Raw genomic sequence first — 57,304 nt, 5'->3', positions numbered from 1 at the left:
ACACTGTTCATAATACTGCATGCCTGTGCACTTCGCGCACCCGACCTGCAATATACGTAGTACGACTTGGTTTTGTCAAGTTTTTCGATCTCGTCCAAGAAACCTTGCCCCAAATGTATATCAATATTGGTGGCACCGGGTATGTACCCATCCTCTACCTCTTCAGGGGTTCTTACGTCCAAAATAAACGCATTGTCGTCGTTTTCCAATTGTTCGCGCCACTCTTCCTGTGATAAATCCATAATACATCGATATTTTAATTTGCCACGGTTCGAACTGCCGTATGCCTCAGTTATATTCAAACACCAAAAATACATTTTTTTCACCTATCCGCACCCCTTATACGCATTAACAAAAATTTGTGAGTCACCATGGGGGAATATTCCAAAAACCAGATTACATTTGTATATACAAATATTGTAACAACATGAATGTTGAGAAGATTCTAAAGACGGATAAGAAAATACCCTTGGAACGCAGGACGATCATCCACTTTAGTTTGGTGCACAACAAAATAAGCGATACTGCCAATGCGGCCCTAAGGCCTTTTGGTGTGTCGATTCAGCAATTCAACGTTCTGAGGATCCTTCGGGGCCAAAAGGGCAGGCCGGCCAACCTATCTACCCTGAACGAAAGGATGGTCACTAAAATGAGCAATACCACAAGGTTGGTAGACAAGTTGATTTTAAAAGGACTTGTAGACAGAAAGGTCTGCCCCAGCAACCGGAGAAAGGTTGAAATACGTATCACGGAAGAGGGCGAAAAGATGCTGTTACAAATGGACAAGGCCATGGAACAGGCAGAAAATGAAATTTTGGCCAACCTCGACCGCGATGATTTGACAAAACTTAACGCCCTATTGGATAAATTTTAATTAACATAAAAAGATGAGTACTTATATCGACAACCTAAATTGGCGCTACGCCACCAAAAAATTCGATAAGGACAGGAAAATTTCCGACAATGACATGGCAACCTTAACGGAGGCCCTTTCACTAAGCGCATCCTCCTACGGGTTACAACCCTATAAAGTATTGGTGTTGACAGACCCGGAATTAAGGGCCAGGCTACAACCGGCAGCGTGGGGACAAGCTCAGATCACCGAGGCTTCGCACCTTATCGTTCTTGCCAACCAAACCACCTTCGGCGATGAACTCATAGACGACTACCTGAGCAACGTGAGTATGACCAGGGGCATTCCGCCCGAAGCACTTAAGGGATATGGAGAAATGATGAAGTCCAAACTATTGCCCTTGTCCGACCCGGAAAAAGCGGCATGGACTTCCCGGCAAGCCTACATTGCCTTGGGCAACCTACTCTCGGCAGCGGCCGATTTAAAGATAGACGCGTGCCCCATGGAAGGTTTCGACCCTCAACAATTCAATACCATTCTAGACCTTGAAAAGGAAAATTTGAACGCGGCCGTATTGGTTGCCCTTGGGTACCGATCCGAGGAAGACCAAACCCAACACTATAAAAAGGTCAGAAGACCCATAGAGAATTTAATCACCTATTTATAAACGTTTACCCTAATTATTCTATTAACTAATTACTATTAACTATTAACTATTAACTAAATTAAATCATGAAAAAAGGAGTATTCAGCATGGCCTTGGCCCTAGTATTTGGTGTTGCCACCGCAACCGAGCCAATCACGGAAGAAAAAAAAGAAGTAAAAACCGATGCCAGCACCATCACTTGGAAAGCCTATAAGGTTACCGGTTCGCACACCGGAACGGTAAACCTGAAGTCCGGAACACTTATCTTCGATGGCGATAAACTGACCGGAGGCGAATTTGTGGCCGACATGACCAGTTTGGTCTCTACCGATATGAGCGGCGAAGGAAAAGGAAAGCTCGAAGGTCACTTAAAATCCGACGATTTTTTCGGGGTAGAAAAGCACCCAACGTCAAAATTGGTCTTTACCAAAGTAAAAGCCACTGGAAAAAATGCATACGAGGTAACCGGAGACCTTACCATTAAAGGTATTACCAAACCCGTTACCTTTGATGTATCGGTTTACGGGAGCAAAGCTACCGCCAACGTAAAAATAGACAGGACCAAGTACGATGTAAAATACGGATCGGGCAGTTTCTTCGAAAATCTGGGCGATAAAACGATTTACGACGAGTTCGACCTGGTAGTCGACCTCGAATTTTAAATCGGTCCGACAATGGAAATCCAAGCCCTGCCGTTAACGCGATTGCAGGGCTTTATTTTTTTCGAACAAATCGGTTTGTGGTTTTAAAAATGATTTCTATATTTGGTCCAATGAACGGAATTAATACAAATACTTGGTGGTGGAACAACTCTCGACAGATATCGTGAGCTGAGCATCATTGTAGTAAAACTATAAAAAGGCTTGTCAATCACGACAAGCCTTTTCCTTTTGAATACGATCACTATGAAGTACAAGTTAAAATCCTATCACAAAAAAATTCTCGCCGATACCATTACCCCGGTCAGCGTCTATCTAAAGATCAGGGACCGCTTTCCCAACAGTATCTTGCTCGAAAGTAGCGACTACCACGCCAACGACAACAGCTTCTCTTACATCTGCTGCAACCCGATCGCCTCGATAAGGATCGAGAACGAAACCATTATCGAACGGTTTCCCGACCAAACGTCGCGTGAAACGGAAATCAATGCGGCTACCGATGTGGTAAAGGTCATTCACGACTTTAGCAAAAAGTTCGAGGCCGATGAGAGCGATTTCAAGTTTATCAACAACGGTATCTTCGGCTATATGGCCTATGACGCGGTACGCTACTACGAAGACATTAAAATCAATAAAAAAGAGGATTCGGTGGCCATACCCGACATCTATTATGCGGTGTACCAGAATATCATTGCCATAGACCACCATAAGAACGAGGCCTATATTTTTGCCCACTGTTTTAACACCGACGAAAACACGGCCGAAATAGCCCATATTTTGAACGTACGTACCTTTGCTTCGTACAATTTCTCCCTCGACGGCGAAGCCACCTCCAATCTAGAGGACGAAGAATACAAAGAGCACGTGCGATTGGCGAAAAAACACTGTCAACGTGGCGATGTTTTTCAACTGGTACTTTCCCGTAGGTTTTCCCAAGGGTTTAAGGGAGATGAGTTCAACGTGTACAGGGCCCTCCGTTCGGTCAACCCATCACCTTACCTATTTTACTTTGATTATGGCGATTTCAAGATCTTTGGAAGCTCACCGGAAGCACAGCTTATCGTAAAAAACGGCAAGGCCGAAATCCACCCGATTGCCGGGACCTTTAAACGCACCGGTAACGACGAACAAGACGCCCTTTTGGCCAAGCAGCTTACCGAAGACGACAAGGAAAACAGCGAACACGTCATGTTGGTCGACCTGGCCCGGAACGACCTGAGCCGGAACGGCAGTATGGTAGAGGTGACCAACTACAGGGAGGTACAGTTCTTCTCCCACGTCATCCATTTGGTATCGAAGGTCGTGGGCAAGAAAAAGAAAGATATCCCTACCATGAAAGTGGTGGCCGATACCTTTCCCGCAGGCACCTTGAGCGGCGCCCCCAAGCACATGGCCATGCAGCTTATCGAAAAATACGAAAAGACCAGTCGCGGCTACTACGGTGGGGCCATTGGGTTTATGGACTTTGACGGCAACTTTAACCACGCCATAATGATCCGTACATTTTTAAGCAAAAACCATCAATTGCACTATCAGGCCGGTGCAGGCCTTGTGGCCGCATCAGATCCCGAAGACGAACTGCAAGAAACCTACAACAAATTGGGCGCATTGACCAAGGCCTTGAAAATTGCCGAAACGATATAGAGATGAAGAAAATTTTAGTAATAGACAACTACGATAGTTTTACCTATAACTTAGTCCATTATTTAGAAGACCTGGATTGTGAGGTAATCGTAAAACGCAACGACCAATTGACCTTGGACGAAGTCGAGGCCTTTGACAAGATCGTGCTTTCCCCGGGCCCGGGAATACCCGATGAAGCCGGCCTCCTAAAGGAAATTATTACCAAATACGCCCCTACCAAAAGTATTTTCGGGGTCTGCTTGGGCCAGCAGGCCATAGGCGAGGTGTTCGGAGGTTCATTGATCAACCTGGACGAGGTGTACCACGGGATCGCCACCGAGATCAGCATTACCAAAGACGACCCCAATTTTGAGGGCCTGCCCAAAAAGATAAAGGTGGGCCGCTACCATTCATGGGTGGTAAGTCCCGACCTTCCCGAAAGCCTGGAGGCCACCTCGGTCGATGAAAACGGCCAGGTCATGTCGCTTCGCCATAAGGTTTACGATGTTTCTGCCGTTCAGTTCCATCCCGAATCGGTCTTGACGCCCGAAGGCAAAAAAATCCTTGCCAACTGGTTGAACAACTAAAGTCCGAAAACCACCGAAAACAGTAAGAAGAGTATCATGAAAGAAACATTGAACAGACTCATCAACCACGATATCCTCGAAAAAGAGGAAGCCAAGAAAGTGTTGGTGAACATTGCCAAAGGAGAGTACAATACAAGCCAGATCGCTGCCTTTTTAACGGTCTATATGATGCGCAGCATTGCCATAGAGGAGCTCGAAGGTTTTCGCGACGCCCTCTTGGAACTGTGCTTGGCGGTAGACCTTTCGGAATACGACCCAATCGACCTTTGCGGAACGGGCGGCGACGGTAAGGACACCTTCAACATTTCTACCTTGGCGTCGTTCGTAACGGCGGGTGCAGGGGTAAACGTAACCAAGCACGGCAACTACGGGGTTTCTTCCAAATGCGGGAGCAGCAACGTCATGGAATTCTTAGGGATCAAATTCAGTAACGAAGCCGACTTCCTAAAAAAATCGATTGACCAAGCGGGTATCTGTGTCCTTCATGCCCCCTTATTTCACCCTGCCATGAAAAACGTAGGTCCGATCAGAAAAGAATTGGCCGTAAAGACCTTTTTCAATATGTTGGGGCCCATGGTCAACCCGGCCTTTCCAAAGAATCAAATGGTCGGTGTCTTCAACCTCGAACTGGCCCGAATGTACGGCTACCTCTATCAGAACACCGATAAAAAATTTACCGTACTCCACGCCTTGGACGGCTATGACGAGATTTCGTTGACCGGCAATACCAAAACCATTTCCAATAATTCGGAGAGCATGTTGAAACCCGAGGATTTTGGTGTAGAAAAAATAGAACAGTCACAAATTGTCGGGGGCGACTCCATTGAAGATTCGGCCCAGATATTCTTAAATGTACTGCAAGGCCGAGGTACGGAAGCCCAGAACAATGTAGTCTGTGCCAATGCGGGAATCGCCATTGCCACGGTAAAGAACCTGAGTCCGAAAGAAGGTTTTGAACAAGCCAAGGAATCGCTATTGACCGGAAAAGGACTAAAGGCCTTGAAAAAACTGCAAGAATTGAGTAAAAACTAAACAAGGGCACCCCAGGGCCCATAGAAGATGAACATTCTAGACAAAATAGTAGCCGACAAACGCAAGGAAACAGACTTAAGAAAGTCGCTTATCCCCGTTTCCCAATTGGAAAATTCGGTCTTGTTCGCACGTGAGACGGTTTCTTTGGGCAAGGCCCTGCGAAACAGTTCAACCGGCATCATTGCCGAGCACAAGCGACGCTCGCCCTCCAAATCGGAAATCAACCAAGGCCTGAACGTTCAAGACGTAGCCCGCGGATACGAAAATGCAGGCGTCTGTGGCATGTCCGTTTTAACCGACGGGAAATACTTTGGCGGTTCGTTGGACGATCTGTTATTGGCCCGTGCTTCCGTACGCCTGCCCTTATTGAGAAAAGAATTTATTATAGACGAATATCAAATTTTGGAAGCCAGGGCCCATGGTGCCGATGTGATTCTTTTGATAGCCGCTATTTTATCGAAGGAGGAAATAAAAACCTTTTCGGAGTTGGCCAAAAGCCTAGACCTAGATGTGTTGTTAGAGGTGCACAACGAAGCCGAACTACAGAAAAGCATAATGCCCAGCCTCGACATGTTGGGCGTAAACAATCGAAACCTCAAGACTTTTGAGGTGAGTTTGGAGACCAGCAAATCGCTATCAAAACTCATTCCGGACGAGTTCGTTAAAGTATCGGAAAGCGGAATCAGCTCGATAGAGGCCATTAAAAATTTAAAACCTTACGGATATCAAGGGTTTTTGATCGGGGAAAATTTTATGAAAACGGACAATCCCGGTGAAAACGCCAAGGAATTCATTAAACAATTGTCGTAATTGCGACCCAATGCAATGACTCAAATGGACTATCATTACACGACCAAAAAATCAGGGCCTTCTACCATAGAAAATGCCCCAATCAAGCTGAAGGTGTGTGGTATGAACAAAAACACGACCGAAATTGCCGGACTAAGACCCGATTATCTCGGCTTTATTTTTTGGGAAAAATCCAAACGACATTTTACGGGCCCAATGCCACCCGTACCCCATACGGTAAAGAAAGTTGGCGTATTTGTCGATGCCAGCATTCAAACCGTTGTCGAACGCATACAAGACCACGACCTTTTGTTGGTGCAACTGCACGGTTCGGAAACGCCCGAATACTGCGCCGAGCTCAAGCAGAACGTAAAACACATTGCCATCATCAAAGTATTTTCGATTAAAGACGATTTTGATTTTGGAATAGTAAAGCCATATGAAACCGTATGCGATTTCTTTCTTTTCGATACCAAGGGGAAATTGCCCGGGGGAAATGGCTATGCCTTTGATTGGGAAGTTTTAAAAGACTACCCCTCTACCAAACCTTATTTTTTGAGCGGCGGTATCGGATTGAACGAAGTGGATTCCCTAAAGGAATTCATGACCCGGCCGGAAGCCAAATACTGCCACGCCATAGACGTGAACAGTAAGTTTGAGATAGAACCGGGTTTAAAGGATGTTGAAAAAGTAAAGGAATTTAAAAGAGTACTTAGTATCGAGTAAAACGTATGAAACCCTACTTTTTACTTTGTACTACAACTTCATATTAACTACAAATTGTTATGAAAACCTATCAAGCGGACGAAAAAGGATATTACGGGGAGTTTGGCGGCGCCTATATTCCTGAAATGTTGTACCCCAATACCGAGGAACTTCGGCAGAACTACATCCGCATCATGCAAGAACCTTCCTTTAAAAAGGAATTTGACCAATTGCTCAAAGATTATGTAGGACGCCCTACCCCGCTCTATTTTGCCGATCGGCTTTCAAGAAAATACAATACTAAAATATACCTGAAGCGCGAAGACCTTTGCCATACCGGTGCGCACAAGGTCAACAATACCATTGGGCAGATCCTAATGGCCAAAAAGTTGGGCAAAAACAGGATCATTGCCGAAACGGGTGCCGGCCAGCACGGGGTGGCCACTGCAACGGTCTGTGCCCTTATGGGCATCGAATGTGTCGTTTACATGGGCGAGATCGATATCGCCCGGCAAGCCCCAAACGTGGCCCGTATGAAGATGTTGGGCGCCGAGGTCAGACCTGCGCTTTCGGGCAGTAGAACCTTAAAAGACGCCACCAACGAGGCCATTCGCGACTGGATCAATAACCCTGTAGACACCCATTACATTATCGGTAGTGTGGTCGGACCACATCCCTACCCCGATATGGTAGCGCGCTTTCAGTCGGTAATTTCGGAAGAGATCAAATGGCAGCTGAAAGAAAAGGAAGGACGGGAGAATCCCGATTACGTAGTGGCCTGTGTGGGCGGGGGAAGTAACGCCGCGGGAGCTTTCTACCATTACCTGGATATTCCGGAAGTAGGCATCATAGCCGTTGAAGCGGCCGGAAAAGGAATTGACAGTGGCGAAAGTGCCGCTACCTCGGCCTTGGGCAAGGTAGGAATCATTCACGGCAGCAAAACCTTGTTAATGCAGACCCATGACGGACAAATCACCGAGCCCTACTCCATTTCCGCAGGATTGGATTATCCCGGGGTCGGACCCATGCATGCCAATCTGTATGCATCGGGCCGCGGGGAATTTATCTCCATTACCGATGACGATGCCATGAACGCCGGCTTGCTATTGTCTAAAATGGAAGGTATTATCCCGGCTATTGAATCTTCGCACGCACTAGCGATCTTGGAACACCGAAAATTCAAACCCGAAGATGTGGTAGTCATCAACCTATCGGGGCGTGGAGACAAGGACCTCAACAACTATATCGAATATTTTAACCTATAAAATACTTGGGCAAGATCTTACGGACCCTATAAAACGGCATCCCAAACGAACTTGCCCATCCTATTAAAAGGAAAAACAGCATTTGAAACTATGGGAAATAGAATCAACAAAAAACTGAAGGAAGAAGGCAAATTGCTTTCCATCTATTTTACGGCCGGCTATCCCAAACTGGGCGACACCGTAGAAATCATACAGCAATTGGAGAAAAACGGCGTCGATATGATCGAGATAGGGCTTCCGTTCAGTGACCCCCTGGCAGACGGCCCCACCATTCAACAAAGTTCCACAGCGGCCCTTAAAAACGGCATGACGACCGAAATTCTTTTCGACCAGCTAAAAGATATCCGCCAATCGGTTTCCATTCCGCTTATTATCATGGGCTACTTTAACCCCATGCTTCAATATGGCGTGGAGGCCTTCTGTAAAAAATGCCAGGAAATTGGCATAGACGGACTCATCATTCCCGATCTTCCGGTAGATGTCTATCACGAGGAATACCAAGAGACCTTTGAGAAATACGGCCTGATCAATGTATTCTTGATTACCCCACAGACTTCCGAGAAACGCATCCGATTTATAGATTCGGTTTCCAACGGATTCATTTACATGGTAAGCTCGGCCAGCGTCACCGGGGCACAATCGGGTTTCGGTGATGGGCAGCAAGCCTATTTTCAGCGTATTGCCGACATGAAGCTGAACAATCCCCAAATCGTAGGTTTCGGCATCAGTAATTCCGAAACTTTCGAGCAGGCCACAAAATCGGCCAAAGGGGCCATTATCGGTTCGGCCTTTATCAAACATTTAAACGGTCACGGCGTGGAGGGAATATCGACCTTTATCAAGACCATACGATAACCGAAGGAAAAACAAAACCACCATGGGCGATCTGATAAACAATTGGAAAATGGTCTTATTGCTCTGCCTCACGCTTGGCCTGGCCCCCTTTTTTCCCGAACCCCACATTTGGGGAAAGATCAAATGGATTATGGGCGGGGCGGTAAACATGAAGTTGATGGATTGGTTCGATGTGGTCTTGCACGGTTTTCCCTTTGTCTTATTGCTTCGCCTTATCATACTTAAAATCGGGAAACCACGTTCTCTATAGTGTACAAGGGCCCCAAGGGCTTTCAGCAATGTACCCAATTGTCGACGTCATGAAACGATACCTCTCCGTTATTCTTATCCTTGCAAGCTGTTGGGTCAAGGCCCAAGAGGTCAAGATCATCGATGCCAAAGACCGTTCCCCCGTTGCCTTCGCTACCATATCGTTTGGTAACGGACTGGGCACCTTTGCCGATGAGGACGGACACTTTACCTTTTCCGCCAAAAAGTATCCCGACATCGATACACTTTATATCTCGGCCCTGGGCTATTCGGAAAAGGCGGTTTTGATTCCCCGGGCAACGCCAACCCAGACCGTTGAATTGGAGCCCGAGATCGCCCAGCTGGCCGAGGTGATCGTCTCGGCCCCCAAAAAAGGGAAGTTCAGGGTGCGTCGGCAAAAGGCGGAAACCCATAAGGATATTTTTGCCTGTTGGCTGCCCACGGTGGAAAGCGAGATAGCCGTACTGTTCAAACGCCATGAAGGCCAGGTTTCTCAAATATCAAAACTCTACTTGCCCGTCAATGCCGAATCGGAATACAAGACCAAGGGAAAGGGTAAGTTCGCCACCATTTTCAGGGTGCAGTTCTACGAAAACAACAATGGAAGCCCCGGTGCGGGCATTCCCTATGAAAACGTCGTTTTTGCCATGGACGAAAAGGCCGATAAGGTTTTTGAACTCGACCTATTGTCCAACTCCATTTTCATTCCCGAGTCGGGACTTTTTGTTTCGATTCAAGTTTTGGGCTATGCCGATAAAGAGGGGAAATTGGTAGAGACCAAGAAATACCGCGAGATTAAAACGGCCCGTGGTATCCAAAAAATATCGACCTCCTTTAGGCCCCTGCTGCCCTTTGTAAAGGGTGAGGCCGATCAACGGACCTTTGTTCGCCGCATTTTTTTCAACGACAAAAAATGGCAGGTCTTTGACCGAAACTACAACCCCAACTCAAAACTGCTCCAAATCGGACATCGAAATTACGGCATGGGCGCCGAGTTCAGGGTTTTTGAAGACTAAATAAGGCCCAAAAACCAGAATAGGCCCTCCACCCTTCACCATCACAAAAAAAAAGGCCCTTACTTAAAAAGCAAGGGCCCTGTTCTTATGCCGAGTTTCTACTGGCGTTGATATTGCCGTAGAGCGATCGGGTAACGATTTTTTCGTACTCGTCGAGATAGGTGGTGTTCTGCCCGATTTTCTGTAAGGCATATTGTTGGATGACCAATAGGGGTAGAACAATGTTCTCGCGTATTCGTATCGATTCCCGCGAAACCGCCTCGTTTTCCATCAAGACCTTATTTCCGGAGATCAGCAAGAGCATTTTTTTCGAAAGCAGGTACTCTTCGTGCAGGATGTTCCAGAAGTCCCCATATTTCTTGTCTTCCTTCATGTAGCTGGTCAGTTCAAAATAGCATTTTGAGAGCGACATCATACTGTTCAACATCAGGGCCTTGAAGAAGGGCACCTCCTTGTACAGCTTCTTCACCTCTTTCAACCGACCTGCATCCTTCAGGGTCTTAATGGCCGTACCTATACCAAAATACCCCGGTACGTTCTGCTTCAACTGGCTCCACGAACCCACGAAGGAAATGGCCCTAAGGTCGCTCAGCTCCAATTTCTTCTTGTTTCCCCGTTTACCGGGCCTACTTCCGATATTGGCCTTTTGGTAATACTTTAGGGTACTCCTATTCTCCAAATACGGAATGAACATCTCGTGGTTTTTCAAGGCATCGTACTTTTTAAAGCTCAACTCCGAGAGTTCCTCTATCAATTTGCGCTGTTTGCTAGAAATCACGTTTTCCTTGCCAAAGAGGTTATTGGAAAGACCGGCCGTCAACAGCTGCTCGCTGTTGTGTATAAAATGTTCCTTGGTACCATAGGTACTGGTGATGGTCTGCCCCTGAATGGTAAGTTGGATCTCGTTGTTGGCCACGGCCTTGGTCTGTGCGGCATAGAAACGGTGTGTCTTTCCGCCTCCGCGTGCCGGTGGTCCACCACGTCCATCGAAGAAGATGGCATCTATCCCGTTCTGGTCGCAAATTTTTGACAGGGTCTCCTTGGTCTTGAGAATGGCCCAGTTGGCCTTGAGGTAGCCCCCGTCCTTGGTTCCGTCCGAAAAGCCCAACATAATGGTTTGCTTATTGCCCCTCTTTTCGAGGTGTTCCCTATAGGCCGGCAGGTCGAACAGTGCCCGCATGGTTTTTTCGGCCCCCTCCATACCAGTCATGGTCTCAAAGAGCGGAATAATGTCGAAGGTGATATCGCGATCGCCCCAACCGCACCACCTGAAGAGCCCGTATACGAAAAGTACCGAGAAAATATCCTCGGAGTTACTGATAATGTAACGGTTACACCCTTCTTCGCCATTGGTGGCCTGAATGGTCTTCAGTTGGGCAATGTTCTCTATGGTGTCCTTGACCAGGGCATCGGAATAATCGTCGGGATTCAAGGTCAGGTCTTTATGGATCAAAAGATCGATCAGTTCCCCTTCGGAAAGCTCCTCTATCGCCTCTTTGATAAGTCCGTTTTTCCTTAGGGCCGACTCTACGACCAATTTGTGTTTTCTGTGATCTTGCCGAATATCCAAGGTCGCAAAGTGGGTCTTGAATATCTTCACCTTGTCGAGGAAGAAATCAAGTTCCTTCAGGTAAATGCCATGGTACTTGGTGATCAAAAGTTCCCTGATTTCCAACAAGGGCTGTAGGATGTCTTCGTAGCCTATGGTCTTTTGGGTATCGAACATGGCCGTATAGAGGTTGTTCCTCAACTTTCCGATAGGCTCTTGCACCCCCTTGAAGGTCAATTTCTTTTGAATTCGCTTCAGGTCGTTGTAATAACACTTCATCAGCGTTATACGAAGCTCGTCGGCCACATCCTTGGTAATGGGAGCCGTTACGTAGGGGTTACCGTCCCTGTCGCCACCGGGCCAGAAGCCGAGCTTCATGATATTGTAATTGTTGAAATCGTTATTTCTGATATTGGCCTTGATATAGGCATAGAGTTCCCCGATGGCATCGTAGTAGGTATGCCGCAGGATGTAAATGATATTTTTGGCCTCGTCCAAGGGGGTAGGCTTCTTCGAGTTCAAGAGCGATGTGAGCCCCAACTGCTGTAAGACGACGTCTATATCGTCTATACGGTCTTCCAAGATCAATGAGCGCAGTTCTTGGATGATGTCGAGTACGGCCGGGGTATAAAACTGGGTAGGATGCGCCGTGAGCACAATACGGGCACTGAAGGTCGAGAGCTTTTTCGATACCTTGTCCCAACTCTTGCTCTTGTCGACAAGTTCAAAATAGTCTTTGATGGTCAAAGACCTTCGGTGGGCCTGTAGCTTGGGAAAAGCTGCATCTTCAACACTGTCGTAGAGCACTACCTGACGTTCGACGTACTGGATAATGCGGAACATAAAATCGATACGTTCCTTTTCGGAATCTATTTTGACATAGTTCTGAAAAAAGGCATCCAAAATTTCCTGTGGGTTCTGCCCCGAGGCCAGGCCTTTTTGGCATTGATCCAATAAGAGCGGGATAAGGATACCCACATTCTCGATATGCCGGTAGGGGAGGTTTAAGAACAGGCTGTTGTATACATTGAATTTATTATTGACCGATTTTTTGAACTCCTTCAGTTTTTCGTCTTGTTGTTGCATATACTTTTATGTAATAATGGTGTTAATGGTCCTAAACTAACTGTAAACACGATTCCGGCCCGTAAAGATCGGCATTCTGCGACGATTGCCAATCCTAGAATCTATCTTATAACAAAAATACCCACCTACACTACAAAAACAACAGTGTTGACAACAATAATTTCAGCAATGTAAAACGGATAGGTACTTTTACCATGTAATAATCAAGGAAGTAAATTTTTTCATTTTCATATAGTGTTCTCGTAAAAGAGCCTTATCGCAACCGATAGGGCTCTTTTTAGTTAGGGCCCGGAGCCTTCGTTTCCCTAGGAAGAAAAAACACCCTGTACTGCATCACCCTAAAATCCAGTGTATTAAAATCGGAATTGGCGGCTTTCATTTTCTTATAGGAAGGCAGGCTCCCTACGGCCCTGTTCGCTGCCCCCGAGGGAGCCGTCAATGACACCGTGCGTATGGCCCGCTTGGTTTGGGGCAATTTGAAACGGTAGATTCGGGGCACCTCATCCGAAACCGTTTCCAACTTGATGCCCCTCGGCCGAATCAGTTTCCTAAAAAAGTATTCGGGGCCGTTTTTACTGTTACCGCCCATAAAAAGCACGGTTTTCAAGTTTTGATAACGCTCCAAGTAGTGTACCAGGTCGCGTAAGCGAACGTTTACCATCCCCAGATCGGAGGCATCGACCTTAAGGCGCTCGGCGCTTTCGACAATATCGCAGACCCCGATCTTATTCGCCACCAAAAAGTTCTTGCGCTGTTCGACGGCATAGGGGCTGTTCTCGTACACCAGGCCCAAATCGAAAATACGGTCTAAAATGGGCCAGAGCATGCCGTTTCTACTGCCATAGCAAAAATCGACGTCATCGGGTTTCAGTTCCCCGGTCGTGAACCTGGGCGGCGGTAGGGTTCCCACAATCAGCTTTTCGGCCTCTTCGAAGACAAAGGGCTCATAGGGATGTTTGTGCAGAAACATCGGGACGTACTATTTAAGGGTCAGCACCAGGTCTTCGGAATTCACCAGCGAACCGCCCTGCAACTGAATTTTGGCAACCGTACCTTCTTCGGTGGCCGTAACCGTGGTTTCCATTTTCATCGCCTCGATAACGAACAAGGGCTGGTTTCTTTTTACCTCCTGCCCCGTTTTCACCACCACGTTCGAAAGCAAACCTTGCAAGGGGGCCCCTATCTGTTTCGGATCGTTCGGGTCGGCCTTTACATTTTCCTTCTTTTCGACCTTTATCGACCTATCTTTGATCATCACGTTTCTCAACTGCCCGTTGATCTTAAAAAAGATGCTGACGTTGCCTGCCTCATCGGGTTCCCCCTTCAGCATCAGCGAAATCAAAACGTTCTTGCCGCCTTCGAGCTCTACCATAATCTCTTCGCCCACATCCATGCCGTAAAAGAAGTTTTTGGTAGGTATGTTCACCACATTGCCATACTTGACATGGTTGTTGTAGGCGTCGATAAACACCTTCGGATACAATTTATAGGAAAGAAAGTCGGTAATCTCCAGTTTTCTGCCCATACCCTTTTTGAACTTTCTTTTGAATGATTTGAACTCCTTGTCGAAATCAACGGGTTCTAGATGGGCGTTGGGCCTATTGGTGTACGGCTTTTCGTCCTTTAGGACGATCTTTTGCAGTTTCTTTGGAAATCCGCCGACCGGTTGCCCCAGGTCGCCCCGAAAAAAACTTTTTACCGATTCGGGAAAGGAAATATCATCGCCCCTTTCCATCACATCCGCCACACTGAGGTTGTTACTGATCATGTACTGGGCCATATCGCCCACCACTTTCGAACTCGGGGTCACCTTGATAATATCGCCGAACATTTGGTTGACCTCGGCGTACATTTTGGTCACCTCGGTAAACTTGTCCTCAAGCCCCAAGGCAATGGCCTGTCCTTTTAGATTGGAATACTGCCCTCCGGGAATCTCATGGCGGTACACATCGCCCGTACCCGATTTGAGTCCCGATTCGAAGGTGTAATAGTAATTACGGACGGTTTCCCAATAATTGGAATACTCGGCCAACTTATCGGCATCCATCGGATTTTCGCGCTCGTGAAAACGGAGCATCTCCAACACCGAATTGAAATTGGGCTGAGAGGTGAGTCCCGAAAGTCCGCCCAAGGCCACATCGACCACGTCGACACCGGCTTCCACCGCCTTGAGATAGGTAGCCGTTTGAACCGACGAGGTATCGTGTGTGTGCAGGTGGATGGGAATGTTTATTTCGGATTTCAAGGCCTGGATCAGCTCAAAGGCCGCATTCGGCTTTAAGAGTCCCGCCATATCCTTGACCCCAAGAATGTGGGCCCCGGCATTTTCAATGTCCTTGGCCAGTTGGACGTAGTATTTGAGGTCGTATTTTGTTTTGGAGGGATCTAAGATATCGCCGGTGTAGCAGATGGAACCCTCGGCCAAGCCTCCCGTTCGCTTACGCACGTATTCGATACAGGGTGCGAGGGATTTCATCCAGTTGAGCGAATCGAAAATCCGGAAGACATCCACGCCCGTATTCCACGATTCCTCTACAAATTTTTCGATCAGGTTATCGGGATAGGCCGTATACCCCACCCCGTTGGATCCGCGAATAAGCATCTGCAGCAACACGTTGGGCATGGCCTTTCGCAAGAGGGCCAGGCGCTCCCACGGATTTTCGTGCAAAAACCTCAGGCAAACGTCAAAAGTGGCCCCTCCCCAGACTTCCATGGAAAATATTTCGGGATGGTTCTTGGCATAGCCTTCGGCCACCTTCATCATATCTACCGTACGCATGCGGGTGGCCAACAAACTCTGGTGGGCATCGCGCATGGTGGTATCGGTAAAATGCACTTTCTTTTCCGCCTTGAGCCACTGGGCAAATTGCTCAGGGCCCATTTCGGTCAACCGATCTTTGGTTCCCTTCGGATAGCCATCGGTTTTTGAAAACGACGGAACTTTGGGCTTTGTAAATTTTCGTTCGGGGTCGTAATTTTTTACATCGGGATTGCCGTTCACAATGGTCTCCCCCAAAAAGGTAATGAGCTTGTTGGCCCGGTTTCTGGGTTCGGTAAACTCGAAAAGCTTGGGTTCGTTCTTAATGAAATTTACCGTTACCTTTCCCTCCCTAAAGGTCTCGTGCTTCAAGATGTTGTCCAAAAAGGCCATATTGGTATTGACCCCGCGAATTCGGAACTCGGCCAGGGCACGCCGCATTTTTCTACAACAACCATCGAGGGTACGGCTACGCGCCGAAACCTTGACCAGCATCGAATCGAAGAAGGGCGAGATGACCACCCCTTGATAAAGGCTTCCCGCATCCAACCGGATACCGAAACCCGAGGCGCTTCTGTAGGTGGTAACCACCCCGTAATCGGGTTTAAAGTCGTTCGAGGGGTCTTCGGTAGTGATCCTGCACTGCAGGGCGACGCCGGTTACCTGAACCGATTCTTGGCTCGGTATTTTTATTTGGGTATCCGACAGTTTATATCCTCCGGCAATAAAAAGCTGGGCTTTTACCAGGTCGATATTGGTGATCATTTCGGTAACCGTATGCTCGACCTGGATGCGGGGGTTTACCTCGATAAAATAAATGCTTCCGTCATCATCGACCAAAAATTCCACCGTACCGATGTTGTTGTAGCCTACCGCCTTGCAGATATCGATGGCGTATTTGTAGAGACTGTCCTTGGTCTCTTGCGGCAGTCCTATCGACGGGGCAAACTCGATAACTTTCTGGTACCTTCGCTGCACCGAGCAATCGCGTTCGTACAGGTGTACAATGTTCCCATGGGTATCGGCCACGATCTGTATCTCGATATGCTTGGGGTTTTCCACAAACTTTTCGAGGAAGACCGTATCGTCGCCAAAGGCGTTGAGCGACTCCCTTTTGGCTTCGGGAAATCCCTTTTCCAGCTCTTCCTGGGTTCGGATCACGCGCATTCCACGCCCGCCGCCGCCGGAGGCCGCCTTTAACATCAAGGGGTAGCCAATCCGCTTGGCTTCGGCTATGGCCGTCTTTACGTCCTTTAGGTCCTTATCGCTGCTCTGGATTATGGGAATGTTGTTGGCAACGGCCACCTCCTTCGCGGTAATCTTGTCGCCCAAGGCCTTTAGGACGGAAACTTTGGGCCCTACGAATACAATTCCGTTGTCGGCACACTTTTGGGCGAAATCGGCATTTTCGGAAAGAAAGCCATAGCCCGGATGGATGGCGTCGACGTTGTTCTCCTTGGCCACCTGTATAATGGCATCGATATCCAGATACGGTTTTAGGGGTTCGTTGTCTTCCCCGATCTGGTACGATTCGTCCGCCTTGTAGCGGTGCAGGGAATACCGGTCTTCGTACGTATAGATACCAACGGTACGCACACCGATTTCAACACAGGCCCTAAAGATGCGTATAGCAATCTCTCCCCTGTTCGCTACTAAAACCTTTTTTATTTCCATATGGTGTGCCGTTTTAATTCGTACCTAAAAACCCATTCGAACAAACTTAACTTTTTTGGCCTTGTATAACAATACGATGGCCTCATAAATTACAAGAATTTTGTGATGTTTTTACGGTCAAAAAAAGTGGTTTTTAGACACTTATTTTGAATTTATAGGCCCAAACCCTTATTTTTAGGGAAAGAAACAACATATGGGAAAAGGAGATATCAAATCGAGAAGAGGTAAGATCGCCAATCGTTCTTATGGGGCCAGACGACCCCGAAAAATTAAGAGACGTCCCACCGTGGAGGAAAAGATCGACCTCAAGAAAAAGAAGTAGGCTATCGGATAAAGACCGGTTCATTTTCCTTTAGGGAATGTGCCTCACTAAATCGGTACCCGTCGTAATCAAATCCCTTAATATCGTCCAAGGACTGTGCATTGGTATTGACGATATACCGCACCATGGCCCCTCTTGCTTTTTTGGCAAAGAAGCTGATGATCTTTAGCTTATCGTTTTTCCAATCCTTAAAAACGGGGGCAATTACGGGAACCTTGAGTTTTTGCACATCAACGGCGTTAAAATATTCGTTACTGGCCAGGTTGACAAAAAGTTCGCCCTCTTCCAGTTCGGCATTTAGGGCCTCGGTAATGGTGTTTTTCCAAAATTCATATAGATTGTTCTTTCGGCCAACCTTGAGTTTGGTGCCCATTTCAAGTCGATAGGCCTGCATAAGGTCGAGCGGGCGCAGTATGCCGTAGAGGCCCGACAGTATTCGCAAGGTCTCTTGGAGCTGCCCTATTTGGGATGCATCCAAGGTAAAGGCGTCAAGGCCCTGATAGACATCGCCGCTAAACGTAAAAATGGCCGGTCTTGCGTTTTCGGGGGTAAACGGAATTTCAAACTTTTGGTTGCGTTCCCAGTTCAACTGGGCCAAATTATCGGAAATACCCATAAGCTCCTTCAATGCCTTCGGCTTTTTCTTGGCAAGGACCCGGTTCAATTGGAGCGCTTCCTGCAGAAATACAGGCTGAGTGGTCTCAACTTGGGGATATTCACTTTTAAAATCGAGCGACTTTGCTGGAGAAACAACTATTTTCATTGGGCAACGTATTGTTTGATGGTGTAAAAATAACGATGATCAAACAGATAACCTACCTCTTTTGGCAAGACTTGTCGATACCGTTATCGAGGTAATTTATACTCACTGGCTGTGCTTGGAGTAATGCCTCCACTTGTCGATACAATCGGCCATATCTTGGGGTATATCGCTGTCGAAGCGCATGACCTCGCCCGTTACCGGATGGGTAAAGCCCAAGGTTTTGGCATGCAGGGCCTGTCTGGGCAAGATCTTAAAGGCATTGTCTACGAACTGCTTGTACTTTGTAAAGGTGGTTCCCTTAAGAATTTTGTTTCCGCCGTACCTCTCATCGTTAAACAAGGTATGCCCGATATATTTCATGTGGACCCGGATCTGGTGGGTACGGCCGGTCTCCAACCGACATGAGACCAGGGTGACGTAGCCCAAACGCTCCAACACCTTATAATGGGTAACGGCTTCCTTGCCTTCGTCCCCATCGGGAAAAACCTGCATCTGCAATCGGTTTTTGGGATTACGCGCGATATGCCCCTCAATGGTCCCCTGATCTTCTTCCACATTGCCCCAGACCAAGGCAATGTACTCGCGTTCGGAAGTCTTGTCGAAAAACTGCTTGGCCAAATGGGTCATCGCCGCCTCGGTCTTGGCCACGACCAAGAGGCCCGAAGTATCCTTATCGATGCGGTGTACCAGACCGGGACGTTCGTTGCTGTTTACGGGCAGATCTTTGATATGGTATAGAAGTGCGTTGATAAGGGTACCCGAGTAATTGCCGTGCCCGGGGTGCACCACCATGCCCGCAGGTTTGTTCACCACGAGCAACACGTCGTCTTCGTACACGATATCCAAGGGTATGTCTTCGGGCACCAATAAAAACTCGTGCGGCGGATGCTCGAACATTACCTTTACCTCGTCGCCGGGCTTTACCTTGTAATTCTGTTTTACGATGGCGCCATTGACCCAAATGTGCCCGTTTTTGGCCGCCTGCTGGATTTTGTTGCGCGTAGCGTACTCGATAAAATTCATCAAGAACTTATCTACCCGCAAGGGTTCCTGTCCTTTTGAGGCCACGAAGCTGTGATGCTCAAAAAGTTCGTCATCGCTAAAATCGGGATTCTGTTGTGCTTGCATAGGCTATTCCGAATCGGCTTGAACCCGAGCTTGGTCGGTTATGGTGCCGTTTCCACAGACCAGTTCAATTTTGGAGGTTTTCGGCAATTTGTCGCCGGGCTTTACATATTTGCCCTTGTACTTGATGTGGTACACCATGTCCTTGCCCAGCTCATCGATATAGGTTACCCTTTGCACATCGAGCCCAACGGCCCGCAACATCGACGTGGCGTTACGCTGGGTAACCTGGATTATCTTTGGTATGCTTACCTTCTTATAGCCTGAAGGGTTGACCGTAAAATAAATCTTGCGGTTTTGTTTGACCTTATTGCCCGCAGGTGGGTTTTGATCGATGATCGAAAACCTCGGATAATCGGGATTGTAGTTCGCCGAGTCCAAGACCTCGTAACGCAGGCCGGCCTCCTCTACCGATTTTCTCATCTCGGGAACCGACATTTTTGAAAAATCGGGTACGATTACAAATTCACCGTGGTTGGTGGTACTATCCAACCACCTTAGGGTCAAGAAAACCAAAAGTATCGACACCAGAACGGCCAAACCCAACTGGATCAGAAACACCCTGCTTCTTAAAAAATTGAAAAAATTACGCATAAGGCAAGTTTAAACGCGACAAATATAAGTAATGAAGTCGTTTCATGCTTTGTTTGTCCCCAACTTAAATAATTAACGACAAAGTCTAAACGGATACCCGCTTTTCAATTAAACGAAAAAAAGACTTCCTTATTCTTACTTTAACCCTAATTACACCGAAAAAATTAAAACTTATTTTTTTACTACACTATCAAAAAAAACATAAAAAATCTGGTACTTTTTCTTTTCTTTGAAAATGCCAAGCAAATAATTTAGCAGAATGAAAAAACATATTGCCATTATCATGGGCGGTTATTCCAGTGAAGTTGAAATCTCGTTAAAGAGTGGCAACGTAGTTTACGATTCGCTCGACAAAGACAAATACGATTGCTACCGCATTCATATCTTAAGGGAGAAATGGGTTTATGTAGACGATAACCGGAAGGAACACCCCATCGACAAAGGTGATTTTTCGATCGATATCGATGGCCAAAAAATAAACTTTGACTGCGTGTTCAACGCCATTCACGGTACACCGGGCGAAGACGGACTGATGCAGGCCTATTTCGAATTGTTGAACATACCCCAGACCTCGTGCGATTACTACCAGTCTGCCCTGACCTTCAACAAACGCGATTTGCTAAGCACCTTAAGGCCCTATGGCATCAAATCGGCCACTTCGTTCTACTTGAATCTTGGCGACCCTATCGATGTTCAGGCCATTGTGGACAAAGTCGGCCTACCTTGCTTTGTTAAGGCCAACAAAGCGGGCAGTAGCTTTGGGATATCAAAGGTGTACCAGGCCGAAGATCTCGGGCCCGCAATCCAAAAGGCCTACCAAGAGGACGACGAGGTGATCATCGAGTCGTTTCTCGACGGAACCGAGGTTTCGGTAGGCGTCATCACCTACAAGGGACAAACGAAGGTATTGCCCATTACCGAAATCGTAAGTGAAAACGATTTTTTCGACTATGAGGCAAAATACCAAGGCAAATCAAAGGAAATAACGCCCGCCAGGCTGAGCCCCGAACAAGAACGGAACGTCGTCGAAACGGCCAAACGGGCTTACGAAGTACTAAAAATGAAGGGATATTCGAGAAGCGAGTTCATTTTTATCGGCGATGAACCCTACATGCTCGAAATGAATACCACGCCCGGCCTCACGGCCGAAAGCATACTACCCCAACAGGCCAAAACCGCGGGCATAAGCATGTCGGAGCTGTTTGAAAGCGCCATTGAAGAGGCCCTCAAGAAAAATACCTAACTTTAAAAGCCAAGGGCCCCACGTGGCCTTGCAACCGATCCACCCCCAAAGAGGGGGATTAAACCGAAAACCAAAAACTATGAAACGCGCGATTTTCCCAGGTTCATTCGACCCTTTGACCTTGGGCCATTTTGACATTATCATGAGGGGCATTACCCTGTTCGACGAAATAATCATAGCCATTGGGGTAAACTCGGAAAAAAAATACATGTTCACCCTAGAGCAGCGCATGGAATTTATAAGCAAGGCCTTCTTGAACGAGCCCAAAATAAAGGTCCGTACCTACGAAGGCCTCACGGTTGATTTTTGTAAGAAAATGGAGGCAAACTTCATCTTGAGGGGACTTCGGAACCCGGCCGATTTTGAGTTCGAAAAGGCCATAGCCCATACCAACCGAAAACTTTCCGAAATAGAGACCGTATTTTTGCTCACATCATCAGGAAAATCTTACATAAGCTCTTCCATCGTTAGGGATGTTATACGAAATGGAGGCGATTATACGGGTTTGGTTCCCGAAACGGTTCGCGTTCCATAACTGTATTTTTCACTATATACGCAAATTTTAGCGTTTCTTTGGCAGCTCATTTTCCATAATTTTTCTTTCTTGCCCACCAACTCAAAAAACAAAAGGGCCTTTGTAGGAAATAACTTTCTAGAGGTTGTAAAAATATTAAACCACTTGATTCGTTAACCAAACAACGGCTTTCATGGTATTCACAACAAACCTTTAGATATATTCTTTAGTCGCTCTACTTTAGTACGAAATTTCGCTATTATGCCGAAAGGACCACAAATAGACAAACATAGTCACCATATTAAACAATTGCCATCGGCAACGGCTTTTGTGAATACGGAACTCAAGGTTGTCTATGCGTCCGATGTGTGGCTAAAGTTCTTCGACCTGCACCCCGACGATGTTTTCGGCAAGCGAATCGACTACCTTTTCTCAAGTTCAAAAAACAAGATCGTCAACACCCTTATCGACATTCTATCCGAAAAGACCGACAAGTCTTTCGAGGAATGCACCTATGACCCGACGAGTTGTAAATGGTTGGAATGGAGCTGCAACCCTTGGTTCGATAACGAAGGAAAGTCAATAGGCCTCATCATCACTGTCAACGACATAACCCAGCAAAAGCTTAACGAGACCAACCTCAAACGACTTAGGTCAAAGCTCGACATCATTTCGGAAATAGGTAAGATCGGAAGCTGGGATTACAATATCCTCCAAGATTCGTTGGTATGGTGCAATGTTACCAGAAAAATCCACGAGGTACCCGAAAATTTTGTACCGACCATAGAAGATGCCATCGGTTTTTACAAAGAAGGGTATAGCAAAAACCTAATTTCCATGGCGTTGCACGAGGCCATGACCAACGGTACGTCATGGAGTGAAAAATTGGTGATTATCACGGCCAAGGGGAATGAAATATGGGTACAGTCGAACGGTACCCCGACCTATGAAGACGGTAAACTAGTGGCCCTAAGGGGTACTTTTCAAAATATCAACGACAAAGTGCTCTCCGAGGCCAAGACCAAGGCCAACGAAAAGTTGCTCCACACCTTAATAGACCACCTCCCCCTTAACATTTACATCAAAGACAGGGAATCGCGTAAAATTCTGGTCAACAAGGCCGAATGCAAATATTTGGGCATTCCCGACCCTAGCGACATCCTTGGCAAAACCAACTTCGACCTTTACGATTCCGATATAGCCAAGGAGTTGAACAAGGAAGACCAAAAAGTAATGGATACCCTTGAACCCATCCTTAACAAGCAGAGCAACATAAGGGACAAAAAAGGGAAGATAACCAACTTCTTGGTCTCGAAAATACCGCTGATCGATGAAAATGGCCAGGCAGCGGGCATCGTCGGAATAAGTCACGATATTACCGACCTTAAGCAAAAGGAGGAAAAACTCCGCGATTTGGTAGACGTGGCTTCCTTACAGAACAAAAAACTGGTCAACTTTGCGCATATCATTTCGCACAACCTGCGTTCGCATACCGCCAACTTCTCGATGTTGTTGGAATTTTTGGTCGACGAAAAGGATGAAAAGGAAAAAAAGAACATCATACGAATGCTTACCACTGCCTCCAACAATTTAATGGAGACCTTGGAAAACCTCAATGAGGTAGTGGCACTGAACACCAATGCCGGACTGGAGAGAAAACCCATCAAACTGAGCGACAAGATCAATGTGGTCACACAAAACCTTACCGCCTTTATCCATAAAAACAAGGCTACCGTTATCAACGAAGTAGACGAAGAACTGAAGATCAATGTCGTACCCACCTACATCGAAAGCATCTTGATCAACTTTATTACCAATGCCATAAAGTACAAAGATCCCAAAAGGGATCCCATAGTCAAATTGAGCACCGCCCAAGAAAAGGGGAAGACCATTCTTTCCGTCGAAGACAACGGACTGGGCATAGACCTGAAAAAATACGGGGACAAACTTTTCGGTATGTACAAAACCTTTCACCACCACAAGGATAGCCGGGGAATCGGGTTGTACATAACCAAAAACCAAATAGAAGCAATGAAGGGGCAAATAACCGTTAGCAGCACGGTCGGCACCGGCACCATATTCAAGATACATTTTAATGACACAATTTGATAGCATCTGTATAATTGACGATGATCCGATTACCGTTTTCGGCGTGCGAAAAATGCTAAGTCTGGTGATTTCCTGTGAAAACATCACTTCCTATTCCAATGGAAAACAAGCCATTGAGGGCATTAAAAGCCATTTGGGGGAGGGAGGCCAGTTGCCCGATGTCATTTTCCTCGACATCAACATGCCCATCATGGACGGGTGGCAATTTCTCGAAGAGTTTATAACCATAGCATCACCAAAAAAGGTTCGAATAAACATCATTACTTCGTCGATAGACTGCCGCGACAAAGAGAAATGGGAACACTATCAAATGTTGACCGACCACCACATCGCCTACAACCAAAAACCCCTTTTTAAGGAAGAGATTGCCAAGATTACCAAAAAAGCGTAACCCCCTCCACACCCTCCTTCCACATCGAAGGCCCATGGGGCCGTAAACGGTACGGAAATACAATTTTCTTCAGCTTTGAATGCCTTTTTGCGTAATTTTGCGATATGGGAAAAAAGCGCTACGTTCAAAACCTGAAGCCCTTGTTTCTTTTGGCATGCACCTTCATACTCCTATCCTGCGAAACCGAGGAAGAGGACAAGGGCACCAACTATCCGACACATTTCGAAATAAGCAATGGCGAGGAGACGGCAACCTACCTTCAAACCATTGACTTTTATATTCGACTGGCCAAGGAATTTCCGGAAATCAACATGCAGACCCTTGGCTCGACCGATAGCGGTTATCCGTTACATATTGTCACCTATAACCCCGATGGGGATTTCAATTTCCAGAAAATCGGCGACAAGAAGACCATTATACTGATCAACAACGGTATCCATCCGGGCGAAAGCGATGGCATCGATGCCACCATGATGCTGTACCGCGACCTTGCCACGGGCCAACTGCCGGCACCCGAAAATACGATCATCGTTACCATCCCCATATACAATATCGGCGGGGCGCTCAACCGCAACGGCAATACCCGGGTCAACCAGAACGGTCCGCGCTCATACGGCTTTAGGGGAAATGCCCTCAACTACGACCTCAACCGCGATTTTATAAAGGCCGACTCCAAAAACGCCCGTACCTTCTATCAAATATTCCACATGGTACAGCCCGATATTTTTATCGATAACCACGTAAGCAATGGGGCCGATTATCAATATACCCTCACCCACCTCTTTACCCAGCACAACAAATTGGGCGGGGAACTGGGCGACTACCTGCACCACGGGATGATGCCTTCTTTGGAAGAAAAACTAAGGGAAAACCATTGGGAAATTACCCCTTACGTAAACGTTTTCAATACGGTACCTGAAAATGGTTTTTCGCAATTTATGGACTACCCCCGCTATTCTACCGGATACACGGCCCTGTGGAACACCTTGGGCCTTATGGTCGAGACCCATATGCTAAAACCCTACAAAAAAAGGGTGGAGGGCACTTACCTGTTGATGAAGACAATGATGGACATCGCCGAAAGGGACAAGGACAAAATAAAACGCCTGCGTGCCGAGGCCCAGCACAGCTACAAGGATTGGAAATACTACCCCACCCAATGGGCCGTTGACACGACCCGTTCGACCACATTGAACTTTAAGGGGTATGAAGCCGATACCCTAACGAGTAGGGTAACGGGATTACCACGACTGAAATACGACCGAAACCGACCTTTTACCAAAGAGGTCACCTATCAAAATTATTACAAGGCTACGGATTCGGTTTCGATCCCCAAGGCCTATATTCTCAAAAAGGGTTGGTCGCGCGTCAAGGCGCTTTTAGACCTGAACCACATCGATTACGAAACATTTTTGAAAGACACCCTGGTCACGGTCGAAACCTATAGGATCAAAAACTACGCGACATCGCGGAAACCCTATGAAGGCCATTACCCGCATAGCGATACCGAGGTGCAGGCAAGTACCCAAAAAGTGATGTTACAGCAAGGGGACCTGTACATTCCCACCGACCAAAAAGGCATCAGGTATATTTTGGAAACCTTGGAGCCCCAGGCGCACGACTCGTTTTTCAATTGGAACTTTTTCGACCCGATCTTGCAACGAAAAGAAGGGTTTTCTCCCTATGTCTTTGAAGATATAGCCTTTAAACTATTACAGGAAAACCAAGCTCTCAGGGACAGTTTCGAGACCAAGCGGGAGAATGAGCCCGAGTTTGCCTCCAATTGGTACGCACAACTCGATTGGATCTACAAGAGATCGGAATACTACGAAGACGCCCATATGCTTTACCCCGTGTATCGCGTGCCACGGGACAGCGTGTACACCGACTAATTCCAATCGCCGAACAACAGTTTTATATTGGGATAGGAATTTTGAAGCGCCTTTTGTATCTTTTGCGGACCCTTCCATCGGACCTTCATTATGCCCTCCTTCTTTTCAGGTTTTAACTTGCCGGTATAATCGGTCTTCATGGCGTACCAGTGAACCTCTTTGAGCGTGTTCTTTCCATTGTTCCCGAAAACATGGTAGGTCGTGCGTAAAAAATTCTCTATCCTTAGGTTTTTTACCCCGGTCTCCTCCATCACTTCACGTATGGCGCAATCCTCGATCGATTCGCCTTTGTCGAGCTTTCCCTTGGGCAGATCCCATTTGTCGTTGCGGTATATAAAGAGCACCTCCCCCACTTCATTGGTCACCACACCCCCTGCGGCCACCACAAGCGGGATCTCTTTGGTAAATTTCTTTAAGATTTCCTCGTGATTGGGATGGTATATATAGGCTGCGGGAAGTTTTTTTTTCTTCAAGGACTTGATAGCCTCCTTGATGGAATTTTCGTTCAAGGGAAAATAATCGCCATTGGCGGTTTCCGAAATCTTATTTGTCAAGATCAAGGGCAATTCGTTCACAAAAACTTTATACATTTGCGTCATGGTTTTAGACAAAAACACCGCCAAAAAAACAGCTGAGCTTCTGTTGCAAATTAATGCAATAAAGTTGAAACCCGAAAATCCATTTACCTGGGCTTCGGGGTGGAGATCGCCTATCTATTGCGACAATAGGATCCTCCTTTCGTATCCGCAAATTCGCAACTACGTTCGCGAAGAAATGGCCAAGCAGGTCGAGGCCCTGTACGGCAAACCTGACATAATCGCCGGTGTGGCCACGGGAGCTATCGGTATCGGGGCCTTGGTTGCCGATTTTTTGGGCCTGCCCTTCATCTATGTCAGGCCCGAGCCCAAAAAGCACGGGAGGCAAAACCAGATCGAGGGCAAGCTTGAGCCCCACCAGACCGTGGTGGTCATCGAAGACCTTATAAGTACCGGAAAAAGTAGCCTCAATGCCGTGGACGCATTGGTGGAGGCCGGTGCCAAGGTAAAAGGCATGGTGGCCATATTCACCTATGGCTTTCAAATCGCCGACCAAAATTTCGAATCGAGGCAAATGGCACTTCATACGCTTAGCGATTACGAGCACCTCATACAACAGGCCTCGGAAACCCATTTCGTAAAAGAAGATCAGTTAAACACACTTAGGGAATGGCGCATAAACCCATCGAAGTGGCAACCGACAAATCAATAACATGCATATAGAAACTCCCAATACCGTTATCCCAAAAGGCGATAAAGAGGTTTTTGAATTTTTAACGGACCTTAAAAACTTTGAAAAATTGATGCCCGACAACATCGACAAGTTCGAGGTAATCAATGACGACCGCTTTCTTTTCGCCTTAAAGGGCATGCCTGAAATAGTGCTGCAAAGAAAGGAACAGACCCCGTATAGCCAAATCGTGCTCGGGGCCGCCAGCGACAAGCTCCCGTTTACCCTGAGCGCCCGGATAGATTCGATTTCGGAAAATTCAAGCGAGGTAGCCCTTAGTTTTGAGGGCGAATTCAACGCCATGATGGCCATGATGGTAAAAAAACCCATTACCAATTTTATGACGACGCTTTCCGACAACCTATCCAAAATCTGAGCAAGCGCCACAAATCAATAAAGCAACCTTAGCTCCTTCAGGTCGAATTCGCGCATTACCCGGTCTTCGAGCTCCAGCACCAATTTTCCGTCGGGCGAAACCCTACGGATAAAGCCCATGAACAGTTGCCCCGAGGGATCCTCGAAAGTCGATGGCTTGTCCTTTCTAAAAAGGGCGCTTTCATAAGTAGCCCAGAGCTGTGCGCCCCCTTTGCTTTCGAGTTCCGCGAAGACCTCTTGCAGGCTATGCACTATTTGCCGCAGAACCTTATCCAAATTAAAAGCGCGGTCGAACAACAAATTGAGCGAGGTTACGTTTTGCAAGGAATGGAAGTCGGTCTGGTTGACGTTCAGGCCAATTCCCAAGATGGCCGAGCTGATAAGGTTTCCTTTTAGCTGGTTTTCAATAAGGATACCGCAAACTTTCGAAGTACCTGACAGAATGTCGTTAGGCCATTTTATTTTTAAATTTGGTACCCGAATGGCTTTTAGGTAATTGTATAGGGCCAAGGCCACACAGACATTCAAGGTGTAACTTTCGGCGACAGGCAGGCTCAAATCCGTCTTTAAAACACTGAAGGTTAGGTTTTTGCCTTTTTCAGACGTCCATTTCGCCCCCATTTGCCCCTTACCTTTCGACTGGTACCCGGCCCAAATGGTCGTAAAATCGCTTAAGCCACCTAAAGCCATTAGGTCTTTTAAATAATCGTTGGTCGAGTGCGTGGCATCAAGTTTGATTAAATGCATAAGCCGAGGTTTCAAGAGATATTACGTCTATTGTGAAAAAACTGAGGCTAAAAGAACAAAAAAATAATAACTTTGTAGAAACTAAAATTTTTGAATGCAAGAAAGCAAAGCCAGTGCAGATGAATTAATTGCATTGATCTTACAAGGGATTGAGGAAGTTAAGGGACAAGATATCAACTTGCTCGACCTCAGGGATATTGAAAATACCGTTTGTGACTACTTTATAATATGTAATGGTACTTCGAATACACATGTTAATGCAATAGTAGGCTCGATCCGAAAAACCGTAAGCAAAGCTATCAAGGACAAGCCTTGGCATGTTGAGGGAGAAGACAATGCCGAGTGGATTTTGATGGACTATGTCAATGTAGTCGTACATGTTTTTCAAAAACATATTCGGGAGTTTTACGATATTGAAGGACTTTGGGGTGACGCAAAGGTAACCTCGGTCGAAAGTAGTTTAAACCAGTAAAGAAATAGAATGGCGAAAGATAATAATGTAAACCCTAAGAAACCCAAGTTCAGCTCGTGGTGGATCTACGGATTGATTGCGGTACTGTTAATAGGTTTTCAATTTTTGGGCAGTGGCAATTTTGCCAGTACCCGAAAAACCACAACATCCGAACTACAAGAATATTTGAGAAACGGTGATGTCAAAGAGATCATGATCATCACCAATACCCGGCAGGCCAAGGTATTCCTTACCGATGAGGCCCTCGCCAAGGATGTTCACAAAGATGTGGCCGAAAAGCCCTTCCTTCCTTCGGCAGGTGCCGTACCCCAGTATGTACTTGATTATGGCGACCTTCAGAATTTCGAGAACGAGATCAAGAACATAAAGAAGGAAAATAACCTCGATACCATTGTCGACTATGATACCGACAACAACTATCTGATGGATCTTCTATTGGGCATACTGCCCTTTGTATTGATCATCGGTATATGGATCTACCTGATGCGAAGAATGTCAGGTGGCGGTGGCGGTGGAGCCGGCGGCCAAATTTTCAACATTGGCAAATCGAAGGCCAAGCTCTTTGACGAAAAGACCGATACCCGCACCTCCTTTAAAGACGTTGCCGGCCTTGAAGGGGCAAAGGAAGAGGTCGAGGAAATCGTGGAGTTCTTAAAGAACCCTGACAAGTACACCTCATTAGGGGGCAAAATACCTAAAGGAGCCCTATTGGTAGGCCCTCCGGGAACAGGTAAGACCCTATTGGCCAAGGCCGTCGCAGGGGAGGCCAAGGTACCTTTCTTCTCCCTCTCGGGCTCCGACTTCGTCGAGATGTTCGTAGGGGTGGGCGCATCGCGTGTACGCGACTTGTTCAAACAGGCCAAGGATAAATCACCTGCCATTATCTTTATCGATGAAATCGATGCCATCGGTAGGGCAAGGGGAAAAAACAACTTTACCGGCAGTAACGATGAAAGGGAAAACACCTTGAACCAACTACTGACCGAAATGGACGGTTTCGGCACCAATACCAATGTAATTGTACTGGCGGCCACCAACCGCGCCGATGTCTTGGACAAGGCCCTGATGCGCGCCGGCCGTTTCGACAGACAGATTTATGTAGACCTCCCCGATATAAGGGAAAGAAGGGAAATATTCGAAGTTCACCTAAGGCCCATTAAAACGGCCGAAGCCCTGGACCTCGAGTTCTTGGCCAGACAGACCCCCGGATTCTCAGGGGCCGATATTGCCAACGTTTGTAACGAGGCGGCACTGATCGCCGCCCGTAAAGAACGAAAAGCGGTAACCAAACAAGACTTTTTGGATGCCGTGGACAGGATCGTAGGCGGACTCGAGAAAAAGAACAAGATCATTACCCCTGGCGAAAAGAAGACCATTGCCTACCATGAAGCGGGCCATGCCACTACAAGCTGGATGCTGGAACACGCGGCCCCCTTGGTAAAGGTGACCATTGTTCCCCGTGGACAATCATTGGGTGCGGCATGGTACCTGCCCGAAGAGCGCTTGATCGTCCGTCCCGAACAGATGCTCGACGAAATGTGCGCCACTATGGGCGGTCGTGCGGCAGAAAAGGTTATTTTCAATAAAATTTCGACCGGGGCATTGAGCGATTTGGAAAAGGTGACCAAGCAGGCCCGGGCCATGGTAACCATTTACGGACTCAACGAAAAAATAGGAAACCTTACCTATTACGATTCATCCGGTCAAGATTCCTATGGCTTCTCCAAACCCTATAGCGAGGAAACCGCCAAAACCATCGACGAAGAGATCTCAAAGATCATCGAAGCCCAGTACCAAAGGGCCATAAAGGTACTGACCGAAAATAAGGACAAACTGACCATCTTGGCCGAAAGGCTCCTTGAGAAAGAGGTCATCTTTAAGGAAGATCTCGAGAAAATTTTCGGAAAACGACCTTTCGACAAGGACTTTGAAGAAAAAGGCCAGGAAAGCTTAAACGATACAAAGGCCGACGACCCCGAGGTGGCCGGAACATTGGCGGAAGAAGGCGAAGAAAATAAATAAAATAATTTAACGTTCTCCTTATTTTAGGAAGGCCGTATACAGACTGAGTTTTTAGAAGAGTACATGGGGTTATTTGACAAATTATTCGGAGGGGGCAACAAGAAAAAGGTTTCTAAGGAAACTGTAGAGACCAGAGGCGCCCACATGCCCGACCTTAACATTCCCGTTGATGAAAAATTTACCATCCACTTCAAAAAGAACGGTGGAAAATTTCTCTATTGCGACTCTTTTGCCGAAATCAGCCAAGCCTTAAGGAACATTATCAACGAGAACAGTTGGCAAGACCACCCGTTCTTCGTGCTCGACCCTGAACTGAAGGCGAAGTTTTCCAAGGAAAAGGTAAAATTTACCGACCGCAGTTCGGAAAGCGATGTATTCTTTACGGCCTGTGAGCACTTAATAGCCCAAAATGGCTCCATATTGGTGTGTTCGCAGCAGTTGATGGAAAAGAAACTCAACGAACTGCCTTATAACGTCATTGTCTTCGCCACTACCAGCCAATTGGTAGAATCGATCGGAGAAGGTTTGAAGACCATCAAAAAGAAGTACGGCCGAAGTATTCCGGCCAATATTACAACACTTAAGCATTTTCAGGCTAACGAAGGTAATTCGGCCGATTTTCTCACCTACGGGAGTAGTTCCAAAAATCTGTATCTTTTACTTTTGGAAGACCTGTAGACTATGAAGGAAATACTTAGGCGCTCACTGACAGGGGCCGTATATATCATCTTGCTGCTTTCCGTTGTGTTTCTAAGCTCGGACGCCTTCGATTTTTTGTTTATGGTATTTGGACTGGCCTGTCTCAATGAATTCAAAAAACTGGTCGGGCTACGTGGTTTGCATATCTATTTCGCCTACCTCGTCCTTTGGTGGGCCTACATCTATTTTGTTACCGAAATATGGACGGTCTACGCCCTTCTATTCTGTACCCTTGCCACCAATTTTGCCTTGCTGTTCTACCTTTTCTCAAAAAAGGAAAAACTTTTCAACACCGTTCAGAAATTTATCATCGGCCTTTTTTACATTGGCGGGGGCTTTATTTTCCTAACAATGATCCCCTACACCAATAATGACTTTGTCAAGTTCCTTATTATAGGTATTTTTATCCTGATTTGGGTGAACGATTCTTTTGCATATATCACCGGTCGCGCCTTGGGAAAACACAAGTTGTTCAGTAGGGTTTCCCCCAAAAAAACGGTCGAAGGGGCCGTGGGAGGCTTAATTTTTGCCGTAGGAACGGCTTATTTTCTCGGTAGGTACGAACCGATAGTTACACCTGTACAATGGGTAATTATAGCGGTGGTAATCGTCGTAGCGGGAAGTCTGGGTGACCTAGTGGAATCAAAATTAAAACGGGCCGCGGGAGTGAAGGACAGTGGAGCCCTGCTACCGGGACACGGAGGTATGTTGGACCGGCTCGACAGTTTGGTTTTCGCAGCTCCTTTCGCCTTTTTAACATTAAAAATTATTGCCTATGTTTCATAGAGAGGGTCAAAAAATAATATTGGCCACCTTTTTTATTGTTTGCGCGGTTATTCTGTTATCGCAATTCTATGTAAACATACCGTGGTTGCGTTGGGCACTTCAAATTCTGGCCCTCGTGTTTCTGGTTCTTATTCTGCAGTTCTTTCGCAACCCAAGCCGAAGGCCCAATAAAAACTTCGATGAAATTTTGGCCCCGGTCGACGGCAAGGTCGTAGTCATAGAGGAAGTGGAGGAAACCGAGTACTTTAAGGACAAAAGGCGGCAAGTGTCCATATTCATGTCCCCTATCAACGTCCATGTAACACGGTATCCGGCCAGCGGAAGTGTAACGTATTCCAAGTACCACCCCGGAAAATATTTGGTAGCCTGGCACCCTAAATCGAGTACCGAGAACGAACGTACCACCGTGGTGATCAAAACCCCGAAATTCGGCGAAATACTTTACAGGCAAATTGCCGGCGCCATGGCCCGGCGTATCGTAAATTACGCAGAGGTAGGCGAGAGCGTTCAGCAGGGAGAAGACGCGGGATTTATAAAATTTGGTTCGCGGGTAGATGTATTCTTACCTTTGGACTGTGCCGTAACCGTAAAGTTGAACCAAAAGGTAGTGGGTGCAAAGACATGTATTGCCGCCGTAGTAAAAAAAGATGAAGAAGGAGAAATTACATACTGATTTCGAAGAAGTCGTTGAATACATCAACAACTACACCGACCCATTGCCCGCCGATCTTCTATTGAAGCTCTACGCCTATTACAAGATTGCCAACAAGAACTATCGCAGCCCCGACAGCAGCGTGCCCTTGATCAATGCCTTTAAGGCAAACGCCCTTATACAGGCCAAGAACATGAGCCGTGAAGATGCCATGAAGGCCTATATAAAACTTGTAAAAAAGGAGGTGATGAAATAACACCCCCTGCCCCCGTCCCTTTACTCATAAAGATCTTCCAAATCGGCCTTGCAAAGCCCATATACAAAAGCTCCCATTTTTTGGGTCACATCCGCATAAAAACGTTGCCCTTTTTCCTTGGTCGCCTTCGTGGGGTCGCCCACGCCGGTATCTTGCGAAATCTGCGACCACTTCCGCTCTGCCCAGGCCCATCCTTCCGAAAAGGCCTTTATCCTGTACTTTTTTGTCGCCCCGCTCCCCCACTCTTCCCTGGGCAGCACCAGATCGGGCCTGAGATAAAGCATTAGACTCGTTTCCATTTCATCGGCATGGTCTCCGGGCTCCTCAAAGTAGAGGTCCTTGTCCAGAACCTCCGGAAAAAAACAAAAACTGATAAACATTTTAGGAAATTTTAAGCCCAACTCGCGCACCAAGGGCTTAAAATTATTTCCCCCGTGCCCATTGAAAATAAGCAGCTTGTATAGGCCTTGCCTATTCAAGACCTCTACAATGTCGGTAAGTATGGCCAGCTGTGTGCTGGGGTTCAGGTTGATGTCGAGATAAATGTCCGATTGCCCCGTATTGGTCCCAAAGGGAATCGTGGGAAGCACAATGGGCCTACCGCCCTGCTCCCAGGCCCATTTGGCACTTTCTGCGGCCAAAAAATCGGCTTGAATGTTATCGGTGGCATAGGGCAGGTGATAATTGTGTGCCTCCGTGGCGCCCCACGGCAGCACGGCCATATCAAAACGGGCATCCTTTAGGGCCTTCCAATTGGTTTCGGCAAGTATATAGGGTCTCATTCCATGGGTTTATACAACAAACTTAATAAAGCCGATTGTATAAATACCATACCCCCTTCCAAAAATATGCGAATACTTCCCAAGAACTGGGGAGCCGGGTTTCAGTGGGACAATATTTTCTTTGGGCCCGTCCCCTTCTCAAAGTAAGTAAAATAGATCCCGGAGAGTATGGTAATCAAGAAATATAGGATCACCGCCCAGGCCGCCCCTTCAAAATATCGATTTATACCGAACCAATCGCCCGTAAGCACCACTAGGGTTATACCACATACACCTCTTACCACCTCGACCCAAACAGCATACCCCTTTCGATCCATCAAGGCCGTATAACCAAAAATACCGATAAAGACAAAGACACCGAAAAGCAATAAACCATCAACCCCGATACTACTGTAATTGTAAAACATAAACCATAATAAGAGCAGCGTGGCCGTTAACTGAAAAACCACATATACATTTAGTCCCGGCGATGAAGGCGTGGTGTATTTCTCAAAACCATAAACATCTTCGATACCCTTGACCGGATATTTCCCCTTTACATCCGCTGGCCTCCACCCCGTGGGCATGAACCAAATTCGCAACTTGTCCCAATAGCTTTCCGTTCGCCATGCATCTTGGATCATTTGCCACAAATGTTGGAAATTTATCAGAATCGGATTCCAGGTGCGGGCGGGTTTTAAGACCCCGTATTGAGGCGGTACCCCATCGAGTTCTTCTTGAAAAGTACCGAACCAGCGGTCCCAAATGCACAAGATTTGCCCCAGGTTCTTATCTATGTATTCCGGATTTATGGCATGGTGTACCCGATGTTGGGAAGGAGTCACCAGCACATATTCGAGCCACCCCATCTTTCCGATGTGTTGGGTGTGGTACCAGAACTGGGCAAATAGATGGACAGGGGCCAATACCGCGACAACTTCGTTCGGAACGCCCAAGAGTGCGGCGGGCAAGAGAAACAACGGGAAATAGCCCAACAAATTGGAAATGGGCTGTCGCAGGGCACAGGCCAAGTTAAATTCCTCGCTGCTATGGTGAATGACGTGCTGGTTCCAGAAAAAATTTACCTTATGGCTCAAACGGTGGTTCCAATAACCGGCGAAATCGATGACCAAAAAGGCGAGCAACCAAACCAACCAAGTGGCTTTGATCTCCATAAGGGCCAAATGCTCCAAGAGAAAGGGGTAAGAGACCAGCACAAACCCCAGGCCCAAGGTATCCTTTACAATATTGGTGAATCCGGAGCTTATGCTCGAAACCGAATCCAGTATCCTATGCTTTTGGTCCTTCACAAAGTATCCGTAGCCGATCTCGACCAGCAACAGTACCACAAAAAACGGAATCGCGTACAATAAGGCCTGTGCGTATGTTTCCAAAATAGCGACGATTAAATTTGATTGTCCATACTACCCTTGCCCCAAAAAGTATCTTATCAGTTAAAGGGCCCGATCATAATATGCGCCCTAAAGGTTCCGGGATCCATAAGCCAAGGCATTCCCTTTTCGTGGGGCTTGGCCGGAAGACCGGTCGATTCCAGGGTAGCGAAAGGGGTATAGATAACATAACGGTATTGGCCGTCGGCCAGTTCGCCCGTTTTCTTGTCGTAGCCCGCTTCGCTACCGTAATACACGTACATCATGCTGGGCACATTGGGCATCTGCCATTTGCCTGCGGCCACCTCGGCACCTTGAATTTCCCTTTTCTCCTTGGTATTCTTTCCTTCGGCCGTCAGTTCCCTGCCTCTCTTCATAAAGGGCTCCAAAGCCCTTGAATAGCACGCCACGCTTATACCCTCCTTTGCTGGGTCGTCGCCGATACAGACCAGGTTGTTGCTGCCTTCGCGGAGTACCGTTAAATTGCCGTCGCCGTCATAACCATAGACCATGGCCTCGTCCCGTTCTTCCTCGGGTACCGGCAAAGTGGCGGTCTTTATCTGGATTTCTTCGGGAAGGATTTCCGGTCTTCCTTCCTGTGAACTCGCCCAAGCCGTAGCAGAAAGGGCCAACAACAATACGATATGTTTCATAAGAATCTGATTTACATAAATATAAATAGGAAAACCGGTTTTTAAAAACAACAAGGAAGATTTCTACGGCATTGGCCCCAAAAAGTACCCTCGTCCCGATAAAGCGAAACGGCCGGGCATCCAAGAAGAGGAATACCCGGCCGATTTATGGTTGGACCTGAAAGTCTAGCCCAAGCTCGCCAAACTTTTTTCCAAGGTCTCTATTTTTGCCTCGGCGTCGGCCTGTTTTTTCCTTTCGTTGGCAATCACCTTCTCGGGCGCATTGTTCACGAAGCGCTCGTTGGAGAGTTTTTTGAGTACGGACTGCAAAAAGCCTTTGGTATACTTCAGTTCTTCCTGAAGTTTCTTGATCTCGGCCTCCACATCGATCGCGCCGCCCATAGGAACAAAGTATTCGTTGCTCTTTACCCTAAAGGACAGGGCCCCGTCGACAGGTGCATCCACATAGTCGATTTCTGAAAGATGGGTCAGTTTTTTGATTACGACATCCCAGTCGGAAGCTATCTTTTCCTCGTTCAGTACCGACAGTTGAAGCGCCTCCTTCATCGGGATGTTTTTTTCCTTCCTGATATTCCGTACCCCGGAAACGACTTCCGAAGCAAAGTCAAAAGCGCGAATCAAATCTTCGTCCACCTCCTGGGCAACGGGCCAACTCGACACCACCAGGGCATCTTCGGGCGAACGCTCCGTTATGTGCTGCCAAACTTCTTCGGTAAGAAAGGGCATAAACGGATGCAACAGCTTCAGGTTTTTCTCGAACAGATCGATTACGCTATCGTAGGTGGCCCTATCGATAGGTTTTTGGTATTCGGGCTTGATGATCTCGAGCAACCATGAACTGTAATCGTCCCAAACCAGTTTATAAATGGCCATAAGGGCATCGGAGATCCGGTACTTGCTAAAATGGTCCTCTATCTCGGTTAACGTTCGGTTGAACTTGGCGGAATACCATTCGATTCCCAGTTTCGAGGCCTCGGGCTGGGGCAGGTCTTTTACCTCCCATCCTTTCAGCAACCTGAATCCGTTCCAGATCTTATTGGCGAAATTTTTGCCCTGTTGGCAGAGGTCTTCGTCGAACATCAGATCGTTTCCGGCAGCCGAACTCAACAAAAGGCCCACGCGCACCCCGTCGGCGCCGTAGGTCTCTATCAGTTTTAGGGCATCGGGGGAGTTCCCCAACGATTTCGACATTTTTCTACGTTGCTTATCCCTAACCAAACCGGTGAAATAAACGTTTTTGAAAGGGCGTTCGTTGCGGTATTCATAGCCCGATATGATCATTCGCGCCACCCAGAAGAAAATGATGTCGGGCCCCGTTACCAGGTCACTGGTGGGGTAATAATAATTGATCTCCTCGTTGTCGGGCTCCAAAATACCGTTAAACACACTTATAGGCCATAGCCATGAAGAGAACCAGGTATCCAAGGCATCTTCATCTTGGCGCAGGTCTTCAAGTGCCAATTGGCCGTTCCCCGATTTCTCGCGGGCAAGTTTCAGTGCTTCATCGGCCGTTTCCGCGACCACAAAATCGTCTTGCCCATCACCGAAATAGTAGGCCGGTATTTGCTGGCCCCACCACAGTTGCCGCGAAATGTTCCAATCCCTGATGTTTTCCATCCAATGACGGTAGGTATTCTCGAATTTTTTCGGAAAAAACCGTACTTCACCGGTTTCGAGGACTGCCTTTAGGGCGGGTTTGACAAGTTCGTCCATTTTGAGGAACCACTGTTCGCTAAGCCTGGGTTCGATAACGGCCTTCGTACGTTCGGAAGTACCTACCTTGTTTACGTAGTTCTCCTTTTTGACCAAAAACCCCTTTTCTTCCAATTCTTTTGAGATCTCCTTTCTGACGACGAAACGGTCTTTGCCCTCGTAGTGCAGTCCAAAGGAATTTAAAGTGGCATCGGCATTGAAAATATCGATGGTATCGAGGTTGTGCTTTTCACCAAGGGCCTTGTCGTTTATATCGTGGGCCGGGGTTATTTTTAGACACCCCGTTCCGAATTCGACATCAACGTATTCGTCTTCAATGATCGGTATAACGCGGTTGCAGATAGGTACGATGGCCTTTTTGCCCCTTAAATGCCTATAGCGTTCGTCGTTGGGGTTGATACAGATAGCCGTATCGCCCAAAATGGTTTCGGGGCGTGTAGTGGCAATGGTCACCCGCTCGTCCGAACCTTCGATGGGGTACGAGAGGTAGTACAACAGCCCCTGCCTCTCTTCGTATACCACTTCTTCGTCCGACAAGGTAGTGAGGGCCTCGGGGTCCCAATTGACCATTCTGTACCCCCGGTAGATCAAGCCCTTGTTGTACAGGTCGACGAAGACCTTTATGACCGATTTGTACATATCGTCGTCCATGGTGAACTTGGTCCTGCCCCAATCGCAGGAGCACCCCAATTTCTTTAATTGCTCCAAGATTACCCCGCCGTACTCGTTGGTCCAGTCCCAAGCGTGCTTCAGGAACTCCTCGCGGCTCAGGTCGCTTTTTTCTATACCGTTTTCCTTAAGTTTGGCCACCACTTTTGCCTCCGTGGCTATCGAAGCATGGTCCATTCCGGGTACCCAGCAAGCGTTCTTGCCCATCAAACGGGCGCGGCGTATCAATACATCCTGCAGGGTATTGTTCAACATATGCCCCATGTGCAGTACACCGGTAACGTTCGGCGGGGGAATTACAATGGTATAGGGCTCCCTTTCATCAGGTCGCGACGAAAAATAATCGTGCTTTAGCCAGTAATCATACCAATGGTTCTCCGCCTTTCGCGAGTCGTATTTTGAAGGGATATCCATAGTTTGGAACAGTTTTTGTTTTAACGGTGTCGGTCTATCAATCAAAGACCCGAACAAAGAAGTTTCGTGGTTAACAAATTTTGGCAAAATTGCCACTTTTTAAATACGAAACAAAAATAAGTAACGTTAACAGATAACAAAAGAATTTTGGAGGTGTATCTGAAAAGATTTACTTTTGAGATTCCCTAAACTTAAAAACATGAAAAAAATAGTACTTGTATTATTTGTGGGCCTCATGGGCTTGACCCTTCAAGCACAGGAAAAGGCCGCCAAAATTGAATTTAAGACCGAAACCGTTGATTACGGTGAAATCGAGAAGGGTTCCGATGGTGTACGGGTATTCGAGTTTACAAATACCGGCGAGGCACCTTTGATCATAAGCAAGGTTAGCTCAAGCTGTGGCTGCACCATACCCAAAAAACCCGAAGAACCTATCATGCCGGGCAAGACAGGTCAGATTCAGGTAAAATACGACACCAACAGGGTGGGTCCGATACGAAAGGCCATTACCGTTATTTCGAATGCGGATACACCTACCAAGGTTTTAAAAATAAAAGGTGAGGTAAAAGCGGCCGAAGGAAGGTAGCTTACTTCACAGACACCATATACCAAGAGACCCCGATACCTAAATCGGGGTCTTTTTATTTTAACATGCTTTTGAGCACAAAGGTGAAGAGCAGGTCTGAATTATAGCGCCCCACCCTGAGCTTTATGCGCTTGCCCTCCTTTTCGTTGAGCATTTGGATCACTTCCTGAAGTTTGTACCGATGCACTTTTTTACCGTTTACGGCCAATATGATATCGCCCTCCCGTAACCCGGCCTCATGGGCGGGACTACCGGCACGTATGCCCGAGATCACGATTTCGGGAACCAGGCTAAGACGCGTCCGGTTCTCGAACATAAGCTGCACATTGCCGAAGCTCTTTTTGGGATCGTTCACCACCCCCCTCGAATCGGCAATACTTTCGGCAATATAGCGCATACCGTTGTGCCGAAGGTTCAATCCGCTCAGGTTGTAATGGAAGGGCTTGTTAAAATTGAGGTTCTTTTGCAGGGTAATCTTATGCCGCCCGTAGTCGAAGATGACGTTGAAACGCTTGAGCACCTCTCCGCCAATGCTGCCGTTACGGGAACCAAAATTTCGTATAAAGCCGAAAGACTCCCTATCGGGGAAAGCGGCCTTGGCCTCCTCAAACGCAAAACCACCGATCTTAAAACCACTTACCTTGGTGCGTTTGCCATAAATATCGCCATTGAGCCCTTTTCCCAAGAACACTTCATAGTGCGAATCGGGAACCTTTATCCTATCGTCTTCAAACAACCAAAGGGCATCGCTACTCCCGGTATCGACCAACAACCTGACCGGCAGCTCTTCCTTCCCGTCCAAATTAAGCCCCCCGTCCACATAGGCCTTTTTGTTCCGAATGGCCAGGGGCAGGGTTTCCGCTCTTGCCCCAACACGGTACCTATAGCTTTCGGGATCGTGGAATATAATTTTTTTTCTTGCGTAATTGACCTCTACCACAAAATCGCGGAAAAGGTCGTAGCCCATAATTCCGTGAATGGGAACGCCCAAGGAAGGCGAGAGGTTAATGCTCTTGTCCATTACCACGAACAGCTTCTGTTCGGTGTTCTCGATATTCCTTATACGAAAGGTATTGCCCGCTGAGCTCAGGGCCTTGATCGGCTGCCCCTTGCCCAATCCGCGGATCGTGATCTCGGAAACATTGTTTATTTGAAGGGAATCCTTATCGGAGATATTGAAAAGAATGGGGCTGCCCACCCCAGAATCGAGAAGAAAGTACAGTTCCGTACCGTTGACCTCGACGGGAACGACCATTAGGTTGTTGATCAATTCAAATTTAAGCTTTTGGACCTTGCGCCCTCCTTTTATGGCAAAGCCTTGTGCAGCGCAAAGAAACGGCACCAAAACAAAAAGAATGACGATATGATGGATTTTTCGATCCATACCTCATCAAGTTAACAATTTACCCTCCTTTAAGTTACGATTTATCCAAATAACTACCACAAAAATTAACAAAACGCCTAGAAATTAAATGTAGGTCGGGAAACTAGTTTTATCGAATAGGTTTTAGCATTTTTGTGCTAAAATTTGAATTTATGCCATCAGTGTCCGAAAAAGGGCGGTCAATGCCTGCATCGCCGATCAGAAAACTTGTCCCGTTTGCCGAAGAAGCCAAGAGAAAGGGAAAGAAGGTCATTCACCTGAACATTGGTCAGCCCGACATCAAAACCCCAAAGGTCGCCCTGGATGCGGTGAAGAACAACGACCTGGAAGTATTGGAATACTCCCGTACCGAGGGCTCCGACACCTACAGGAAAAAGCTATCGGGTTATTACGCCAAAAACGACATCCATATCGATGCGGCCGATATTATCGTTACCACAGGGGGCTCCGAAGCCTTGAGCTTTGCCATGGGCAGCATAGCCGACCACGGCGACGAGATCATCATACCCGAACCCTTTTACGCCAATTACAATGGCTTTGCAACGGCCGTCGGGGTGAACGTGGTACCGGTTACATCGCATATCGACAACAATTTTGCCCTGCCCCCCATCGAGGAGTTCGAAAAGCTGATCACCCCAAAAACGAAGGCCATTCTTATCTGCAACCCCGGCAACCCAACGGGATACCTATACACCGAGGAAGAAATAAAAAAGTTGGCCGCCATGGCCAAAAAGCACGATCTCTTTCTGGTGGCCGATGAGGTCTACAGGGAATTCACCTATGACGGGTGCGAGCACCATTCCATTTTACGGGAGGAAGGCCTAGAGGCGCATGCGATCATGATCGACTCCGTATCCAAACGGTACAGCATGTGCGGTGCGCGTATCGGATGCCTGGTGACCCGGAACAAGGAAGTGATCCAAACGGCCTTAAAATTCGCACAGGCCCGCCTATCGCCCCCTACCTATGCCCAGATTGCGAGCGAGGCCGCCCTCGACACCCCACAGCAGTATTTCGACGAGGTGAAAAAGGAATACGTGGGCCGAAGAGACCTGCTAATAGCGGAACTTGAAAAAATAGACGGTGTTAAAATAGGCAGGCCCCAAGGTGCCTTTTACTGTATCGTCGAATTGCCCATAGAAGACGCCGACCATTTTGCCCAATGGCTCCTCAAAGAATACAGCCTTGACGGCGAGACCGTAATGGTCGCCCCTGCAGGAGGCTTTTATGCCAGCCCCGGCCTGGGCAAAAACCAGATACGGATCGCATATGTACTCGAAAAAGAAAGCCTTAAAAGAGCGGTAAAAATACTAAAGGAGGCCTTAAAGAGTTATAAAGGTTGATGGAAGTACAAGAAGACATATCCCTACAACCTTATAATACCTTCGGCATTGAGGCCAAGGCCCGGTATTTCTGTGAAATCAAAAGTATAGACGACCTCCGGACCGCCTTGCGACTCGACCTACACCCCAGAAAATTTGTGATCAGTGGGGGCAGCAACATGCTTATCACCCAAGACATCGACGCCCTGGTGCTGTACATGAACATAAAGGGTATCGAAGTGATGGCGGAAGACGAGGCCCAGGTGACCCTAAAAATAATGGCCGGTGAAAATTGGCACCAAATGGTACTTTGGACCCTGGACCAGGGATACGGCGGCCTGGAGAACATGTCGCTGATTCCGGGCAATACGGGCACGGCCCCCATTCAAAATATCGGGGCCTACGGGGTCGAGCTAAAGGACAGCTTCGTAAGTTGCGAAGCCATGGATGTCGGCAACCAAGAGCTAAAGACCTTTTCAAAGGAAGCCTGTCGCTTCGGTTACCGCGATTCCTATTTCAAGAACCAAGGAAAGGGAAAGTACATCATTACCTCGGTTACCTTGCAACTTACAAAGAAAGACCACAAAAAGAACACCTCTTATGGCGCCATCGAGGCCAAACTCAGGGAACTGGGGGTAAGCGATCCCACGATAAAGGATATTTCAAGGGCAGTTATAGCCATTCGCCGCGAAAAACTACCCGATCCGTCCGAATTGGGAAATAGCGGCAGTTTTTTCAAAAACCCGATCATCGATGCCGGGAAGTTCAAACAATTCGCCAAAGACCATCCCAAGGCCCCTTTTTACAAAATTTCGGACGATGCCTACAAAATTCCGGCAGGTTGGCTGATCGAACAATGCGGATTCAAGGGCAAACGCTACGGGGATGCCGGAATCCATAAAAACCAGGCCCTGGTACTTGTCAATTACGGCAAAGCGAGCGGAAACGAAATTCTCGAACTGGCCAAAACGATCATGGAAAAAGTAAGACAATCCTTTGATATTCAGATCGTACCGGAGGTAAACATAATAAAATAACCCCCAGTGAAAATCACCAGGGGTTATACCAAACCAAACTAACCAAAAATAAAATGCGCAGTTACCAAGTGCACATTTTTACATTAAAATTTTTACAAAACGCCTATATAACAATCAATTTTATAAATTAGCGTTTTTACATATACGGTCTAAATTACCCAAATGGATGCCCCTATATCAATTTTTTTTTGAGACCTGCTAAAATATATGAGCACCTTATTAGAGAAACACATTGTTGAACTGCTACAAGAGCGTAATGAAAAAGCCATTTCCCTCTTGTACGAACACTATGCAGATACCCTCTTAGGAGTGGCCAACAAAGTGGTGCGTGACGAAGAGCTTGCCCAAGACGTTCTACAGGAAAGCTTTGTCAAGATCTGGAAAAAATCGGACTCATACGATGCCTCGAAGGCCAAACTTTTCACTTGGTTGTTTCGTATAACCAGAAACACCGCGATCGATAAACTTAGAAGCGTAAGTACGAAAACCGACAAAGAAATCCAAATAGATGTTTCAGACGTATATAATTTAGGCGTCGATACCACCAGACCAGAGTTTATGGACGTCCGTGAAAATCTAGACAAGATAGAACCGAAGTACCAGATTGTATTGGATGCCCTCTTTTTTCAGGGGATGACCCAACAGGAGGCAAGCGATGAACTGGATATTCCCTTGGGTACGATAAAGTCGCGATTAAAAATCGGACTTAGGGAACTCAGAAAGATATATGGCCCAGCCCTACTTATGGTTTTATCGATCAACTTGATACCTTAAACATCATGAAAGAAAAAATAAAAGACTTTTTAGATTCAGACGTACTGGAAAAGTACCTGATCGGCACCTGTACCGAAGAAGAGGCCCTACAGGCCGAGCGCTACATAGCGATGTATCCCGAAGTTCGCGATACCTATAACGAGTTGCAGGAAAACCTTGAGGCCTACGCCAAAATGTACGCGATAAAGGCCCCCGATGAGCTAAAGGAAAAAATCATCACCCGTATCGGCAAGGAACACGTAGGCCGCAAAAAGTATTACAGGTTGGCGATCGCCGCCAGTATCGCCGTCCTGGTTTCCTGGGGCGCCAATTTCTTTTATTGGGACCAGAACCAAAACCTACAGGAAGAAAACGCCATGGTCAACAGTAAAATCGACAATTTGGAGGAGACCATGCGCGAACAACTGGAGGATGTGCGCAACCAATTCATCGTCCTTCAAAGTCCCCAGACGAAAAAGGTCACCGTAAAGGGGAACAAGAAAGCCAAGGAACTAAAGGCCGTTGCCTATATCAACCCGGTAAAAAAGCTGTCGTACATCAACGTGAGCAAACTGCCCAACCTTCCTGAAGACCAATGTTATCAAATGTGGGCCGAAGTAAACGGAAAGATGGTCAATTTAGGGATCATCCACGAGGCCGACAGCCAAGAGAAGCTCTTGGCCCTGCCTTATGCCGACAAGGCGGTAAGCTATATAACCATTGAGCCCAAAGGAGGCAACAAGACGCCAACGGTCGAAAACATCGTAGCGAATATCGCATACTAAAGTTCTCTTAAAACAGCATTTATATCCAGGCCCCGTAACTTTTGTTTCGGGGCTTATTTTGTATCTTTGTACCAAATATTCGAATTATGAAATTGGTTTTACTGACCGTAGGCCTGTTGGCCTTGGCTTTCGCCGGGATAGCCATTAAGATATGGTCGAAAAAAGATGGCAAGTTTGCCGGTACCTGTGCGAGCCAGAGCCCCTTTCTCAACAAAGACGGGCAAGCCTGTAGCATGTGCGGGAAATTGCCGGACGAACAAGATTGTAGAAACGAATCAAGGTCGGAACTGCAGACCCCTTAACCCCTAAACCTCCCCCTGCCTTGGCATCAGCCGACGATACCCAAGCCACAATAAAAAAAGCTCTCGCGGGTAGCCAGATCGCCTATAGTAATTTGTTGGACAAATTCTGGAACGGGGTCTACGGGTTTCAGCTCAAACGCACCGAAAACGAGAACGATGCCGAAGACATTACCATACAGACCTTTTCGAAGGCCTTCGACAAACTCGACACCTACGACCCCAAATACGAGTTCAAGACCTGGCTTATCGCCATTTCGAAGAACATACACGTAGACCTTATCAGAAAAAGAAAAAAAAGCCTTGAAACCGGCGAAAACCAAGAGTCGGTAAAGAAGGTTCTCGACAACGCCCCTTCTGCGGAAGACGTCTTGATCACAGAGCAAAATTTGGCCAATTTGCTTATGCACATCAAAAAATTAAAGCCGCACTACCAAGAAGTGATCAACCTGAGGTACTTCAAGGAATTGAGTTATGCCGATATCGCCGAAGAGCTCAACGAGCCGATCAACAACGTCAAGGTAAAACTTCTCCGGGCAAAAAAACTGCTGGCCCAAGACATCAGGGGCAAAAAAAGGTAGCAAAGCTCCCGGTCCGCAACCAGGCCAAAACAAATGCGCCCCACTGTCAGATTAGGCCAAAACCCTTATTAGTTTCGTATATTTGTATCAAATTATATCGTATGAGCACAGACACCGTAGCTAGTGTAGCACCCCCAAAAGGCAAACCCAAATGGCTTAGGGTCAAGCTGCCTACAGGTAAAAAATATACCCAGTTAAGGGGATTGGTAGACAAATACGACCTACATACCATCTGTACCTCAGGCAGTTGCCCGAACATGGGCGAATGCTGGGGCGAAGGTACCGCCACCTTTATGATATTGGGCAACGTATGCACCCGTTCCTGTGGTTTCTGCGGTGTAAAGACCGGGCGCCCCTCTACGGTTGATTGGGCCGAACCCGAAAAAGTGGCCCGGTCGATCAAGATCATGGGCATAAAACATGCGGTGATCACCTCCGTAGACCGCGATGATCTAAAGGATATGGGATCGATCATCTGGGCGGAAACGGTAAAGGCCATCCGCCGTATGAACCCGAACACGACCTTGGAGACCTTGATTCCCGACTTCCAGGGGATAGAAAGGCACTTGGACCGTATCGTTGCAGTCGCCCCGGAAGTAATTAGCCACAATATGGAAACCGTAAAGAGGCTCACCCGAGAGGTGCGCATTCAGGCCAAATACGACCGAAGTCTTGAAGTACTTGACTACCTCAAACGAAGTGGCGCCAATCGTACCAAATCAGGTATCATGCTGGGCCTTGGCGAGCTTGAGGAAGAAGTTATCGAAACGATGGAGGACCTGAGAAGGGCCAAGGTCGATGTGGTTACCATAGGCCAATACCTACAGCCATCGAAGAAACACTTGCCGGTCAAGGAGTTCATCCGTCCCGAACAATTTAAAAAATACGAGGAAATCGGCCTTAAACTGGGTTTTAGGCATGTTGAGAGCGGGGCATTGGTACGATCGTCGTATAAAGCCCATAAGCACATTGACTAAAAAAATTTCAACCCGAATAGGAGAAACCTTCCTCCCGAAAATCCAATGAAAACGACAAAAATAGGAATCAACGGATTCGGTCGAATAGGTCGCACCCTGTTCCGATTACTCCACGATCAGCCCGAATTGCAGGTCGTGGCCATAAACGACTTGGCCGATGCCAGAACCCTGTCGCACCTGCTGAAATTCGATAGCATCCACGGGATTTTTGACGCCGGCATAGACCACGGTCCCGCCGAAATTATCGTCGATGGGCAAAAAATACGGCTGACCAACCACCATTCCCCGGAAAGCATCGATTGGTCGGCCGACGAAGTTGACATCGTGGTCGAATGTTCGGGCAAGTTCAAGACCCGCGACATTTTGGAACATCACCTCAAAAACGGGGCTAAAAAAGTGATACTTTCCGCACCTCCCGCAGACGACAGCCTTCCCATGGTGGTCTTGGGGGTCAACGACCATACCCTTAAGGCATCCGACGATATTATCTCAAATGCGTCGTGCACCACCAACAACGCGGCGCCCATGATCAAGGTAATCGACGAACTCTGTGGTATCGAACAGGCCTATATCACGACCGTACATTCGTACACCAGCGACCAAAGCCTGCACGATCAACCGCACCACGACCTTAGAAGGGCCCGTGCGGCGGCACAATCGATCATACCCACCACTACGGGAGCGGCAAAGGCCCTCACAAAAATCTTCCCCCACTTGGCCCATGTAATAGGCGGTTGCGGTATTCGCGTACCCGTCCCGAACGGGTCATTGACCGACATCACTTTCAATGTTAGGAAAGAGACCACGATCGATGAAGTTAACACTACTTTTAGAAAATATTCGCTCAATCAATTGAAAAACATAATTTTATACACCGAATATCCCATAGTATCGATCGATATAAGCAATAGTTATTACTCTTGTACGTTTGATTCAGGGATGACGTCCGTAATAGGCAAAATGGTAAAAATAATCGGTTGGTACGATAACGAAACCGGCTATAGTAGTAGAATTGTGGATTTGATCAAATTATTGAGACATAAAAAACACATTTGAAATTCGATTTTAGACATATAGCGGCATATCGATTATTACTGGTAGTTGTGGTTTTCCTCACCTTGCAGAGGAATACCGCCCAGGATGCTGCGTTCCAGGTCCAGGATACGGTCGAGCTTTTGGATCCGAAGACCCATTTCGAAAGGGCCAGGCTCCTGAGCAACCAAAACCATACCGACCTGGCCTTGGAAGAGCTTGAAAAGGCCTCCAAGGCTGCCGAGGCCAACGAAGACGTCAAAGCCCTGATCGACAGCTATCAGGAACACGCCTTGGTCTACCTGAAACTCAACAAGGAAGAGACCACCTATTTTTTCTGGGATAGGGCCAAGGCCCTGCTCAAGGAAATCGAATACCCCTATGGCGATGCCATGCAAAAATATATCGAGGCCATTCTGCTGTTCAGGGACGGAAAGAATTTTCAGGCCATTTTCCTCCTTAACGAGGCCAAGCAACTCAACAACGACCGCAACTTCTTCAATAATGTCCTCTTGGTGGAAGGGAATATTTATATGAACCTCGAAAAATATGAAAGTGCCGCCAAAAACTTTAATTCGCTCATCGTAAATACCGACGTTTACGAAAGCGACTACCTGGCGACCAAGGCATATTTGGGCCTTGCCCGGCTGAATATGGAAACCGGCAAATTGGAGGAAAGTACGAACAATGCCCAGAATGCCCTAAAACTCGCCGAGAAAAATGCCTTCTCCAAGGAAATTTGGGAAGCCAATGAAATGCTTACCAAGGTCTATGAAGAATTGGGGCAATACGACAATTCGTTGGCACACAACAAAAACCTACTCCATATCAGGGACTCCCTCTTCAACATAGCCAAAATGAAGACGGAAACCAAGACCGCCGAAAAAATCCAGTTCGACTTTATGAGCGACGAAATCAGGAGGCAGGAACAAAAAATCGAGGAACTTAACGAATCGAAGAACCAATCCGACATTGCGGCCATACTCACCTCGGCCCTATTGATCATAATTACCTTATTGGCGGTATCGCTGTTCCGAAACAACCAGATCAAGTTAAAGACCAACGACCTTCTACAGACCAAGAACAACGAACTCAAGGCGGCCAGGGACGCTGCCGTAACCGCCATGGAGGCCAAGACCAACTTTTTGTCGACGGTAAGCCACGAACTGCGTACCCCCTTGTACGCGGTGACGGGACTCACCCACCTCTTGCTCGAGGAAAACCCGAGCGAGAACCAGAAGGAACACCTAAAGGCCCTAAAGTTCTCGGGCGACTATCTACTGAACTTCATTAACGACATACTCCAGATCAACAAGATCGATGCCGACAAGCTTGAACCGATGAACGTTGAGTTCAACCTTAAAAAGGTGTTGCAGGAGGTTATCGACTCGCTCCAGCAAAGCGCCCAGGCCAACAACACCGAGATCATCTTGGATTACGACGAGGATATTCCGGCCAACCTGATGAGCGACCCCATGAAATTATCGCAGATATTCATGAACCTGGTGGGCAACGCCCTTAAGTTTACCAAAAACGGGACAGTGACCGTAATCGCGAAACTTTTGGAGCAAAAGGAAGACAACCTAAGGCTCTTCTTTGAGGTCAAAGACAACGGTATCGGCATTTCAAAAGACCAGCAAGAAAATATTTTTGAAGGGTTCGAACAGGGCTCCATTCAAATTAATCGCGAATACGGAGGTACGGGTCTGGGCCTAACCATCGTCAAAAGCCTATTGGGCCTTTTCAACAGCAAGATCCAACTGGAGAGCGAGCTGGGCAAGGGCAGTTCCTTCTTTTTTGAATTGGACGTAAAAGCCAAAGACGCCCTCGTCGACGATGTTTCCTTCGAAATATCGGAAAAAGACTTCGACCTCAAAGGCCTTCATATCCTGATTGTCGAAGACAACAAGATCAATCAGGTGATCACCAAAAAAATGCTTACCAAAAAGGAGATTACCAGCGATATCGCCAACAACGGTGGCGAAGCCATAGACAAGGCCCGCGAAAACAAATACGACGCCATATTAATGGATATCCATATGCCGGGGATCGGGGGCGAGGAAGCGACCATCGAAATTCGCAAATTCGACAAGGTTACCCCCATCGTCGCCCTGACCGCCATCTCATTGGACGACAGTTTGGAAAGTTTTTATGCGGCGGGTTGCAACGATGTAATCACCAAACCCTTTAAGCCGGAAGTCTTTTATAAAAAAATCGGCGAAAATATCTTCGACAACAAAAATTTGAAGAGTTCGGTCACCTGATATCCTTGAGCGCCCGCAACAACCTGCCTTCACTTTGGTCATAAAAAACATGTTTTACGGCAATGCGATAAAGCCCTGGCAGACTGTCCTTTAACCGAACATAGTCTTTTTCGGTGGTCAGCACCACATCCTTCTTTCCAAGCTCGTCCAACTCACCGGTCGAAAAGAAATGATGGTCCTTATACGCCAAGTGCTCAAAGGCCAGTCCTTGTCCCCTGAGGTAGCCTACCAAAGGACTGGGCTCGGCAATACCCGTTACCAAGGTGACCTTCCTGTCCCTGAGGTCGTCAAGGGAGCAGGGGCCGTCGGGCCCCGCGATGGTTTCGTCGTACGACAAAAAGCTGAACAAGACTTCTTGGTGGGCCTTGGGCCCAAGCTTACGGGCAATACGGTCCCGTTCACCTTCACTCAACGAAGATGGGCACTTTGTCACTACGATGATATCGGCCCTATCGGCCTCCTTTCTTGAATCGCGAAGGTTTCCGGTAGGCAGGTAGGTATCATCGACATACAGCTTATCAAAGGCCGTAAGAAGGAGGTAAAAACTGCATTTTACCTTTCTGTGTTGAAAGGCGTCATCGAGCAAGATCAAATCGGGCCCGACCTCCTTTTCCAGGATCGAGATGCCGTTTTGCCGGTCGGCATCCACAGCGACCGTTATATCGCGAAACTTGCTGTACACCTGAAAGGGCTCATCGCCCAGAGTCAGCGCCGTGCCCGTGCCGTCGGCCAGGAGAAAGCCCTTTGATTTTCTTCTGTAGCCCCTGCTCAAAACGGCAATATCGAAGTCGTGCCGTAAATTTGCGATCAAAAATTCGATCATAGGGGTTTTTCCGGTACCCCCCACGCTTAGGTTACCGACACAGACCGTCGGGGTCTTGAATGATCGCGATTTAAGAAAACCGATGTCGTACAAATAATTGCGCAAACGAACGACCAGGCCATAGACCAAGGAAACCGGATAAAGTAATTTTCTGAGTATTTGCATTAAGGCGAAATTATAATATTTTATCTTTAGACAGCATAAAAACCGCTATGACCGTAAAAGAAGTTACCACCATTTTGGAAGAGCTGGCCCCCTTGGGCCATGCCGAGGATTTTGACAATGTCGGACTATTGGTCGGAGATGCCGGTGCCAAGGTAACCGGTATTTTGGTGACCTTGGACACCCTCGAAAACGTAGTGGACGAGGCCATCGCTAACGACTGCAACCTCATCGTCAGTTTTCACCCGATCATTTTCGGGGGACTAAAGAAAATAACGGGCGCTACCTATGTGGAGCGCGTAGTGACCAAGGCCATTCGCCACGGCATTGCCATCTACAGTATGCACACCGCCTTGGACAACGTCCCCGAAGGCGTAAACGGCAAGATTTGCGAGGTATTGGGCCTTACCGATACCCGTATCCTCATCCCCAAGCAAGGGGCGCTCAAAAAACTCGTCACATACGTCCCCCTCGAAAGTGAGAAAGAGCTGAAAACCGCCCTTTTTGCCGCCGGGGCGGGCAGCATTGGCCAGTACAGCGACTGTTCTTTCAGTACCGAAGGAACCGGCAGCTACAAGGCAGGCGCCAAAGCCAACCCCACCAAAGGGGAAATCGGCCGGATACACTACGAGAAAGAGGTGCAGGTAAACGTAGTTTTCCCAAAGGTGCGCGAGGCCAAGGTAGTCAGGGCCCTTCTAGAGGCACACCCCTATGAAGAGGTGGCCTATGAGATATACACCACCAACAATACCGATCGCCATATTGGCATGGGAATGATAGGCAGTCTAAAAGAACCGGCGAACGAGATCGACTTTCTCAAAACGGTCAAAAGGAAGATGAACGCCCCCGTGGTCAGGCATTCGCCCCTACTCGGCAAACCCGTTGAAAAAGTAGCCGTTCTCGGGGGCAGTGGGGCCTTTGCCATAGAAGCGGCCAAAGCCGCCGGGGCCGACGTTTTCATAAGCGCCGACATCAAGTACCACGAATTTTACAAAGCCGAAAACAAGATGCTTATCGCCGATATAGGACACTATGAAACCGAACAGTTTACAAAAAATCTTTTAGTTGACTATCTTACAAAAAAAATTCCTAATTTTGCAATCCGTTTATCGGAAAGCAAAACCAATCCCATCAAGTATTTATAAAAATTTATGGCAAAAAAAGAAGACGCTTCGGTAGAACAAAAACTTAGGGCATTGTACGACCTTCAATTGATCGATTCAAGGGTGGACGAAATACGAAACGTTCGAGGGGAACTGCCACTGGAAGTTGAGGATTTGGAAGATGAGGTTCTTGGACTCAAAACAAGGATCGATAAGTTAAAGACCGATGTGGAGACCATTAATTTTGAAATCGGCGCCAAGAAAAACTTGATCGAAGAGGCCAAGGCCCTGATAAAAAAATACAGTGAGCAGCAAAAGAACGTTCGCAACAGCAGGGAATTCAACTCAATAAGCAAGGAACTTGAGTTTCAGGAACTTGAAATTCAATTGGCCGAAAAGAACATTAAGGAGTTCAAGGCACAGATCGAACAGAAAAAGGTGGTCATTGCCGAAACCAAGGAACGATTGAGCGAGCGTGAAGCGCATTTAAAGCACAAAAAAGGAGAACTTGATGCCATTTTGGCCGAGACGGAAAAGGAAGAACAGGCCTTGTTGGAGCAATCGGAAAAGTACCGAAGTGAGATCGAAGAGCGTTTGGTAAAGGCCTATAGCCGCATCCGTAACAATGTTAAGAACGGTCTTGCCGTCGTACCGATTGAAAGGGGCGCCTCAGGAGGTTCGTTTTTTACCATTCCGCCGCAGGTACAGGTTGAAATAGCCTCGCGAAAGAAAATCATTACCGACGAACACAGCGGTCGAATTTTGGTAGACCCTGTATTAGCGGAAGAAGAACAGGAAAAGATGCAAAAATTGTTTGCCAAGCTATAACAATCTTTCACCCGATAAAAAAAGCCGTTCACTTAATTGAACGGCTTTTTTTATTGATGACGGCATAAACGCTTTGATCCAATAACCGCCCCCAAAACTAAAGGAGCGACAATATTTTACGTTCGACTTCCTCGCTGTCCCATTTCCTTTCGATATCTGGCATTTTCAGTACCTCCCGCATAATTCTCTCCTGGGTATCGCCTGCCGCCAAGGCTTCGGCATAAGGACGATCGGAGAAGGTCACCCTACTGTAGACGGGAATCCATTTTTCGGGATGTTTGGCCGCAAAGCGCTTTTCTATCTTTTTCTGTAGCAAAAAGCGGGGATCTGCGGTCTTGCTGCTCATTTCCACAAAATTGCGGTAGCTCAATTCGGCTATGGCATCGGCATTCGGCTTTCTCTCCTTTTGGTATTCTTGAAAAATACGCTCCCAATCATCCCCATAGGCATGAATCAATTGGTTGAGCACATAGATATCCTCGAAGCCGGCATTCATACCCTGTCCGTAAAAGGGGACCACGGCATGGGCCGAATCGCCAACCAGGGCCACCTTGTTCCAATACGTCCATGGATAGCATTTCATCGTTACCATGGCACTTGTCGGGTTTTTGAAAAAGTCGACCAGAAGGTCGTCGATAACCTGCATTACATTCGGGAAGTAGGTCTCAAAAAAGGCCTTGGCATCGGCTTCGGTCTTCAACCGCTCAAAGGAGACTTCCCCCTCGAAGGGCAGAAAGAGCGTACAGGTGAAACTACCGTCCAAATTGGGCATGGCTATCAGCATAAAATTGCCCCGGGGCCAAATATGGAACGAATGCTTGTCCAGTTTATGGCTGCCGTCGGGGTTCGGGGGAATCGAAAGTTCCTTGTACCCAACATCGATAAAGTCTTGCGAGTAATCAAACCGGCTGCGGCGCTGCATTTTGTGCCTTACCCGCGAAAAGGCACCATCGCAGCCAAAAATAATGTCGTAATCGTACTCCTTCCACTCGCTCTTTTCCGATTGCCCTGTGTACAGTTTGGCTTCGGGCAAGCTGACGTCCCATACCTTTTCCTCAAAGCGAAAGGTAACGCCGGCCCCTTCGGCCAAATCGATCATGCGCTTGTTCAGCACCCCCCGTGAAATCGACCAAATGGCCTCCCCTTCCTTTCCGTACTTCTGAAAATACAAGGGTTTGCCGATTACGTGCATGGCCCGTTTATCCAAGGGGATGGCCAAATTTCGCACCTCATCCTCAATACCCACTTCCCTCAGGGCCTTCCAGCCCCTATTGCTCATGGCCAGATTGATCGACCGCCCCGAGAACGTAATATTCCTGATATCGGGTCTTCGATCAAATACGGTTATGGTGTGTCCTAATTTTTTAAGGTAGATGGCCAATAGGGAACCTACAAGCCCCGAGCCAATAATGGCAATGTTCTTCGGATTTTGAATCATAGATAAGAAATGACGCCCTTACTTTTATAAAAGGCAAAAAATAGTACTCCTGTTAATGGCTCGAAATCTGTATGAACGAGGCACCCGTTTTTTAGGTCTAAAAAAGTCGTGCTTGCTTCAGAAATCAAGCAAATCAAACAAATATAGGACTAAAAACGAATGTTTACGGTAAAATTGGGTGCAATAGCCCGTATTCCCAATCCCCGCCCCTTGGCTCCGGTCCATGGGCCACAAGGGTTCAGGGGCACCTAACCACCTCATTTTTTTTGATTTACAGAACGATACGAAACCATACAGGCGGAAGTGTGCCCCCCCTGTCGCTTTAAGGCAGGAAGCGGGCATGACCTGCCAGTGGATTTAATATTTTTTTAACGCATTCGGTACATCCACTCCCTGCGTCTTAAACGTAAATACCATATAAATATTCCGCGCAAGCGTCTATATATATCCAAAAAAAGTCCTTCATAAATCAGTTTACGAAGGACTTTTTTAATTGGAACGGTATGGACCCTTAGTCCAAGATACCGTCCACAATTCCGTATTCGACCGATTCCTCGGCATTCATCCAATAATCCCTATCGAAATCCTTCAAGACCTTTTCGTAATCCTGACCACAGTTTTCGGCCAAGATGCGTGCGCTCAGCTCCTTGGTCTTGATAATCTCCTTGGCCTGGATCTCGATATTCGACGCCTGCCCACGTGCCCCGCCACTAGGCTGATGGATCATGACCTGGGCATGGGGCTGGATGAACCTTCTACCCTTCTTCCCAACGGAAAGGAGAATAGAGCCCATTGAAGCGGCAAGTCCCGTGCAAATAGTGGATACAGGACTCTTTAAGGATTTTATGGTGTCGTACATGGCGAATCCGGAGGTCACATAACCGCCCGGACTGTTGATGAACAATTGGATCTCTTTGTCGTTTTGCATATCCAAGTACAACAAACGATCGATCACGTGCTTGGCAGAATCATCATCGACCATGCCCCAAAGAAACACTTTTCTTTCCTCCAGTAATTTCTCGTCTATCGCTTCTTGTACTTTTCCTTTTTTAGAACTCATTTTATCTATTTTGATGCGTTCAAAATTAAGCAATTTATTTAAAAGAAAACGGGGTGCTTCAATATGTGACCGCCCCATAAAAAAAAAGCGGCAGGATCGGATAACGGCAAAACCGTCCCGGCTTCGGCCTGTTGTTCGACGAGAATTTGCCCATATTCACTTCCCGTGAACCAAAAGCCATTATCTTTGAAAAAAACCCGTACCATGAAAAAGCCTCTTTACACGCTGATCATTCTTTCCCTTTTTGCCCTTGCCTGCAAGGAAACCAAGAAACCGGAGACGACAGCTCCCGAAGACGAACTCCCCATTCTAGAACAACTCGCCTATGCCAATGGGTATGGAAATTGGAACAAGGTGCAGGAACTCAAGTTCACCTTTAACGTAGATCGCGACACCACCCATTTTGAACGGAGCTGGATATGGAAGCCCAAGTCGAACGAGGTTACGGCCCTAACGGCACAAGACACGATTACCTATAACCGCTCACGTATTACCGACAGCCTGGCGTACAAGGCCGACGGAAACTTTATCAACGACAAGTACTGGTTGTTGGCCCCCATCAATATTCTTTGGGACAAAAACAGTATTTCAACGAAACACAGCGTTGACGTAGAAGCGCCCCTCAGTAAAAAGAACATGCAAAAACTGACCGTAGTCTATAACGCGGAGGGTGGCTACACGCCCGGAGACGCCTACGATTTTTACTTTGAAGATGATTTAAAGGTGCAAGAATGGGTCTTTCGAAGGGCCAACCAAGAGGAACCCTCGATGATCACCACATGGGAAGATTACACCGAGATGGGCGGACTACAACTCGCCCAAATGCACAAAAACAAGGACGGCAGTTTCAAACTCTACTTTACCGGCCTCGAGGCAAGCACCAAAGACTAGGGCCTTAGGCCCCCCGTGCCCTTTCGCTGCAAGGCGATGGTCGACCCCAGTATCAAAAAGGCACAGCACAGCAATACCGAAAAGCAGGTAAACAAGGACGAGGTATCGGCGATAAAGCCCAAAACGGGAGGGGCCACCAAAAAACCCGCATAGCCGGTACCTGCGATAAAGGATACCCCTTGGGCAGATTCTATGCCCTTTACGTTGCCGCCGATGCGGAATACTTCGGGTACGATCACCGAATAGCCCAATCCGCTCAGGGCAAACCCCAATATGGCCAAATACGTTTGGGTCGTCAGTACCAAGACATAGCCCAACATCACGACGATCGAGGCCATGGCCACCATTTTGATCGAGCCTACCTTGGAACTGATCCCGTCGCCGAGAAAGCGCCCTATGGTCATGGTCACCTGAAAACCCAAAAACCCCGCGCCCCATAAAATCTCGGGAGCCAAGCTGATCTCTTTTAGGTAGAGTCCGCTCCAATCGACAATAGCCCCTTCGCTGCCCATGGCCACGAAGGAAATGAGGCCCAGAAAGAGTAAGGGGCCAAACACCTTTAGGCCAAAGCCCCCCTTTTCGGCAGGAGCGGCCACCACATCCTTGTACTGCCCGTGAAATGCCAGGTTCACCCCAAGCACCAGGGCCACCGCTATGGCCATGTGCAAGGGCGGGTTGGCCAAAGGACCGATCAAAAAACTGCCCAAGCCTGCCAAGACGCCCCCCAAACTAAAAAAGCCGTGTGAGGCCGACATAAACTTTTGCCCGTCCTCCTTCTCGATCTCGGTGACCAAGGTATTCATT

57 protein-coding genes (2 of these 57 only partly in view) are annotated in these 57,304 nt (G+C 47.4%); 39 read left to right on the top strand and 18 right to left on the bottom strand.

What is annotated here, in order from left to right:
• A protein-coding gene (locus BUB37_RS14350; protein WP_072994551.1) for a rhodanese-like domain-containing protein crosses the window boundary here: on the bottom strand, positions 1–245 show its 5' portion. Its footprint begins 67 nt before the window's first position; only the first 245 of its 312 coding nucleotides appear in the window; its start codon is at positions 243–245; the stop codon falls past the left edge of the window.
• Between the two features lie 182 nt (positions 246–427).
• Between BUB37_RS14350 and BUB37_RS14345 the strand changes: the two genes are divergently transcribed.
• The 12 genes from BUB37_RS14345 (at position 428) to BUB37_RS14290 (ending at position 10,279) form a co-directional block, all read left to right on the top strand.
• Positions 428–874, top strand: a complete 447-nt coding sequence (locus tag BUB37_RS14345; RefSeq protein WP_072994505.1) for a MarR family winged helix-turn-helix transcriptional regulator — start codon at positions 428–430, stop codon at positions 872–874.
• A gap of 13 nt (positions 875–887) precedes the next feature.
• Entirely contained in the window at positions 888–1,520 is a 633-nt protein-coding gene (locus BUB37_RS14340; RefSeq protein WP_072994504.1) for an NAD(P)H-dependent oxidoreductase, read from the top strand.
• Between the two features lie 65 nt (positions 1,521–1,585).
• Positions 1,586–2,161, top strand: a complete 576-nt coding sequence (locus BUB37_RS14335) for a YceI family protein (RefSeq protein WP_072994503.1) — start codon at positions 1,586–1,588, stop codon at positions 2,159–2,161.
• A 243-nt stretch (positions 2,162–2,404) separates the two neighbouring features.
• Positions 2,405–3,802 (top strand): anthranilate synthase component I family protein, encoded by a 1,398-nt coding sequence (locus BUB37_RS14330; RefSeq protein ID WP_072994502.1) that lies wholly within the window; start codon positions 2,405–2,407, stop codon positions 3,800–3,802.
• A gap of 2 nt (positions 3,803–3,804) precedes the next feature.
• Positions 3,805–4,368: an anthranilate synthase component II gene (locus tag BUB37_RS14325; protein WP_072994501.1), complete on the top strand. Its 564-nt coding sequence runs from the start codon at positions 3,805–3,807 to the stop codon at positions 4,366–4,368.
• A gap of 36 nt (positions 4,369–4,404) precedes the next feature.
• Positions 4,405–5,400, top strand: a complete 996-nt coding sequence (gene trpD / locus BUB37_RS14320) for an anthranilate phosphoribosyltransferase (RefSeq protein ID WP_072994500.1) — start codon at positions 4,405–4,407, stop codon at positions 5,398–5,400.
• Between the two features lie 27 nt (positions 5,401–5,427).
• Positions 5,428–6,210 (top strand): indole-3-glycerol phosphate synthase TrpC, encoded by a 783-nt coding sequence (trpC, locus tag BUB37_RS14315; RefSeq protein WP_072994499.1) that lies wholly within the window; start codon positions 5,428–5,430, stop codon positions 6,208–6,210.
• 24 nt (positions 6,211–6,234) lie between these two features.
• Entirely contained in the window at positions 6,235–6,915 is a 681-nt protein-coding gene (locus BUB37_RS14310; RefSeq protein ID WP_244526841.1) for a phosphoribosylanthranilate isomerase, read from the top strand.
• A gap of 59 nt (positions 6,916–6,974) precedes the next feature.
• Positions 6,975–8,159: a tryptophan synthase subunit beta gene (gene trpB, locus BUB37_RS14305; protein ID WP_072994498.1), complete on the top strand. Its 1,185-nt coding sequence runs from the start codon at positions 6,975–6,977 to the stop codon at positions 8,157–8,159.
• A gap of 90 nt (positions 8,160–8,249) precedes the next feature.
• Positions 8,250–9,014: a tryptophan synthase subunit alpha gene (gene trpA / locus BUB37_RS14300; protein WP_072994497.1), complete on the top strand. Its 765-nt coding sequence runs from the start codon at positions 8,250–8,252 to the stop codon at positions 9,012–9,014.
• Between the two features lie 22 nt (positions 9,015–9,036).
• Complete coding sequence (locus BUB37_RS14295) at positions 9,037–9,264, top strand: hypothetical protein (protein WP_072994496.1); 228 nt, start codon at positions 9,037–9,039, stop codon at positions 9,262–9,264.
• A 49-nt stretch (positions 9,265–9,313) separates the two neighbouring features.
• A complete protein-coding gene (locus tag BUB37_RS14290; RefSeq protein WP_072994495.1) occupies positions 9,314–10,279 on the top strand; it encodes a carboxypeptidase-like regulatory domain-containing protein in 966 nt (321 codons plus the stop codon).
• Positions 10,280–10,364: 85 nt separating this feature from the next.
• Here the strand turns inward: BUB37_RS14290 and BUB37_RS14285 are convergent, their stop codons facing one another.
• The 3 genes from BUB37_RS14285 to BUB37_RS14275 all read right to left on the bottom strand — a co-directional run bounded on the left by BUB37_RS14285 (position 10,365) and on the right by BUB37_RS14275 (position 17,346).
• The gene (locus BUB37_RS14285) at positions 10,365–12,914 is read right to left on the bottom strand and encodes a phosphoenolpyruvate carboxylase (RefSeq protein ID WP_072994494.1); all 2,550 of its coding nucleotides are present in this window, start codon (positions 12,912–12,914) and stop codon (positions 10,365–10,367) included.
• Positions 12,915–13,191: 277 nt separating this feature from the next.
• Positions 13,192–13,884 carry a uracil-DNA glycosylase family protein gene (locus BUB37_RS14280; protein WP_072994493.1) on the bottom strand — a complete coding sequence of 231 codons (693 nt, stop codon included), beginning with the start codon at positions 13,882–13,884 and terminating at the stop codon, positions 13,192–13,194.
• A 9-nt stretch (positions 13,885–13,893) separates the two neighbouring features.
• On the bottom strand, positions 13,894–17,346 hold the full coding sequence (locus BUB37_RS14275; protein WP_072994492.1) for a pyruvate carboxylase: 3,453 nt from the start codon (positions 17,344–17,346) through the stop codon (positions 13,894–13,896).
• Positions 17,347–17,539: 193 nt separating this feature from the next.
• On the opposite strand from BUB37_RS14275, the gene BUB37_RS14270 reads away from it, so the two are divergent.
• A complete protein-coding gene (locus BUB37_RS14270) occupies positions 17,540–17,668 on the top strand; it encodes a 30S ribosomal protein THX (RefSeq protein WP_072994491.1) in 129 nt (42 codons plus the stop codon).
• A gap of 1 nt (position 17,669) precedes the next feature.
• Here BUB37_RS14270 and yaaA read toward each other — a convergent pair whose 3' ends face one another.
• The 3 genes from yaaA to BUB37_RS14255 all read right to left on the bottom strand — a co-directional run bounded on the left by yaaA (position 17,670) and on the right by BUB37_RS14255 (position 20,150).
• The gene (gene yaaA / locus BUB37_RS14265; protein WP_072994490.1) at positions 17,670–18,431 is read right to left on the bottom strand and encodes a peroxide stress protein YaaA; all 762 of its coding nucleotides are present in this window, start codon (positions 18,429–18,431) and stop codon (positions 17,670–17,672) included.
• Between the two features lie 102 nt (positions 18,432–18,533).
• Positions 18,534–19,559 (bottom strand): RluA family pseudouridine synthase, encoded by a 1,026-nt coding sequence (locus BUB37_RS14260; RefSeq protein ID WP_072994489.1) that lies wholly within the window; start codon positions 19,557–19,559, stop codon positions 18,534–18,536.
• 3 nt (positions 19,560–19,562) lie between these two features.
• Complete coding sequence (locus tag BUB37_RS14255) at positions 19,563–20,150, bottom strand: PASTA domain-containing protein (protein WP_072994488.1); 588 nt, start codon at positions 20,148–20,150, stop codon at positions 19,563–19,565.
• A 259-nt stretch (positions 20,151–20,409) separates the two neighbouring features.
• Between BUB37_RS14255 and BUB37_RS14250 the strand changes: the two genes are divergently transcribed.
• The 5 genes from BUB37_RS14250 to BUB37_RS14230 all read left to right on the top strand — a co-directional run bounded on the left by BUB37_RS14250 (position 20,410) and on the right by BUB37_RS14230 (position 26,299).
• On the top strand, positions 20,410–21,393 hold the full coding sequence (locus BUB37_RS14250) for a D-alanine--D-alanine ligase (RefSeq protein WP_072994487.1): 984 nt from the start codon (positions 20,410–20,412) through the stop codon (positions 21,391–21,393).
• Between the two features lie 79 nt (positions 21,394–21,472).
• Positions 21,473–21,928: a pantetheine-phosphate adenylyltransferase gene (gene coaD, locus BUB37_RS14245; RefSeq protein WP_072994549.1), complete on the top strand. Its 456-nt coding sequence runs from the start codon at positions 21,473–21,475 to the stop codon at positions 21,926–21,928.
• 240 nt (positions 21,929–22,168) lie between these two features.
• A complete protein-coding gene (locus BUB37_RS14240) occupies positions 22,169–24,016 on the top strand; it encodes a PAS domain-containing sensor histidine kinase (protein WP_072994486.1) in 1,848 nt (615 codons plus the stop codon).
• On the top strand, positions 24,003–24,407 hold the full coding sequence (locus BUB37_RS14235) for a response regulator (RefSeq protein ID WP_072994485.1): 405 nt from the start codon (positions 24,003–24,005) through the stop codon (positions 24,405–24,407). The genes BUB37_RS14240 and BUB37_RS14235 overlap by 14 nt, the downstream gene beginning before the upstream one ends.
• Positions 24,408–24,511: 104 nt before the next feature.
• Positions 24,512–26,299 carry a M14 family metallopeptidase gene (locus BUB37_RS14230; RefSeq protein WP_244526840.1) on the top strand — a complete coding sequence of 596 codons (1,788 nt, stop codon included), beginning with the start codon at positions 24,512–24,514 and terminating at the stop codon, positions 26,297–26,299.
• Here BUB37_RS14230 and BUB37_RS14225 read toward each other — a convergent pair.
• Positions 26,296–26,889: an NUDIX hydrolase gene (locus BUB37_RS14225; RefSeq protein ID WP_072994547.1), complete on the bottom strand. Its 594-nt coding sequence runs from the start codon at positions 26,887–26,889 to the stop codon at positions 26,296–26,298. The genes BUB37_RS14230 and BUB37_RS14225 overlap by 4 nt on opposite strands.
• A gap of 7 nt (positions 26,890–26,896) precedes the next feature.
• Between BUB37_RS14225 and pyrE the strand changes: the two genes are divergently transcribed.
• The gene (gene pyrE, locus BUB37_RS14220) at positions 26,897–27,547 is read left to right on the top strand and encodes an orotate phosphoribosyltransferase (RefSeq protein WP_072994484.1); all 651 of its coding nucleotides are present in this window, start codon (positions 26,897–26,899) and stop codon (positions 27,545–27,547) included.
• A 1-nt stretch (position 27,548) separates the two neighbouring features.
• Positions 27,549–27,941, top strand: coding sequence for an orotate phosphoribosyltransferase (locus tag BUB37_RS14215; protein WP_072994483.1), 393 nt, complete (start codon positions 27,549–27,551; stop codon positions 27,939–27,941).
• Between the two features lie 14 nt (positions 27,942–27,955).
• Here the strand turns inward: BUB37_RS14215 and BUB37_RS14210 are convergent, their stop codons facing one another.
• Positions 27,956–28,687, bottom strand: coding sequence for a biotin--[acetyl-CoA-carboxylase] ligase (locus BUB37_RS14210; protein ID WP_072994482.1), 732 nt, complete (start codon positions 28,685–28,687; stop codon positions 27,956–27,958).
• A 94-nt stretch (positions 28,688–28,781) separates the two neighbouring features.
• On the opposite strand from BUB37_RS14210, the gene rsfS reads away from it, so the two are divergent.
• The 6 genes from rsfS (at position 28,782) to BUB37_RS14180 (ending at position 33,574) form a co-directional block, all read left to right on the top strand.
• Entirely contained in the window at positions 28,782–29,159 is a 378-nt protein-coding gene (rsfS, locus tag BUB37_RS14205; RefSeq protein ID WP_072994481.1) for a ribosome silencing factor, read from the top strand.
• Between the two features lie 9 nt (positions 29,160–29,168).
• The gene (ftsH, locus tag BUB37_RS14200; RefSeq protein ID WP_072994480.1) at positions 29,169–31,181 is read left to right on the top strand and encodes an ATP-dependent zinc metalloprotease FtsH; all 2,013 of its coding nucleotides are present in this window, start codon (positions 29,169–29,171) and stop codon (positions 31,179–31,181) included.
• A gap of 63 nt (positions 31,182–31,244) precedes the next feature.
• Positions 31,245–31,859: an LUD domain-containing protein gene (locus tag BUB37_RS14195; RefSeq protein ID WP_072994479.1), complete on the top strand. Its 615-nt coding sequence runs from the start codon at positions 31,245–31,247 to the stop codon at positions 31,857–31,859.
• 3 nt (positions 31,860–31,862) lie between these two features.
• Positions 31,863–32,666 carry a phosphatidate cytidylyltransferase gene (locus BUB37_RS14190; protein ID WP_072994478.1) on the top strand — a complete coding sequence of 268 codons (804 nt, stop codon included), beginning with the start codon at positions 31,863–31,865 and terminating at the stop codon, positions 32,664–32,666.
• On the top strand, positions 32,656–33,339 hold the full coding sequence (locus BUB37_RS14185; RefSeq protein WP_072994477.1) for a phosphatidylserine decarboxylase family protein: 684 nt from the start codon (positions 32,656–32,658) through the stop codon (positions 33,337–33,339). The genes BUB37_RS14190 and BUB37_RS14185 overlap by 11 nt, the downstream gene beginning before the upstream one ends.
• On the top strand, positions 33,314–33,574 hold the full coding sequence (locus tag BUB37_RS14180) for an acyl-CoA-binding protein (RefSeq protein ID WP_072994476.1): 261 nt from the start codon (positions 33,314–33,316) through the stop codon (positions 33,572–33,574). The genes BUB37_RS14185 and BUB37_RS14180 overlap by 26 nt, the downstream gene beginning before the upstream one ends.
• A 20-nt stretch (positions 33,575–33,594) precedes the next feature.
• Here the strand turns inward: BUB37_RS14180 and BUB37_RS14175 are convergent, their stop codons facing one another.
• The 4 genes from BUB37_RS14175 to BUB37_RS14160 form a co-directional block, all read right to left on the bottom strand.
• Positions 33,595–34,356: a creatininase family protein gene (locus tag BUB37_RS14175; RefSeq protein ID WP_072994475.1), complete on the bottom strand. Its 762-nt coding sequence runs from the start codon at positions 34,354–34,356 to the stop codon at positions 33,595–33,597.
• Positions 34,357–34,457: 101 nt separating this feature from the next.
• A complete protein-coding gene (locus BUB37_RS14170; RefSeq protein WP_072994474.1) occupies positions 34,458–35,729 on the bottom strand; it encodes a sterol desaturase family protein in 1,272 nt (423 codons plus the stop codon).
• 56 nt (positions 35,730–35,785) lie between these two features.
• The gene (locus BUB37_RS14165; protein ID WP_072994546.1) at positions 35,786–36,379 is read right to left on the bottom strand and encodes a hypothetical protein; all 594 of its coding nucleotides are present in this window, start codon (positions 36,377–36,379) and stop codon (positions 35,786–35,788) included.
• Positions 36,380–36,544: 165 nt separating this feature from the next.
• Positions 36,545–39,175: a valine--tRNA ligase gene (locus BUB37_RS14160; RefSeq protein ID WP_072994473.1), complete on the bottom strand. Its 2,631-nt coding sequence runs from the start codon at positions 39,173–39,175 to the stop codon at positions 36,545–36,547.
• 199 nt (positions 39,176–39,374) lie between these two features.
• On the opposite strand from BUB37_RS14160, the gene BUB37_RS14155 reads away from it, so the two are divergent.
• A complete protein-coding gene (locus tag BUB37_RS14155; protein WP_072994472.1) occupies positions 39,375–39,761 on the top strand; it encodes a DUF1573 domain-containing protein in 387 nt (128 codons plus the stop codon).
• Positions 39,762–39,816: 55 nt separating this feature from the next.
• On the opposite strand, the gene BUB37_RS14150 is transcribed toward BUB37_RS14155, so the two are convergent.
• Complete coding sequence (locus BUB37_RS14150) at positions 39,817–41,145, bottom strand: aspartyl protease family protein (protein ID WP_072994471.1); 1,329 nt, start codon at positions 41,143–41,145, stop codon at positions 39,817–39,819.
• A 152-nt stretch (positions 41,146–41,297) separates the two neighbouring features.
• Here BUB37_RS14150 and BUB37_RS14145 point away from each other — a divergent pair, with 152 nt between their 5' ends.
• From BUB37_RS14145 to BUB37_RS14105, 9 genes are all read left to right on the top strand, one after another.
• Positions 41,298–42,488, top strand: coding sequence for a pyridoxal phosphate-dependent aminotransferase (locus BUB37_RS14145; RefSeq protein WP_072994470.1), 1,191 nt, complete (start codon positions 41,298–41,300; stop codon positions 42,486–42,488).
• Positions 42,488–43,504 (top strand): UDP-N-acetylmuramate dehydrogenase, encoded by a 1,017-nt coding sequence (gene murB / locus BUB37_RS14140; RefSeq protein ID WP_072994469.1) that lies wholly within the window; start codon positions 42,488–42,490, stop codon positions 43,502–43,504. The genes BUB37_RS14145 and murB overlap by 1 nt, the downstream gene beginning before the upstream one ends.
• Before the next feature lie 207 nt (positions 43,505–43,711).
• The gene (locus tag BUB37_RS14135) at positions 43,712–44,278 is read left to right on the top strand and encodes an RNA polymerase sigma factor (RefSeq protein ID WP_072994468.1); all 567 of its coding nucleotides are present in this window, start codon (positions 43,712–43,714) and stop codon (positions 44,276–44,278) included.
• A 5-nt stretch (positions 44,279–44,283) separates the two neighbouring features.
• The gene (locus BUB37_RS14130) at positions 44,284–45,042 is read left to right on the top strand and encodes an anti-sigma factor (RefSeq protein ID WP_072994467.1); all 759 of its coding nucleotides are present in this window, start codon (positions 44,284–44,286) and stop codon (positions 45,040–45,042) included.
• An 86-nt stretch (positions 45,043–45,128) separates the two neighbouring features.
• Positions 45,129–45,344 carry a membrane or secreted protein gene (locus BUB37_RS14125; protein WP_072994466.1) on the top strand — a complete coding sequence of 72 codons (216 nt, stop codon included), beginning with the start codon at positions 45,129–45,131 and terminating at the stop codon, positions 45,342–45,344.
• Between the two features lie 20 nt (positions 45,345–45,364).
• Complete coding sequence (locus BUB37_RS14120; protein ID WP_072994465.1) at positions 45,365–45,922, top strand: RNA polymerase sigma factor; 558 nt, start codon at positions 45,365–45,367, stop codon at positions 45,920–45,922.
• Positions 45,923–46,023: 101 nt separating this feature from the next.
• Complete coding sequence (gene lipA / locus BUB37_RS14115; RefSeq protein ID WP_072994464.1) at positions 46,024–46,899, top strand: lipoyl synthase; 876 nt, start codon at positions 46,024–46,026, stop codon at positions 46,897–46,899.
• Between the two features lie 45 nt (positions 46,900–46,944).
• Entirely contained in the window at positions 46,945–47,955 is a 1,011-nt protein-coding gene (gene gap, locus BUB37_RS14110; protein WP_072994463.1) for a type I glyceraldehyde-3-phosphate dehydrogenase, read from the top strand.
• Positions 47,952–50,195, top strand: coding sequence for an ATP-binding protein (locus BUB37_RS14105; protein ID WP_072994462.1), 2,244 nt, complete (start codon positions 47,952–47,954; stop codon positions 50,193–50,195). The genes gap and BUB37_RS14105 overlap by 4 nt, the downstream gene beginning before the upstream one ends.
• On the opposite strand, the gene lpxK is transcribed toward BUB37_RS14105, so the two are convergent.
• A complete protein-coding gene (gene lpxK / locus BUB37_RS14100; protein WP_072994461.1) occupies positions 50,188–51,183 on the bottom strand; it encodes a tetraacyldisaccharide 4'-kinase in 996 nt (331 codons plus the stop codon). The two genes, BUB37_RS14105 and lpxK, sit on opposite strands and share 8 nt — an antisense overlap.
• Positions 51,184–51,230: 47 nt before the next feature.
• On the opposite strand from lpxK, the gene BUB37_RS14095 reads away from it, so the two are divergent.
• Complete coding sequence (locus BUB37_RS14095) at positions 51,231–52,325, top strand: Nif3-like dinuclear metal center hexameric protein (protein ID WP_072994460.1); 1,095 nt, start codon at positions 51,231–51,233, stop codon at positions 52,323–52,325.
• 6 nt (positions 52,326–52,331) lie between these two features.
• A complete protein-coding gene (locus BUB37_RS14090; RefSeq protein WP_072994459.1) occupies positions 52,332–53,111 on the top strand; it encodes a zinc ribbon domain-containing protein in 780 nt (259 codons plus the stop codon).
• Positions 53,112–53,208: 97 nt separating this feature from the next.
• Here the strand turns inward: BUB37_RS14090 and BUB37_RS14085 are convergent, their stop codons facing one another.
• Together BUB37_RS14085 and BUB37_RS14080 are read right to left on the bottom strand one after the other, a co-directional pair.
• Complete coding sequence (locus BUB37_RS14085; protein WP_072994458.1) at positions 53,209–54,549, bottom strand: FAD-dependent oxidoreductase; 1,341 nt, start codon at positions 54,547–54,549, stop codon at positions 53,209–53,211.
• A 511-nt stretch (positions 54,550–55,060) separates the two neighbouring features.
• Positions 55,061–55,609, bottom strand: a complete 549-nt coding sequence (locus BUB37_RS14080; protein WP_072994457.1) for a ClpP family protease — start codon at positions 55,607–55,609, stop codon at positions 55,061–55,063.
• Between the two features lie 204 nt (positions 55,610–55,813).
• Here BUB37_RS14080 and BUB37_RS14075 point away from each other — a divergent pair, with 204 nt between their 5' ends.
• Positions 55,814–56,500: a hypothetical protein gene (locus BUB37_RS14075; RefSeq protein ID WP_072994456.1), complete on the top strand. Its 687-nt coding sequence runs from the start codon at positions 55,814–55,816 to the stop codon at positions 56,498–56,500.
• Here the strand turns inward: BUB37_RS14075 and BUB37_RS14070 are convergent.
• Positions 56,497–57,304, bottom strand: the 3' portion of a protein-coding gene (locus BUB37_RS14070; RefSeq protein WP_072994455.1) for an MFS transporter. Its footprint extends 356 nt past the window's final position; only the last 808 of its 1,164 coding nucleotides appear in the window; its start codon lies off the right edge, out of view; it ends in the stop codon at positions 56,497–56,499. The genes BUB37_RS14075 and BUB37_RS14070 overlap by 4 nt on opposite strands.

It is taken from the genome of Pseudozobellia thermophila (assembly GCF_900141855.1).
GTDB classification, from domain to species: Bacteria; Bacteroidota; Bacteroidia; order Flavobacteriales; family Flavobacteriaceae; genus Pseudozobellia; species Pseudozobellia thermophila.
The sequence above is the reverse complement of the archived record's forward strand: the minus strand, read 5'-3'. Positions and strand labels throughout refer to the sequence as shown.

What these genes read in the sequence shown, in the direction of transcription:
- trpD (WP_072994500.1), top strand. Translation starts at nt 4,405, where the DNA reads ATGAAAGAAACATTGAACAGACTCATCAACCACGATATCCTCGAAAAA.
- BUB37_RS14345 (WP_072994505.1), top strand. Translation starts at nt 428, where the DNA reads ATGAATGTTGAGAAGATTCTAAAGACGGATAAGAAAATACCCTTGGAA.
- BUB37_RS14215 (WP_072994483.1), top strand. Translation starts at nt 27,549, where the DNA reads ATGCATATAGAAACTCCCAATACCGTTATCCCAAAAGGCGATAAAGAG.
- BUB37_RS14250 (WP_072994487.1), top strand. Translation starts at nt 20,410, where the DNA reads ATGAAAAAACATATTGCCATTATCATGGGCGGTTATTCCAGTGAAGTT.
- BUB37_RS14310 (WP_244526841.1), top strand. Translation starts at nt 6,235, where the DNA reads ATGGACTATCATTACACGACCAAAAAATCAGGGCCTTCTACCATAGAA.
- BUB37_RS14135 (WP_072994468.1), top strand. Translation starts at nt 43,712, where the DNA reads ATGAGCACCTTATTAGAGAAACACATTGTTGAACTGCTACAAGAGCGT.
- BUB37_RS14255 (WP_072994488.1), bottom strand. Translation starts at nt 20,150, where the DNA reads ATGCGTAATTTTTTCAATTTTTTAAGAAGCAGGGTGTTTCTGATCCAG.
- BUB37_RS14325 (WP_072994501.1), top strand. Translation starts at nt 3,805, where the DNA reads ATGAAGAAAATTTTAGTAATAGACAACTACGATAGTTTTACCTATAAC.
- trpC (WP_072994499.1), top strand. Translation starts at nt 5,428, where the DNA reads ATGAACATTCTAGACAAAATAGTAGCCGACAAACGCAAGGAAACAGAC.
- BUB37_RS14145 (WP_072994470.1), top strand. Translation starts at nt 41,298, where the DNA reads ATGCCATCAGTGTCCGAAAAAGGGCGGTCAATGCCTGCATCGCCGATC.
- BUB37_RS14330 (WP_072994502.1), top strand. Translation starts at nt 2,405, where the DNA reads ATGAAGTACAAGTTAAAATCCTATCACAAAAAAATTCTCGCCGATACC.
- BUB37_RS14090 (WP_072994459.1), top strand. Translation starts at nt 52,332, where the DNA reads ATGGCAAAAAAAGAAGACGCTTCGGTAGAACAAAAACTTAGGGCATTG.
- BUB37_RS14240 (WP_072994486.1), top strand. Translation starts at nt 22,169, where the DNA reads ATGCCGAAAGGACCACAAATAGACAAACATAGTCACCATATTAAACAA.
- gap (WP_072994463.1), top strand. Translation starts at nt 46,945, where the DNA reads ATGAAAACGACAAAAATAGGAATCAACGGATTCGGTCGAATAGGTCGC.
- yaaA (WP_072994490.1), bottom strand. Translation starts at nt 18,431, where the DNA reads ATGAAAATAGTTGTTTCTCCAGCAAAGTCGCTCGATTTTAAAAGTGAA.
- pyrE (WP_072994484.1), top strand. Translation starts at nt 26,897, where the DNA reads ATGGTTTTAGACAAAAACACCGCCAAAAAAACAGCTGAGCTTCTGTTG.
- BUB37_RS14195 (WP_072994479.1), top strand. Translation starts at nt 31,245, where the DNA reads ATGGGGTTATTTGACAAATTATTCGGAGGGGGCAACAAGAAAAAGGTT.
- lipA (WP_072994464.1), top strand. Translation starts at nt 46,024, where the DNA reads ATGAGCACAGACACCGTAGCTAGTGTAGCACCCCCAAAAGGCAAACCC.
- BUB37_RS14085 (WP_072994458.1), bottom strand. Translation starts at nt 54,549, where the DNA reads ATGATTCAAAATCCGAAGAACATTGCCATTATTGGCTCGGGGCTTGTA.
- BUB37_RS14235 (WP_072994485.1), top strand. Translation starts at nt 24,003, where the DNA reads ATGACACAATTTGATAGCATCTGTATAATTGACGATGATCCGATTACC.
- BUB37_RS14165 (WP_072994546.1), bottom strand. Translation starts at nt 36,379, where the DNA reads ATGAAACATATCGTATTGTTGTTGGCCCTTTCTGCTACGGCTTGGGCG.
- BUB37_RS14285 (WP_072994494.1), bottom strand. Translation starts at nt 12,914, where the DNA reads ATGCAACAACAAGACGAAAAACTGAAGGAGTTCAAAAAATCGGTCAAT.
- BUB37_RS14130 (WP_072994467.1), top strand. Translation starts at nt 44,284, where the DNA reads ATGAAAGAAAAAATAAAAGACTTTTTAGATTCAGACGTACTGGAAAAG.
- BUB37_RS14150 (WP_072994471.1), bottom strand. Translation starts at nt 41,145, where the DNA reads ATGGATCGAAAAATCCATCATATCGTCATTCTTTTTGTTTTGGTGCCG.
- BUB37_RS14080 (WP_072994457.1), bottom strand. Translation starts at nt 55,609, where the DNA reads ATGAGTTCTAAAAAAGGAAAAGTACAAGAAGCGATAGACGAGAAATTA.
- BUB37_RS14180 (WP_072994476.1), top strand. Translation starts at nt 33,314, where the DNA reads ATGAAGAAGGAGAAATTACATACTGATTTCGAAGAAGTCGTTGAATAC.
- BUB37_RS14230 (WP_244526840.1), top strand. Translation starts at nt 24,512, where the DNA reads ATGGGAAAAAAGCGCTACGTTCAAAACCTGAAGCCCTTGTTTCTTTTG.
- ftsH (WP_072994480.1), top strand. Translation starts at nt 29,169, where the DNA reads ATGGCGAAAGATAATAATGTAAACCCTAAGAAACCCAAGTTCAGCTCG.
- trpA (WP_072994497.1), top strand. Translation starts at nt 8,250, where the DNA reads ATGGGAAATAGAATCAACAAAAAACTGAAGGAAGAAGGCAAATTGCTT.
- rsfS (WP_072994481.1), top strand. Translation starts at nt 28,782, where the DNA reads ATGCAAGAAAGCAAAGCCAGTGCAGATGAATTAATTGCATTGATCTTA.
- BUB37_RS14260 (WP_072994489.1), bottom strand. Translation starts at nt 19,559, where the DNA reads ATGCAAGCACAACAGAATCCCGATTTTAGCGATGACGAACTTTTTGAG.
- BUB37_RS14295 (WP_072994496.1), top strand. Translation starts at nt 9,037, where the DNA reads ATGGGCGATCTGATAAACAATTGGAAAATGGTCTTATTGCTCTGCCTC.
- BUB37_RS14335 (WP_072994503.1), top strand. Translation starts at nt 1,586, where the DNA reads ATGAAAAAAGGAGTATTCAGCATGGCCTTGGCCCTAGTATTTGGTGTT.
- BUB37_RS14225 (WP_072994547.1), bottom strand. Translation starts at nt 26,889, where the DNA reads ATGTATAAAGTTTTTGTGAACGAATTGCCCTTGATCTTGACAAATAAG.
- murB (WP_072994469.1), top strand. Translation starts at nt 42,488, where the DNA reads ATGGAAGTACAAGAAGACATATCCCTACAACCTTATAATACCTTCGGC.
- BUB37_RS14125 (WP_072994466.1), top strand. Translation starts at nt 45,129, where the DNA reads ATGAAATTGGTTTTACTGACCGTAGGCCTGTTGGCCTTGGCTTTCGCC.
- BUB37_RS14290 (WP_072994495.1), top strand. Translation starts at nt 9,314, where the DNA reads ATGAAACGATACCTCTCCGTTATTCTTATCCTTGCAAGCTGTTGGGTC.
- BUB37_RS14270 (WP_072994491.1), top strand. Translation starts at nt 17,540, where the DNA reads ATGGGAAAAGGAGATATCAAATCGAGAAGAGGTAAGATCGCCAATCGT.
- BUB37_RS14095 (WP_072994460.1), top strand. Translation starts at nt 51,231, where the DNA reads ATGACCGTAAAAGAAGTTACCACCATTTTGGAAGAGCTGGCCCCCTTG.
- BUB37_RS14155 (WP_072994472.1), top strand. Translation starts at nt 39,375, where the DNA reads ATGAAAAAAATAGTACTTGTATTATTTGTGGGCCTCATGGGCTTGACC.
- BUB37_RS14280 (WP_072994493.1), bottom strand. Translation starts at nt 13,884, where the DNA reads ATGTTTCTGCACAAACATCCCTATGAGCCCTTTGTCTTCGAAGAGGCC.
- BUB37_RS14275 (WP_072994492.1), bottom strand. Translation starts at nt 17,346, where the DNA reads ATGGAAATAAAAAAGGTTTTAGTAGCGAACAGGGGAGAGATTGCTATA.
- BUB37_RS14160 (WP_072994473.1), bottom strand. Translation starts at nt 39,175, where the DNA reads ATGGATATCCCTTCAAAATACGACTCGCGAAAGGCGGAGAACCATTGG.
- coaD (WP_072994549.1), top strand. Translation starts at nt 21,473, where the DNA reads ATGAAACGCGCGATTTTCCCAGGTTCATTCGACCCTTTGACCTTGGGC.
- BUB37_RS14210 (WP_072994482.1), bottom strand. Translation starts at nt 28,687, where the DNA reads ATGCATTTAATCAAACTTGATGCCACGCACTCGACCAACGATTATTTA.
- lpxK (WP_072994461.1), bottom strand. Translation starts at nt 51,183, where the DNA reads ATGCAAATACTCAGAAAATTACTTTATCCGGTTTCCTTGGTCTATGGC.
- BUB37_RS14175 (WP_072994475.1), bottom strand. Translation starts at nt 34,356, where the DNA reads ATGAGACCCTATATACTTGCCGAAACCAATTGGAAGGCCCTAAAGGAT.
- BUB37_RS14075 (WP_072994456.1), top strand. Translation starts at nt 55,814, where the DNA reads ATGAAAAAGCCTCTTTACACGCTGATCATTCTTTCCCTTTTTGCCCTT.
- BUB37_RS14190 (WP_072994478.1), top strand. Translation starts at nt 31,863, where the DNA reads ATGAAGGAAATACTTAGGCGCTCACTGACAGGGGCCGTATATATCATC.
- BUB37_RS14340 (WP_072994504.1), top strand. Translation starts at nt 888, where the DNA reads ATGAGTACTTATATCGACAACCTAAATTGGCGCTACGCCACCAAAAAA.
- trpB (WP_072994498.1), top strand. Translation starts at nt 6,975, where the DNA reads ATGAAAACCTATCAAGCGGACGAAAAAGGATATTACGGGGAGTTTGGC.
- BUB37_RS14185 (WP_072994477.1), top strand. Translation starts at nt 32,656, where the DNA reads ATGTTTCATAGAGAGGGTCAAAAAATAATATTGGCCACCTTTTTTATT.